We start from the raw sequence: 57671 nt of genomic DNA, 5'->3' as shown, positions 1-57671 counted from the left end.
GCCGCCGTCTTCTTCCAGCGGATTCCGTGCGGGCCTTCATGCACGTTCAACAGATATCCGACGCCATGGCCGGTGCCGCACTGATAATCCAGATTCAGCTGCCACACGGGTCCGCGGGCGAGGATGTCCAGATTGATTCCGCTGCAGCCATACAGAAACCGCGCTTCCGACAGGTTCAGCATCCCCTGCAGCACCGTTGTATAGACCTTTTTGATTTCCGGCGAACACGGCCCCAGCGCAAACGTCCGGGTGATATCCGTCGTGCCTTCCCAATACTGACCGCCCGAGTCGATCAAAAGCAAACCCTCCGCCGCAACCGGCACCTCGTGCTGCGGATCAGCGCTGTAATGCATCATCGCCGCGTTGGCCTTATAGGCGCAGATCGTGCCGAAGCTTTCCTCAATAAAGCCTTCCTGCTCAGCACGCAGCTCATGCAGCTTAGTTTGAATCGAACATTCGCTCATCGCTTCTTTGCCGACGCGGGTTTTCAGCCAGTACATCAGCTTCGTCACCGCGACGCCGTCCTTGAGATGCGAACGCCGCAGGTTTTCAATCTCCGTTTCATTCTTGATCGCCTTTCTTAAGACGATCGGATTGGTTTTCTCAATCCGCCGGCAGTGCCGGGGAATCGCGCGGAGGATCGCGTAGTTGAGCTTCTGCGGATCGGCCCAGACCGTTTGCGCCGTAAGCGCCGCGACGTCTCCAAGGAATGTATCGTAATCCTTGATTTCAATATTCAGAGCGGACAACGCCTGCCGGTCGGATTCCGACAGCTTGCGCGGATTCAGATACAGGACGGCCTTCTCCAGGGTCACGCAGCCATACGCCAAAACAACCGGATTGTACAGCACATCGTCGCCGCGCAGATTGAACAGCCACGCCAGATCATCGAGCGTCGAGATCAACAGCGCCTCAGCGCCTTCCTTTCGCATGTCCGCGCGGAGTTCATCCAGCTTCTGCGCCGTCGCCCGGCCGCTGTAACGTTCTTCTAACAAGACTGCCTTCGCTTCCGGTAAGCCCGGCCGGTCCTTCCAGATCAAATCCACGAGATCCTCCGTGCTTAAAATCTGCGCCTGCTTCCTTGCCAGCATTGCTTCCAGCTGGCTGCCCAGCGCCCCGCTGACCATCCGTCCGTCGAAGGCCAGACAGCCGCCCTGCGGCATTTCCTGCTCGATGAACTGCGGGAAGTCGATCACGCCTTCCTGCCCCATCTTATATAAAGTAATCCCCGAACCGGACAGCTGCCGCTCCGCCTGAATAAAGTAACGGCCGTCAGTCCACAGTCCCGCCTGATCACGCGTGACGACCAACGTCCCCGCCGAACCGGTAAAACCCGACATCCACGCCCGGGCCTTGAAATAATCGCCGATGTATTCGCTGCCGTGAAAATCAGACGACGGAATCAGCACGATATCTACATGCTTCTGTTCCATCACCTGCCGCAGCTGTATTAATGTTTCTCTCATAGCCACCCTCCTAGACGTCCCTTATTGTAGCTCAAATAGCGGAAAAATACAGCCTTCTTCCAACAACTTCGCCGCTTTTGCGGTAACTTTGAGCCTTTCATCCTCTCTGTTCGAGGATCCTCCTTGAAAATCCTGTTCCTTTCCTAACGCTGCATCCGCCTCGTTTTCCATGCCTGCGGTATTCCTGCTTTGACATTCGCAGACTTTCGGGAAGCGCAGCTTTTCATGATCTTCCAGCAAACCGGCATTTTCTCGTTTTGTGAATTATGGTATAGTGATGATAACAATTTCGGAGGTTTTCATGAAAAAAATCATACTTGGATTGGTTATCAGCGGCCTGATCTTAGGCGGCTGTTCGTCGAAAATGGATCAGTTTGTCGAACCGCAGGGTACGCCGCGGCCGAGCATTGAACCGCTGCCGACCGACGCTTCGTTTGCGGGCGAGGAATGGTACGATCAGATGGAGGTCTGGCAGCTTCACCGGGAACCGGCCCGGGCTGCCCTGATGCCTTATCCTTCATCCCAGCAGGCGCTTCTGGCAGAGGCCAGCGCTCTGGATGAAATCACCGCCGCCTCGTCTTCACGGATTCAGTCGCTTAATGGCCGCTGGGCGTTTTACTATGCCGCCAAACCGACGGACCGTTTGAAGAACCTGGCGGGCTATGACGCGCAGTGGTATTGGGAAGATTGGGACACGGCGGATTGGGATCAGATCGACGTGCCGTCCAATATTCAGACTCAGTGGAAGGAAGACGGCAGCTTTCGCTATGAGCCTCCGATCTACATCAATCAGATTTATCCGTGGCTGAACTATGAAGCGATTCAATACGGCGCGCAGGGGCAGCCCGTCGCCGCGACCGCCGTCAACAGCGTCGGTCACTACAAGCGTGAGTTTACGCTGGATGAAGGGCTGCAAAATAAGCATGTTTTCCTGCGCTTTGAAGGTGTGGAATCGGCGTTTTATGTTTATATCAATGGTCAGCCGATCGGCTACAGCGAAGACAGCTATACACCCGCGGAGTTCAATATCACGCCTTACTTAAAGGAAGGCGTCAATACGATCGCAGTCGAGGTCTACCGCTGGTCGGACGGCAGCTACTTTGAGAATCAGGATTTTATCCGGCTGTCCGGAATTTTCCGCGATGTAACCTTGATCGGGCGGGAAGCGGTGGAAATCCGCGATCTGTTTGTGCAGAGTGATCTCGCTGAGGACTACACCCAGGCGCAGGTTCAGGTCGACGTCGATCTGCGTAATCTTTCGCAGCAGCCGCAGACAGGCTGGACGCTGGAAATGGAGCTGGTCGATCAGGGCCGCGCCGTGTTCGATCAGCCCCTGAACCTCGAAAGTCCGGAATTACCCGTTCTGGAAACGACCGAAAATCAAACGGGAACTTCGCTGAGCGCTCATTTCACGATTGATCAGCCGAAGCTGTGGACACCCGATCAGCCGCATCTTTACTCGCTTGTCCTCACGCTGAAAAACGCAGCGGGCGAGGTTATGGAAAGCGTTTGCCAGCGGATCGGGCTGCGCAAAATCGAAGTTCAGACCGCCGACGGCGTCCAGCAGATGTTTCTCAACGGGAAACCCTTGATGATCAAAGGCGTCAACCGCCATGAAACCGATCCGGTCAAGGGCCGGGCCTTGGGCGCGCAGGAAATCATCACCGATCTGAAGCTGATGAAGGCCTACAACATCAACGCCTTCCGCACCTCGCATTATCCGAATCATCCGCTGACCTGCGACGTTGCGGATGAGCTGGGGCTGATCGTCGTGGACGAGGCCAACATTGAATCGCATATCGGGGAGAAGGAGCTGGGCGTTCCCGGCAACAATCCGCTCTACAACGGATTGATCCTGGACCGGACCGTCAGCATGGTCGAACGGGATAAAAACCACGCCAGCGTGCTGTTCTGGTCGCTGGGCAACGAAGCGACGTATCACGAATATGAAATGAATGAAAATTATCCGTTCTACAACACTTCGATGTGGATCCTTCAGCGGGATCCGAAGCGGCTGCGCGTGTACGAGCGCGACAACCGGATCGGCGATACCCGCGAAACGTCGATGGTCGATGTGACCAGCAGTCAGTATTGGACGCTGGATCAGCTCAAGGATTACGCTAAGAAAAACAAGCACGCGTTTTTCCAGTCTGAATATATCCACGCGATGGGCAACGGCGTCGCGAATTTAGCGGAGTATTTCGCGTTGTTTAAAACCTATCCGCAGCTGCAGGGGGGCTTCATCTGGGATTTCATCGACCAGACGATTCTGACCGGCGACCCAGCCACAGGCCAATTCTATTACGGCTACGGCAGCGACTGGGGGACACCGCTCAACGACGGTGATTTCTGCGGCAATGGCTTAGTCAATGCCGACCGCACCCCGAGCGCCGAGCTGGAGGAAGTGAAGAAGGTTCAGCAGGACGTCAGCTTCACCTATGATTCCCAAAAGCGCCGGTTAACGATGACCAACGAATTCCTGGCGACCGATCTGAATGCTTTTGCGGTCGAGCTGAACTTCTACCAGAACGGCACGCTGTTCCATACGGTAGCCTTAAGCGAAGCAGAAAAAGCACTGCCGCCCGGGGCGGCCAAAACGATCGACGTCGCGCTGCCGGATTCGGATTCCGACGCGGAAGTGATTCTGGAGATCGACGTGAAATACAGCCAGGATCAAAGCTGGGCCAATGCTTATGGCGGAAAACAGGGCGATATCCTGGCGTTTGAACAGTTTGTTCTGCAGGAAGGCAAGCCTGCGGCAGCCGTGTCCCCGGATCTTTCGCTGACCGTGACCGAGCAGGAGGACAAATGGACGATTCAAGGCCGGACTGAACAAAATCAGGACTTTGAAATGATTCTGAATCCCGCAAAAATGGAAATTGAAGCCTACCGGCTCGGCGATCAGACCTTCCTGACCGGCGGTCCACAGCCGTCGTTCTACCGTGCCGAAACCTCCGGCGATCCGCAGTTCTCCGAAGCTGTCCGTCAGGCTGGCAAAGCGGTTGAGTACAAATCGCCTTCGATTCAGCGCAAAGAAGAAAACGGCGAAGTAAAACAGCTGACGATCAAGGCTTCCGGGACGATCAACGAATTCAACACCGGTCTGGAAACGGAGATTACCATTCAAGGCAACGGTCAGGTCGCGGTGACGATGACGATGAAAGTACCGTCGAAAGAGAAGGTCGGTCCCGTTGCCCGGGCAGGGCTGACGCTCAATCTGGACGCTTCGTTAACCGAGATCCGCTACAATGGCCGCGGACCCGAAGAGAATTATATCGACCGCCATACCGGTTCCCGGTTGGGACAATGGAAGGCAAAGATTCATGATTTCTATAACGATCAGCTGCTGAAACCGCAGGACAGCGGCAACCGGACAGAGGTCCGCAGCCTGACGCTCAACGGTGAAAAGAATGCGCTGACCCTGACGTTTGACGAACCCGTGGGCATGAACATCATGACCTGGGATGAACTTTCACTCGCCTCCGCCGCGCATCTGAAGGACGCGCAAAAGTTGGATCAGCCGCTGCTGCATCTGGACGCCGCCCAGCGCGGATTGGGCAACGGCAGCTGGGGTGCGGAACCTTTAAAAGAATATCAGATTAAGCAGAATCAAACCTATACGGTTTCGTTTCAAATCAAACCCGGTCAATAATCCTGATCGCAGGATTTCAGTCTGAAATACTCCGGTCGCCAGCTCTGTGGAAAACAGACCGGCGCCTGATGGATCGTTCAGGCAATCCGGTCTTGCGAAAGGAATGATGGGGAATCCCGGTTTACAATCGGATTTCCCTGTGAGTTCAATGAATCTTGCGAAAAACCGCCCGATTTCGATTGTGAAATCCGACGGCTTTTCTTTTTCATATTCGTGTAAGCAAGCTAAAGTTTCTGATAAAACACCAATGTCATCCGGGGATTCACGGCCGCCGTTTTTCCCGTCTTCCGATATCCCATTTTCTCATAGAGATGGACCAGGCGTTCCTCCTGTAAAATCGTATCCAGCTCCCAGCCCCGCTCACCATGGATTTTCTCAGTCTGCCTCATCGCTTCCTGCGCATAGCCCCGGCCCTGAAACTGCGGAAGAATGAACATCGGGGAAAGGCGCTTACGACTTCCATCCTGCTTGTCGGTGACGCTGAGCACGCCAACCGGGTTCCCATCCACGTCAATGAAATAATAATAACGGTCTTTTTGCGAACAGCGAAGCCGCAGCTGGTCCAGCGATTGATTGGCGGGACTGGTGTCGTAATCCTGATACCGTTCCAACAGCCCGCGAAAAGCAATTTTCTGCATTTCCCAGATGGCCGGCGCATCCTCCGTGAATGCTAAGCGTAACTCCAGCCGCATGATCAAGCCTCGCGCTTGGCCGCGGATTTCCAGCACAGCCAGCCTGAGCCGCACGAATAGGCGATCAACAGCATCCCCGCCGGCCACTCCTTCACGATCTGCCCGGTTTCCCGCAGCCCCATGCCGATCAACAGAGCACCGACCGCAATCCCAAACAGACAGCCCGGCGCGATTTTCCTGGCCATCAGGACAGCGCCAGCCGCGAGCAGTGCGGTACACACCCAAGCCAGGGGATTGATCGCTCCAAAATCGCCGAACACTCCTCCGAAAAAAACGTAGAACAAGCCGGCCAGCCCAGCCGGAATAAAATAGAAAAGCTTCACCATCCGCCGATCCTCCCTTTCTAAATAATGTTAATCATTCCCGCATCGTTGGTCTTATTCTATCATAAATTCCAGAGCTGCCGGAGGATTCCTATACAAAAAGCGCTGAGGAGCGGAATTCTCCGTTGCTCAGCGCTTTACATTCGCTTGTTTATTGCCAGCGCCCGCGCGGATCGTAATCCTGCGGATCCTTGCTTGACGCGTTGAGACATTCTTTTTTGTTTACCTTATACTCCGGTTTCATTTCCAGCTCGCCATGAAGGATCGGATCCTGCGTCCGGATCTGGAATGTTCTGAGTTTTTCACGCAGGTCTTCCAGAATTTCCTGATAGCGCGGATCCTGTGCCAGATTTTTCCGCTCGTCCGGATCGTAGTAACAGTCGTACAACGCTTCCGTATCTTTTGTCTGCGCGGCTAAATCGTTGCGCATGTAGAAATCCTTGGATGCCGACGAGTCCATATTCGACAGATTCAGCTTCGTCCAGCTTTCGTCATAGTAGCGGATATATTTATACCGGCGTGTGCGCACGCAGCGGATCGGTTCATAACTGGTATGGAAATTCACCTCGGCAAAGATCTCGGAAACCGGCTCCGCGCTGATGTCCTCGAAGACTTCCGCAAACGAGGTGCCTTCCAGATAGTCTGGCTTTTCCAGCTGAAGCAGATCACACAGCGTCGGCATTACGTCGACATGCGAAACCAAAGCGTCGATCACCTGGCCGTTAGCCTTCGCCCCCGGCACCCGCATGATGAGCGATACGCCGATCCCGCTGTCGGTCAGATTGCATTTATTAAACGGCAGCGCTACGCCGTGATCGGTCGTGAACATCACGATCGTCTTCTCCATCAGCCCTGTTTCCTTCAGCTTGGAGATGACCTTGCCGAAATTCTGATCCATGTAATAGGCTGAAGTCAGAAACTGCGCCTGATCGTGCCGGGTTTCCCCATTGTCGTCGATCGGAAACGGCGGGCGTACATAGCGCTCGTCCACCGCCTCGCAGATCTCAACCGGATAAGGCCGGTGCGTGCTGTGCATGCCGTAGCTGAGGAAAAACGGTTCGTCCGCTTTCGCCTGATCCAGCCACTGACAGACATGATCGGCATTGACGGCGTCCCACAGATGCAGATCTTCCTTTTTATACGGATCTGCGGAAGCGGTCAGCACCTCGTTGTAGCCCAGCTTGCCGGGCGCGTCGACGTCCAGATACCAGCCGGATTCATGCTGGATGCCGCACAAGACAGTATGATAGCCATGACGCCCCAGAAACTGCGCCAGATGGCGGCGGTAGTCGGTCAGTCCAAAGCCCCGCTGAGCCAGACCGAGCATCCCGTTTTGATGCGGATAGGTCCCTGTCAGCAGCGCCGCGCGGCTGGGCGAACAGGTCGGCCCCGCGCAGTATGCCTGTGTGAACACGGCGGCATCCCGGGCAAACGCCAACAGATTGTCCGTCGGTGCGTTCACGCCGTAGGGGCTTACCATCCGCCCGCTGTCATGGGTGTGGATATATAAAATATTCATGGTTATTCCCCTTTCTTTTCAACAAAGACCGGGCTTGTCCAGGCGCATCCTCCGTTTCTTTCCCAGATTCGTAAGCGCAGATGCTTGACGTCGCTCAGATCCAGCGTTCTTTCCAGCTGGACATGATAGCCGCTTTCCACAACGGCCTGGCCGATTTTGAATTTATACGCGTTATGCCACCACGGGTCAGTCCGGTAATAGTCTGTGAAGTTAAAGCGGTCTTTCACCAGCTGACGCGCTTCCTCTTCCAGCTCTACAACCCGCGAGGTCTTCAACAGATCTTTGACCGCCAGCGGATATTCAACCCCGTCGACACTCAGCAGCACCGTGCCTTCCCGATCGGTTTCCACTTCAAAGATAAAGCCTTCCGTCGTAACGGCCGACGGTCCCATCCACTTGCCCGTAGCGGTCGTCTTGTACGTTGTCAGATCAAATTCGCAGCGGTTGTCCGTCACATCATGCAGATCCTGTCCGAAGTTACTCCAGCACTTTTCAATGCTGAGGAGTTTTCCGTTCGGAACTTCCAGCGCGCCCTTCCATGAACGCGAAGCAATGTCCGGGAAAATCCGGCGGTCTGGTCCCCAGCCGAATTCTACTTTAAATTTAAAACGGATCGTCTCGCCCAGCGGCTTGCGCTCCCAGGTGGAGGTATGCGGAATCATCTCCACAACCTGATTGTCTTCGATGACTTCGATCCGGTCGATCGCGTCGCTGCCGATCACGTCCAGCGTCAGTTTCGCTTCCGGGTTCGGTTCGATCACATCGCCCATCAGCTTGCCGTCGACCTGCATCCGGATCTCGATCCGATCCTTCGATACGCCGTAGGTATGACGCTTCTGCATCGCGTCCCAGATCGCTTCCTTCGTGTTGTCCTCAGCTAAGCAGGCCATATAGCCAAAGCCGTAAACACAAGGAGCGGAATGGTTGTCGCCCGAGGCGATGACGCCGAATTTATAGCCGTCTTCCCAACCCCGCTCAACACAGGTTTCGCCCGTCCGCGGTCCCATGTGGACATGGCGTGTCATTTCAATCGGGCCGTTGTCGTTTTCACTGCTGCCGTGGGAAGAATAGATTTCCACAAACGGTGAGAAGGTTTCGTTATGCGTCGCCCAGTTCTTGCCGCGGTTTTCCAGCTGATAAGCCAGATGATGCGGAATCCCGATCACGTCCTTGCCCGCATACGCTTTGACCAGATCCGCATAGCGCAGCGGATATTCCATCTTCTGCCGGTTGTCCTTGCAGAAAACATTGTGATCGCCGTCCTGGCCGGCGCCCTGCCACTCGTAGCCCATAAACATCGGGAATCCGGCGGCGTTGACTTTCTCCGTAAACTCACGCAGCGCTTCCCAGTCTTTTTCAATCACGTCCAGCGGATAGCGGTCTTCCACGCCCAGCCCTGTTTCATCCTTACGCATTGTATAAGGATAATAGGCAATCGGCCAGAAATCCATCATCTTCTGTACCTGGTCAAACCATTGCGGCAGTTCGTTCATCTGTTCATGGTGAATGTTGCTGTGCATATCCGTCCAAAGAATTTTATAATCCATGCGTCTTCTTCCTCCCTTTATCGTTATCGTTTACGCTCATTTCTGTTTCATCAGAGAATGAAGGCTCATTTTCTGATGAAACAGACAGGCGCTGTCCACGCCTGACTGTTGTGAATTACATAATGCCTAACAGAACCATGACAGCGGCCAGACCCAGGATGCCCAGGATCAGCTTATTGCTGTTCCAGCCCTTTTTGTCCGCCAGCAGCCAGCAGCCTACGGTGACTAACATCGGGACCAGCGTCGGCATGATCTTGTTCAGGATTTCCTGAATCGAAACGGTCATTTCTCCCGCTGTGAAGACAAACTTGATCGGCGCAGCCACGGTCGTCGAAGCGACGCCGCCGATGACGATCAGACCGACCATCGTCAGCGCAGTCGTAATCTTGTCTTTGATTTCCTTGTTCATCAACAGCTTGACGGCGTCCATGCCTAAATCATAGCCCTTCATGAACATGAAGTATTTTAACGGAATAACGGTGCCCAGCCAGGCGATCACAAAGAAGATCGCGCCGATCGGCGAGCCGCCGGCAGACAGACCAATCGCGATTGAAAGCAGGATCGGACTGTAGGTTCCCATTAAGATGGAATCGCCGATGCCGGCAAACGGTCCCATCAGGGCGTTCTTGGTGCCCATGATCAGTTCCGCGTCAACTTCGCCGCCATTGGCCCGCGCTTCTTCCAGAGCGATCGTGATGCCCGGAATAACGCTGCCCAACTGCGGTTCCGTATTGAAGAACTGCATGTGGCGGGTCAGCGCCGCTTTCAGTTCCTCCGGATCATCGCCGTATAACTTTTCCAGAGGTTTCGACATCGTATGACAGAAGGCTAAACCCTGCATACGTTCAAAGTTCTGCGCGCAGTGGTGGAAGAACATCCACGTCCAGGCGGCATTCTTAACGTCCTTGCGGTCCAGTTTCTTACTCATCGTAATCTCCTCCTTCATCCGCGGCAGCCGCGTTGCCGGCGCCGTTATATTTGGCCATAACGAACAGCAGCGCGACGCCGACAGCCATAATGGTTAACGCGGTCGTTGTCATACCGGTCGCCTGGGTGATGATCCAGCCCATTAAGAACAGCACGATCATCCACTTTTCAGCAACGATCTGCTTCAGCAGCAGCGCGAAGCCCAGCGCCGGAAGCATCTTGCCGGCAACCTGCAGGAACTGTAAGACGATCGGCGGCAGCGCGTGCAGAATCGCTTCCGCAGCCGGAGCGCCGAAGTAACAGGCGATCGTTACGACGCTGACGCGTTCAACTAAATGCAGAATTGTACCGCACAGATTGTTGCGGGCGATTCCCGAAACATTCCCCTGTTCCGCACATTTATCGCCCTGGTGAACCCAGTACGAATTGACGGTCATCGTGAAGTTGTGCATTGCGGTGCCTAACGCGCCTAATGGAATGGCTAACGCGATCGCCGCTTCCGCGCCGCCGCCCGCAACCATCGCTAACGGAATACCGATGAACGCCGCGTAGTTCACGTCAGACGGCATTGCGCCGCCTGCGACGATCTGGCCCAGATACATGGCCTGAACCGCCACGCCGCACAATACGCCGGTGGTGACGTCCCCCAGAATCAAACCGACGATAGCGCCTGCTACCAACGGTCTGCCGACACAGTAGAATCCGCCAGTCGTGCCAAACAGCCACGGTACCTGGTTTCGGCCGAGATAAGCGAATACGCCTATCAGTAGTGCCTGAATTAAAGACATAAAGTTTTTCCTCCCTATTTCTCATAAACCCCTCAAGGTTTATCTCCGAAATCATTGTATTATCATTATCATAATTTATCAATACAAATTTTGTAATTTGTTGACAATAAATGTCACTTTTTCGCAAATTGTATTGTTTTAAACCCCTTTCTTTCTTGTCATAATAATACAAATATGCTATGATTCCACCAGAAGGTGAAATTCATGGCAAGCTCAAAGCAAACGCGGATCCCGCGTTATAAACAAATTGAAAACGACCTGATCGATAAGATCAACAGCGGCGTTTACGTTACGGACGATCTGCTTCCCACTGAAGCGGAGCTGTCGAAGGAATATGGCGTCTCGCGCGTGACCGTTCGCCAGGCCCTGGGCAATCTGACGGCCAAGGGCTACATTTACCGCAATCAGGGCAGCGGTTCGTTTGTCGCCAAGCCCAACGTCATCCAGCGCACCCCGCTGATCAAAAGCTTCAGCGACGATATGCGGGATATGGGAAAAGTTCCGACTTCGATCGTCAACACCTTTTCCGTCACTACCGCCGGCAAGACCGTCGCGCGGATTCTCGGCATTCGTCCGGAGGATCGGATCTATTACATCGAGCGGACGCGGATGGCCGACGACGTACCGATCATGTTTGAACGCACCTACATGGCCGTCGATCTGCATCCCGACATGTCGATCAAAATCCTGGAATCCTCGAAATACGATTATGCCGAAAAAAACGGCTATGACATCGACTGCGATTATCAGAACATCTCGGCGATTTTCCCGCCGGAATACATTGCGGAAATTCTGCGCTGCGATCCCAAGATGCCGATCATCAAGATCGCGAACACGGTTTATATGAAAAACGGGAAGATCTTTGACTTCGACGAATTGTATATGCATCCTGAATTGTACCAGCTGAATATTGTCAAACGCCGGGAATAATCCCGGTTTTTCTTTACCCCCGAGCGAGCGGCAAGGACAGCGCCCCTTAAGCTGAATAAGTTGGTTTTGATTTGGGCGGTCTGATCCAAATGATAAAACGAATGATCGGGACTTTACCCATTTTGCCATCCTGATCGAGCGCAGTTATTCCAACATAATACCCGGAGCGGATTTCATTTTTTTAAATAAGAGGTGAGGGACGATTTGTATTTGGAGGTTTGAAGGGGGTTCCGCCGATCAGGAATCAGTTTGGAACTAGAACATCGTCCCTCTATTATTAATATTGCGCAAAATTGAAAATAACCCCCTAACTTTTCTGATTTTTTTAATATTTTTACTATTTCAGTGTTTTCGCCCCTGTTTTTCTTTCAATTCCGTGATTTTTTTCCCGCAATCCCTTACAATAAGATCAAGGTCCGGAATCTTGAATCAGCTCAGGAATAGAACCCAAAAAGGAGGTTTATCTCATGGAATTAGAAGAAGTGATCGCTCAGCGGCGAAGCATTCGCGAATTTGAAACGAAGCCTGTGGAAAAGGTCAAGCTGGAAAAACTGATCGAAGCCGCGCGGCTGTGTCAGTCGGCGAAAAACCGTCAACCCTGGCAGTTTATGATTTTAGAAGACGGCCGGAAAGATCAGGTCGCCGAGATTATGCTTCAGCTGTTTGAAAGTCACGATGAAGAACTGCCCGGATTTGTCAACAGTTCACGGCACACCGCCCAGATCATGAAAAATGCCCCGGTCTTGATGCTTGTCTTCCGAGAGCCGGACGAGCTGTGGACTCCCGGTGATTTGTTATCCATCGGCGCCGCGATCGAACATGTTTGCTTGGAAGCTGTCAACCTCGGCTTAGGGGCTCTGTGGATCCGCGATACCGAATATACCGAAAAACAGATCTGCGCTTATGCCGGCTATCCCCAGCTGCAGCTGGTCTCCGCGATCGCACTGGGCTATCCGGCCGAACACCCAGCTCCGCGCCCGCGGAAAGCCCCCGAAGCGCTTCTGCTTCCGTTTCAAGGACGGTAACCCGTCCTTTTTCATTTTTCCAGTCCGGCCGGGTATGATTTGACCCGGCCGGTTTATCCTATATAAAGGACAAGAAGCCGAAGCGGTCAAACCGAAAAAAGCATCGCGATTGACAGAAAAAGCGATGTGCGTTATTCTATTTTCAGACACCCCCTAGGGGTGGGGTATTCGAGGTGATGAAATGAAGAAAACTTATGATGTTACAGGCATGAGCTGCTCCGCCTGCAGCGCCGCGATCGAGCGGGGCGTGCGCAAGCTGGACGGCATTGAACAATGCGACGTTAATCTGTTGGCGAACAAGATGACCGTCAGCTTCGATGAAAATCAGCTGACCAGCGATAAGATCCTGCAGGCTGTCGAACAGGCCGGCTATCATGCCGAGGAGCACGGCGCGCCCGCGGCGGCTTCCAAAGCGTCAGCCGCGGAAAATCCGATGGAGAAGCAGATCAAAACGATGAAGACCCACCTCATCGTCTCCGTCTTCTTCATGCTTCCGCTGTTCTATCTGTCGATGGGCCACATGATGGGCTGGCCACTTCCGGCGTTTTTCCTCGGTCATGAAAACACGATGAACTTTGCGCTGACGCAGTTTCTGTTGTGTCTGCCGATCGTAATCGTCAACGGCCACTACTTTACCAACGGTTTCAAGAACCTGTTCCGCCGCTCGCCAAACATGGATTCGCTGATCGCCATCGGTTCCGCCGCCGCGATTGTCTACGGCGTGATCGCGCTGTATGAAATCGGCATGGGACTGGGCGCACACGATATGGTCAAGGTTCACAGCTGGGCGATGGACATGTACTTTGAGACTTCGGCGATGATTCTGACTTTGATCACGCTGGGCAAATATCTGGAAACCCGCTCCAAGGGCAAAACCTCGGAAGCGATCGCCAAGCTGATGGATCTGGCGCCGAAAACAGCCTGGGTCCGCCGCGGCGAAGAGTTCGTGGAAATTCCCGTCGAGGACGTCCGCCCGGGCGACCGCCTCCGCGTCAAGCCGGGACAGAGCGTGCCGGTTGACGGCGTGATCGTGCAGGGCAGTGCGGCCTTTGACGAATCGGCGATCACCGGCGAAAGCATTCCGGTCGAACGCACCGTGGGGGAAAAGATCATCGGCGCCACCGTCAACAAAAGCGGCGCGGTGGAAATGGAAGCGACGCTGGTCGGCGAGGACACCACGCTCTCGCAGATCATCCGGCTGGTGGAGGAAGCGTCAGCCTCCAAAGCGCCGATCGCCAAGCTGGCCGATCAAGTCAGCGGCGTCTTCGTTCCCGTTGTGATCACGATCGCCCTGGCGGCCGCCGTCATCTGGCTGCTTCTGGGTGAATCGATCAGCTTCGCGGTATCGATCGGAATCGCCGTCCTGGTCATTTCCTGTCCGTGCGCGCTGGGGCTGGCAACGCCGACCGCGATCATGGTCGGCACCGGCAAGGGTGCGGAGAACGGTATTCTGATCAAATCCGGCGAAGCGCTGGAAACGGCGCATTCCTTACAAACCGTCATTCTGGATAAAACCGGCACGGTCACGACCGGCAAGCCGGAAGTCACCGAGGTTACGGTTCTGGGCAAAAGCGAAGCCGCGCTGCTGGACGCCGCCGTTTCCTTGGAAGCGGTATCCGAGCATCCGTTAGCGGAGGCGATCGTGCGCTATGGTCAGAAACAAAACGCCAGGATTAAAGCCATCGATCAATTCGAGAACATCGCCGGCCAGGGGGTTCGGGCGTTGATCGACGGCCAGCCAACCGCCGCCGGCAATCTCAGAATGATGCAGGCGATGGGACTGGCTGACGAGCAGATTGAACAGCTGCATCACAATGCCGCCGCGCAGGGCCGCACGCCGCTGTTCATCGCCCAGAGCGGAGTGGTTCTGGGAATGATCGCCGTCGCTGATACGATCAAACCGACCAGTCGCGCCGCGGTCGCTGAGTTTAAGCGGATGGGGATCGACGTCATCCTGCTGACCGGCGACAACCCGCAGGTAGCCCAGGCGATCGCCGCCCAGGCCGGGATCGACAACGTGATCGCCGAGGTCCTGCCGTCCGATAAGCAGCGGGTCGTCAGCCAGGTTCAGGCCGAAGGCCGCAAGGTCGCCATGATCGGCGACGGCATCAACGACGCCCCGGCACTGGCCCAGGCGGACGTCGGCATCGCGATTGGCGCAGGAACGGACGTGGCGATTGAATCCGCCGATATCGTTTTGATGAAAAGCGATCTGTGGGATGCCGTCACGGCGGTCAAGCTGTCCAAAGCTGTCCTGCGCAACATCAAGCAGAATCTGTTCTGGGCTTTGATCTACAACAGCATCGGGATTCCGCTGGCCGCCGGCGTGTTCATTCCGCTGTTAGACTGGAAGCTGAATCCGATGTTCGGCGCGGCGGCGATGAGCTTAAGCTCCGTCAGCGTCGTTTCCAACGCGCTGCGGCTGAAATTGTTCTCCAGTCCGCGCCCGGCCGGACTCCCGGAATCTTCTTCGGCGCCTGCCGCGCAGGTTGCCGTCCAACATATTGAATTGAAAAATAAAGGAGAAAAGAACATGACAAAAACTATGATCGTAAATGGAATGGCCTGCGCTCATTGCAAGGCCCGCGTCGAAGCCGCGCTCAACGCCGTCGCCGGTGTTGAAAAAGCAGAGGTCACGCTGGAAGAAAAGAAAGCGGTCGTTACCTGCAGCCAGCCGGTGGAAAACAGCGCGCTGATCCAGGCCGTCACCGACGCGGGATATGAAGTCGTTTCCGTCGCGTAAATGAAAGCCGATGCCGCCCGCACCCTGCAGCTGTTAAAAACGGCGCGGGGACAGATCGACGGCGTAATCCGGATGGTCGAGGATGACCGCTACTGCATTGACATCTCCAACCAGATCCAGGCCGCCTCGGCGATTCTGGCAAAGGTCAATCAGGAGATTTTAAGCGCCCACATTCACGGCTGCGTGAAGGACGCGATGCATGGCCAACCGGAAGACGCCGAAGCGAAGATTGAAGAAGTGCTGGAGATTCTGGACCGCTGCTTATAGCGCCGATTGAATCTCTTTGTCTATGAAGCCCGGAATTTCCCGGGTTTTTTTCTGTTTCTTAAAGAGTTGTCCCTGCCCTCTTTCATTTTCACCCCTTTTCTACCACTTTCGTTTCCCCGCTTTCTGAAACAGTCCGGTAAGGGAACAGGCCCGCATGCTATAATAAAGAAAAGAACGGCCTCACGGACTGCCCGCCAGCTTGTCCGAAGCGGGAAGTCCTCCGATCAATCAGGAGGAACGCTTATGAATATCATTATTTCCGGCTGCGGCAACGTCGGCTATCATCTGGCCCGCACGTTGATGAAAGAAGGGCATAACGTCACCGTTATCGACGCCGATCCCGAAGTCTGCCAACGCGTCAGCCGCCAGCTTGATGTTCTGTGCCTGCAGGGATCCGGTATGGATCTTGACGTCTTGCAAGAAGCCGGCGCCGCGCAGGCTTACCTGTTCATCGCCGTGACGCGCGATGAAAAAGCCAACATGCTCAGTGCGTTAATGGCCCGCCATTTAGGCTGCCGGATCGCGCTGATCCGGCTTCAGGAATCAACGGCGCTGAAATCGTTGTCGCTGCTCAGCCGCGATCTGAAGCTGTCCTTATCGCTCAATCCCGACGAGCTGGCGGCCCGGGAGCTTGTCCGGATTCTTGAATTTCCCGCCTCAGTCAGCGTCGACAGCTTTTCCGCCGGACGGGTAGAGCTGATGGAATTCGAGGTTCAGCCGGATTCGCCATTGATCGGAAAGAGCTTGATCGCCATTCGCAAAACCTATCCAGGCCGGTACTTGTTCAGCTTATGCCTGCGGGATACGCAAGCTTCAATTCCGCGCGGGGATTTCATCGTCCAGGCCCGGGATCATTTAACGCTGATGGCTTCGCGCTCTGAAGCGCTGGCTTTCTTCAGCCGGCTGAAGCTGCAGACGGCCGGAATCCGGCAGCTTCTGATTCTGGGCGGCGGCGATCTTGGTTTATCCCTTTGCCAGCAGCTGGCGGGTCAGCCGATTCAGATCACGCTGGTTGAAAAAGACCCGGCCCGCTGCGCGCTGATCAGCGCCTGGTTTGAAAAAGTAGACGTTTGCCAGGGTGACGCTACCAATCATCCGTTTTTACAAACCTTAAACTTTGACGCGATGGACGCGGTGATGGCCGTAACCGGCAGCGACGAAATCAACGCCATGCTCGCGCTGTACGGAAGAAGCCGGGGCCTCGGATTAGTCTTCTGCCGGCAGAACACGCATTCCTATCTGCCGATCCTGCAGGAAGCGCGCATCCGCACGGTCATGCCCAAGGATCTGGCGACGGAACAGATTCTCGGCTATGTCCGTTCAGTGGACAGCCGGGATGAAAATCCGATCGTCACGTTGCATGCGTTAGCCGGCGGTCAGATCGAAGCGCTTGAATTTGAAATCGGGCCGGATGCCCAAAGGATAATCGCAGCGCCCCTGCAGAGCTTGCCGTTAAAGAAAAACATTTTAATCGCCGCCATTCTGCGGCATGCGCGGATGATCATCCCCGGCGGCCAGGATCAGCTGCGTCAGGGCGACTTCATCATCGTGTTAGCTCCGGCGGGCCATGTGCGGCGGCTGGCGGATCTGCTTGAGAATCCGCCGCGGCGGGCATGAACTGGAAGTTAGCCGGGCAAATCACCGGCGCATCGCTGCTCGGATCCGCGGCGGCGATGAGCCTCCCGCTGATCTTCGCTGCGATTTCAGGGGAACAAATCAACGTATTTCTGATTCCGGTGCTGGGCTGCGCTCTGCTTGGAGGCCTGTTGTTTCGGCGGGGCCGGGGCGAAGTGGTCATCACCGCCCGCGAGGGTCTGCTCAGTATCGGACTTTGTTGGCTGATCTTATCGCTCAGCGGGGCGCTGCCGCTGCTTCTGACCGGGCAGATCGCACCGATCGACGCCGTCTTTGAAATCATTTCCGGCTATACGACGACCGGGGCGACGATCTTGCCTGAGGTCGAGGCGCTGCCGCGTTCGCTTTTGTTATGGCGGGCGTTAACGCAAGGAATCGGCGGGGTGGGCTTCGTTGTGTTTATGATCATGTTGATCCCCGCTTCGCAAGGCAGCACGATGAATCTGGCGGAAGCCGAAGCCAGTCCGGCCGCGGAGAAATTATTTCCCCGCTTTCGTCAAAGCGCCGCGGTTTTGTGCGGCGTCTACGGCGCGCTGATCCTCATCGAAGCCCTTCTCTTAAGGCTCGCCGGGATGCCGCTGTGGGAGAGTCTCTGCCATGCGTTGGCGACGGCGGGGACCGGTGGTTTTTCAACCCGCACGCTTGGCGTCGCCGCCTTCCACTCCCCCGTCATCGAATCGATCATCGCCGTTTTCATGTTGATCTTCGGCGTTAATCTGAAACTGGTCTGGCTGTTTGTCACAGGCCGGACAGCACAAGCCTTAAAAAACGAAGAATTTCGCTGGTATGCCGGATTGTTCCTGCTTTTCTGGCTGATGATCGCCGGCAGTCTGATCCTGGATGGAAAAGCGTTAGTCAACGCCTTGGGCCTGGCGTTTTTCCAAACTGCCAGCGCCGTCAGCACGACCGGTTTCGCAAGTGCGGATTTCAACCGCTGGCCGCCGCTTTGCCGGCTGCTTCTGCCCTTGATCACAATGTTCGGCGCCTGCACCGGATCCAGCGGCGGCGGTCTGAAAATCGGGCGGGTCATCCTGGCAGGGAAAGCCATGAAACGAGAGCTACACCGCAGCCGCCAGCCGCAGATCGTCAAAACGATAACGTTGGATCACCGCCCTGTTTCGGAAGTCACGATTCAGCGCACTCTGACCTTTATCCTCATTTATCTGTCGTTCTTTCTCTGCGGCTGGATTTTATTAGCCGCCTGCGGTTTAGATCTGGAAACCGCAGGCAGCGCCGTGCTTACCTGCATGAACAATTCCGGAACCGGCCTGAATGCCGTAGGACCGCTGGGCAGCTATGCGGCCTTTTCCCCGTTTGCCAAGCTGACGCTGTGCCTGGTCATGTTAGCGGGAAGACTGGAATTTTATCCGCTGATTTTAATCTGCCTGCCTAAGACATGGACCGCCCCGGCGCTAAAAATGAAATCCGGGAAACGCGGATCTTAGCGTCCAAACTTTCTTTGGCAGCGGAAGCAACAGGAATCGCTGGTAAAAGACTTGAACAAACGAAGAAAGTCGCATACAATTTTTCTATGAAACAGATTATTTTAGGCGCGCTGGCGCATGTCGACGCCGGCAAGACAACCTTGTCGGAAAGTCTTCTTTATCAATCCAATCAAATCCGGAAGCGCGGCCGCGTCGATCATCAGGATACTTTCCTCGATTATGACGATCAGGAGCGCAGCCGGGGTATTACGATCTTTTTAAAGCAGGCGATGTTCCCGTGGAAGCAAACTGAATTCACACTGCTGGACACACCCGGCCACATCGACTTCAGCGCGGAAATGGAGCGCACGCTGCAGGTGCTGGACTACGCGATCGTGCTGATCAGCGGCATCGACGGCGTGCAGGCGCATACGCATACGATCTGGAAGCTGCTGGAAACCTATCATGTCCCGGCGTTTGTCTTCGTCAACAAGATGGATATTGCTTACGATGACGCGGCTGCGCTGATGACTTCGCTGCAAACCCAGCTTGATCCGCGGATTATCGACTTTACGCAGGTGGACACGCAGATGGAAAACATCGCGATGCAGCGCGACGACCTGCTGGAAAGCTATCTTGAGCAGGGGACGCTGACCCCTTCCCAGATCCAGAGCGCCGTCGCGGACCGCTCGCTGTTTCCCTGTTATTTCGGCTCCGCACTGAAAGCGGACGGCGTGGAAGCGCTGTTAGACGGACTGGACGCCTACACCGCAATGAAACGTTATCCGGAGACCTTTGGGGCCCGGGTTTATAAAGTTTCCCGCGACCGCCAGGGCACGCGCTTAACGCACGTTAAAATCACCGGCGGCCTCTTGAAGGCTAAACAGGTACTGGACAACGGCGAAAAAGTCGATCAGCTGCGGCTGTACTCCGGCGAGCAGTTCACCATGGTCAACGAAGTTCAGGCCGGTCAGGTTTGTTGCCTGAAAGGGCCGATGAAATTGGGGATTCACGATGGACTGGGGTTTGAGCAGCCCGCTCGAACGCCGGTGCTTTCCGCCTGTCTGAGTTACAGCCTGATCCCGCCGGCAGGCTGCGATCCGTTCGCGTTATACCGTCAGCTCAAGCAGTTAGAGGAAGAAGATCCCCAGCTGCATCTGCAATTTCACGCGCCGACTCAGGAAATCCGCATCCAGATCATGGGCAGCGTTCAGATTGAGATCTTGAAACAGCTGATCGCCAGCCGTTTTCACCTGGACGTGGAGTTCGACGAGGGAAAAATCAATTACAAGGAAACGATCTGCGCACCGGTGGAAGGCGTCGGTCATTACGAGCCGCTGCGTCATTACGCCGAGGTGCATCTGTTGCTTGAACCGCTGCCGCCCGGCTCCGGGGTGCAGGTGACTTCCGACTGCCCGGTCGATTGGTTAGCGCTGCCGTGGCAGAAAATGGTGCTGAACTGTCTGGATGAAATTGAAGTTCCCGGCGTATTAACCGGTTCACCGATCACCGATATCAAAATCACGCTGATCGCCGGGAAAGCGCATGTCAAGCATACGGAAGGCGGCGACTTCCGTCAGGCCACGCTCCGGGCGCTGCGTCAGGGTCTGCGCAGGACAACCTGCCAGCTGCTGGAACCGGTCTATCAGTTCCGCATGGAGCTGCCCGCCGGTCAGCTGAGCCGTGCGCTGTTCGATCTGGAACGGATGCAGGCGCAGTCGTCGATCACGCAGAATCAGACCGACACCGTGGTTCTGGAAGGCACGGCTCCGGTTTCCAAAATGCGAAATTATCAGACAGAGCTGACTGCTTACACACATGGTTTAGGCCGATTGGTCTGTACGTTTCAAGGTTATCAGCCCTGCGCCGAACAACAGGCACTGATCGAAGCGATCGGCTACGACTGCGACGGCGATCTCGACTTCCCTGCGGATTCCGTTTTCTGCAGCCATGGCGCAGGATTTCTTGTGCGCTACGACGAAGTTGAGGAACACATGCATATCGAAGCTCAATGGCATCCGCAGAAAACCGAGACGATCGATTCCGGCTATCATCATAACCGCTATACCGTCGACGACGCCGAGCTGAAACGCGTCATGGAACGCACGCACAAGCCAAAGGAAAAAGTGGCGGTACGCGCGCCGGTCAAGCGCACGGAAATACCGGAACATATTGAAATCCAGCGGCAGAAGCCCAAGACGAAATGTCTGTTAGTCGATGGCTACAATATGATTCATTCGTGGAGTGAACTTGTTCCGCTGGCTCAAGAAGATCTGTCCGCAGCCCGCGATCAGCTGATCCAGCTGCTTTCCAGCTTCCAGGGAACCCGCACCGGAATTTTGATTCTGGTCTTCGACGCGTATCAGGTCAAGGATAATCCCGGCTCAATTCAGAAGCTGCATAACCTGTACGTCGTCTACACGAAAACCTCGCAGACGGCCGATTCCTACATCGAAAAAGCCACACATCAGCTCGCCGACGAATTTGAGGTTACCGTCGCAACTTCCGACGGGATGGAACAGCTGATCATCATGGGGCAGGGTGCGATGCGCCTCAGCTCACGCGAGCTGGAAGCCCAGGTTCAGCAGCTTCGTCATCAACATCGCAAACAGGAACGGGAAAATCTTGAACCTCATCGCCCGCTGAAAGAGCTCAAAACCCTGCTTTCTGATCCAGAGGACGATCAGTAAACTCAATGTAAAAACTTCCGAACACATAAAAAAAGCGCAGGCTCTAAAAGTCTGTGTTTTCTTTGTTTTTGATCGTTATTCCACGCTGTTCATCCAGTTCCTAAATTCTTCAATCCAAGCTTGTTCTTCAGCTTCCGTCAAAACAGCAGAGTTCTCACGTTCTTCAATGTTATGCGATTTTATGAACTTCGCGCCTTTGTAAAAATGAACGGTTGGGATTTTTGTGATCGCATAACGATCCAGAAACGCCAGGAAATCCTGAATCGCCTGCTCGGCTGCCTTTGCATCCTGCGTGGAACAGGCAGCGATAGAATCTTGGAGATCAAAGAAATAGTAAGCGGCCGGCTGACTCAGTTTCAGCTTTTGGGTATCTTCAACAATCGCCTGACAGGTAACATCCTTTCCCGCACAAAACAATATGAAATAGTTTTCTTCAGTATCCGCCAGACTTTCCAATTCCGCTTCCGTAATCGACTGGATCTTCGGGCTGCGGCTGATCTGTGCGCCCAGACTGGACTTTTTGTCAGAGGCACAGCCGCAAAGCAATAGACTTATGACAATAAAAGCTATTATTTTCTTCATCGTTAATTTCCTCTTTTCACACTACTCTGCCGCTATAAAACTGTGCTGTTCACGAATGTAATAAAAGACGAAGCGTTTCCCCATTTTGGAATTCTTCGTCTTCTTTCTCTTATTTTTACACCCTCGGTTAAGAATCAAGCTTTATCAATCGAAACTTCGTCTTTCGATTGGAAGCCTCGCTTCATTCTTCATTGACTATGGAATAAAAACCAAAGACTTAAATTATTGAATAAACTCTCCGTTATCCTTGTCCATTGGTATGCCCTCTCCAGACTCACTTTCTATTATGGATTCAAAGTCATCGTTTTCTTTTCAGTTTCCTCTCCCCGTTCTGGTAACGAAGAAGGAAACGGCTTAAAATTCGAGCAGCACCTGTTTCATGAGAACCTCCTGTGAGATCGTTGGATCTTTATATTGATCCTCATCTCTTTCTTTATCTATATAATACAAGATATCCAAGAAGGAAACAGTCTGTTTTTTCAAAAAATTTTAGAGTATAATTAGATTGTTGAGGGCCGCGATGATCGCTGCCCTTTATTGTTGGTTTTTCCGCAGCATTCTTCCCGCCGCGGCCTGGGTATGACGCTTGTGATCGATCGTCACAACGCCGTTAACCAGGACATAATCAATTCCTTCCGGATACTGGGACATGTTGGCATCACGGTCATAGCTGTGCAGGGCCTCCCGGTCAAAGATAACAATATCCGCGTAATTTCCAACCTGCAGCGAACCACGTTTCTCGATGCCGAAGCGGACCGCCGGCTTCATCGTGACGTTATGAATCAATTCTTCCAATGTGATCTGGTTCTGATAGCGCGTCAGATAGCGGATGATAAAACTGTAATTCATCGGATTCGGCGTCATCTGAATATCCTCATTCAAGCCGAAGTTCATTGATTTATCGCCGGTGAATCCGTCGGAGCATGGCATGGCCATGCGGTGAGTGCAGAGGATATCATTAGATTCGACCGCGCTGGGCATCGCCATATCCGCACCCATGTCGCAATCCTCGGCAAACAGATCCATGACCAGATCAAGCGGATCTTTTTTCAGCTCCGTCGCGTAGGCATACAGATTTTTCCCAAGATGCGCCGGATTTTGATGGCGTGAAATGGTCAGGATCGGATACATGCTCATCATCAGATTCTTTTCATCGAGCAGCGGATACAGTCCCGCGTCGATCACCGCATGCACCATCTTGCGGAAATCCGGAACCTTGAAGCTCTCGGCAAGATGCTGACGGCTGCCGCACATCAAGACAAACGGCCGCAGGAAGGTCGCGAAATACGGTACAGTCATATCCATGCTGTAAGGCGAAGGAATCACGTCATAGCTCAGGTCGCAGCCCTGTTTTTCCATTTCTTCAAAATAGGCCAGCGTCTTCCGCGCCGCTTCAGCGTTGGATTGTTCATCGACGCCCATTCCCAGTGTATGAACATGCGATACATTGGCCCGCACGCCCGCAGCCATCGCCTGTTTCAGCATATCCTGATAGCCGCCCATCCGGTCCGGTTTGCCTTCCGCATCGTAATTTCGCGTATGCGAAGCGAATATCCCGTCGTATTCCTTTACGATTTTTAACATCCGCACCGTTTCATCAAAGCTGGCGAATGGTCCCGGCACATATTGCGGATCGGTGCCTGTCGATAAGCCGAACGCGCCGTCTTCCAGACACTGCCGCGTCAGGTCTTCCATCTTCACGATTTCTTCTTCCGTGGCCGCCCGGCAGCAATCCATACCCATAACCGTTCCGCGGATCGCACTGTAGCCTGCCAGCGAAGCGATATTGCCGTCTAACGGCTGTTGATCGCACTTGTCCAGATATTCCTTAAACGAATGCCAGTCCATGTCGATTCCGTACTGTTCTTTTAACGCCTTGACGGCTTTCTCTTTTGGCAAAAGCAGCGCCGTCATCGTAAAGTATGACGGATCTGCCTGAAACGCGACCTTCGGATCAATGATCGCGCTGCGGTACAGCTCATCCCCGACCGGTCCGTAAGAATGACCGCAGTTGCCGCCGACCACCGTCGTCACGCCCTGCATCAGATAATTAGTCATTGACGGCTCGAACAAAACGGACAAATCGGAATGTGAATGCGGATCAATAAATCCCGGGGTCACGACTTTCCCCCGGGCATCAATCTCCTGCTTTGCGGATTCTCCGCTTAAATCGCCGATCGCGGTAATCTGATCGCCCACAATTCCCAGATCCGCTACCTTTCCCGGTGCCGCGGTGCCATCCAGAATCAAGCCTTGACGTAGGATAATGTCAAACATAAATAAATCCTCCCTTTTGACTTCATTATAGCCCTCCCACCTGCGGAAACCAAAAGGTTTCGGCAAAAAAAGAGAACAGCCTGATTGCCATTCTCTTTGTCTTCTTCTATGTTTCTATAAACTCTAAGTTCTTTCCTAGGACATCGGACATGATCTTAAAGTGAAATCACGTTTACTTTCAGAATCTACAATTCTTTTTCATAGAAACAGCTTTGAATTCTTCCATCTCTTTACTCTTCAAAATTCAGCTCATCACTTCTTTCTGAAATTCAAGTTATGAAAAACTTACTTTTCTCTGCCCATTGGTCTGTCCTCTCCAGACTCACTTTCTATTTTTGATTCTTTGTTTTCTGAAATTTTAGATTCAGTTCCCTCTCCCTGTTCTGGTAACAAAGAAGGGAACGGCTTAATATTCGAGAAGTACCTTCTTCATGAGAACCTCCTTTAGAGATCATGGGATCTTTCTGCTTGATCCTCATCTCTTTCTACACCTATATAATACTAGATATAAAAGAAGGAAACAGTCTGTTTTTTAAAATTTTTTTGGAGTATAATTAGATTGTTGAGGGCATGAATTCAGAACTACCCTTTTTCTATGTTTTCCACATTTTTCTCGAATATGATGAACTAGTATGCGTGCCTATTAAGCACTGAATGCAAAAAACAGAAATAATAAAAAGGACGCGAAGTCCTTAAATAAAGAGAGAACAATAAGCCAATGCCAGCGGCAGTGTGATCACAACGAAGGCTTTCAGGGAAATCCACGAATTCCGGGCTTGATCGACAGCCTGATCCTGCGCCCGCTTCATCGGCAACGCTCCCATCGTATTCAGCGGAACCTTGGAGAAAAAGGTCAGCAGCAGCATCACCAACGCCGCGCCGCCGAAAACTTCGCGGATTCTTAACGTCAGGAAAACATCCGCAAGCGAGAGCCCGGCCACAATCAGAATATACAAACAGGCGGCAATGCGCAGAGCTTTGTTTTTCTTCATTTCCCATTCCTCCTTTTTCCAAATTATCCGGCGGATCAATCAGATCGCCGAACCCCGATCCTTTTCTACTTTTATTATAGAATAAACCAGACGTCTTTGACAGCTAAAATCAAATGAAAAAGAACTGCCGTGTTTCAGACAGTTCCAGTTTTAATAAGCAATAGAATTTTCGATTCCTAATTCAAGCTTACCAGCCGAATTCCTTATAATGCGGATAAACTTCGGTATTGTTGTATTCCGGGCCGCCCGGGAAATTCGCGCTCTTTAACAACAACGGCGTCTTGCCGCTTTTCATCATTTCTTCCAAAGCGACCGCCGTTACCGACCAGAGAATGTAGGAGCTGGCGATGCCGCTGGCCGCCGCGAAGTTCGCTTCGATGCCGTCGATTTTCAGCATGGCTTCCGCTGCCGGAGCGCAGTTGTCAAGCGTCAGATCAACAAATTCATACAGCTTCTTGCCGGATGAATGCACGGCGTCCACCGTCTGCGCGTAGCTCATCGAGCTCATTGCAATGACCTTGATTCCCATTTTTTTGGCTTCCCAAGCCAGGTCGACGACGCCTTTGGTCCGTCCGGAAACCGAACCGACAAACAGAATATCGCCCGGCCGGATCGTCGATGCCTTTAAGATATATTCGCCTAAGCCTTCCATATCCGTGTCCAGATCGCTGCGGTCGCGCTCGCGGGCATCCGACTGCACGTCTAACTTATAATGAAATGTTCTATAAAATGCCGGTCCGCCGCCGCGGTTGAACAGATCCATTTCGATGGAATGACAGATGCCGCTGAGATAAATATTGCCGCCCGCATCGATCGTTTCCGCGATCATTTTCCCTGCGGTGATGATGTTTTCCCGCTGTGTCGTTTTGATTTGTTCAAACAGTTGGTCTACCCGTTTTTGATAATCGTCCAGTATCATTTTTTGTTCTCCTTTGTTTGATCTTATCATAGCAAACACCCTGCCAAATTACCACAGGATTTGGTTAAAAAATTCAATTAAAATAAACTGCATTCGGGTTATAAATGCAACTTTGATTTAACTGAATTGCTTTGCGTTCTGCTTAAACGATAATCCTTGACTTCGTAAATCAAATCAAAACAAACAGAATTGAAGCTTATTTCCGAAAAGTATCTTCAGCGCTCTTTTTTACTTTGTGAACATATTTTTCATCATTTTCTTAGGGGGTTATTTTTACTTTTCCGCAATATTAATAGTGTAGGGTTTTGTTGAACCGCAGATGCCCGTCCGGACAGAATCGACTTTTGGCCTTTTCAATTCGATTCAAACCGACAGATTTTTGTCGTCTGTCATTCAAGGAGGGCAATTCTATGGAACATTTCCTGGAACTTTTTGTCAATGTAGTTTTGAAAGTTGGTTTGCCCTTGATCGAATGTTCGATCAAGGTGATTGAATGCCGCTTAAAAATTATAGAGGCCAAAAAGAAAGGCGCTGTGTCAACTCCCAAGAAAACCCAGCGCTCATCTGTCCGCCGCCACACTCATAAGAGATAGCGCATGACGGGTGCCGCGTTTCAGCAACACCTTACACCTTTAGTATAGACATTCCGGATGGAATTTCAACCTTTTTCTTTCATTCCTGAGTTAATTTTACTCAATTCGTCATCGCTCGTCCTGAAACTTGCTGCTCCGCAAAAACATTCCTTCACGATCAACCAGGATTGACTTCACTAGCTGTATCCTTTGCCCATCCCGGGCGTCACCGGCCCAGAATCGTCCGGTCGGACAGCGCCGCGTGTTCGCTTTCATACAAGGCCATGACGTCTTTGACGCTCAGCTGGCGGCGTTCTTCCCCGCTATAAATATGCAGGATCCGCCCTTCGTTCATGACGATTGTTTTATTGCCATACGCCAGCGCATTTTCGATATTATGCGTGATCATCAGTGTTGTAATCTGATCCCGTTCAATAATCCGCTGCGTCAGTTCCATGATCGCCTGCGCTGTGCGCGGATCCAGCGCTGCCGTGTGCTCGTCCAAAAGCAGCAGTTTCGGCGTGACAACCGTCGCCATCAACAACGTCAGTGCCTGCCGCTGACCACCCGACAAATGGCCGGCCGGCGTCTTCATCCGGTCTTCCAAACCCAGATTCAGCGATTTCAGTAAATCATAAAAGAACTGCTCGTCCTTCCGGCTGACGCCCAGCTGCAGTGACCTTCGCTTTCCCCGGCTGTACGCCAAACCCAGGTTTTCCTCAATCGTCATCGTGGGCGCCGTGCCCTTCAGGGGATCCTGAAACAACCGGCCGATCGCATGGCTGCGGCGGTGTTCCTTCATCCGCGTCATGTCCTGTCCATCCAGCACGATCTGACCCGCGCTTAACGGCAGACTGCCGGCAATCGCCCCCAGCAGCGTGCTCTTCCCCGCGCCGTTGGAGCCGATCACCGTGGCGAAGTCGCCCGCTTCCAGTGTCAGACTGACATGATCCAGCGCTGTTTTTTCATTCACTGTTCCGCCGTTAAAGACGACGGTAGCTTCGCGTACCTCAAGCATGACGTTTCCTCCTCCTTTTCAGCTGTCCCTGCATCTGCGGCAGCGCCAGCGCCAGAACCACCAGGGCCGCCGAGAATAATTTCAAATCGCTGGCCGCCAGCCCCAGCGACAACGCGAAGGTCAGCACAAAACGGTAGACGATCGTGCCCGCGCAGATGGAAATCAGATGATGCGCCAGTCCCCCTTTGCCAAACAAGGTTTCGCCGATGATGATCGACGCCAGTCCCAGCACCAGCATGCCCAAACCGCCGTTGTTGTCCGCAAATTGCTGCTGCTGCGCCAACAGACCGCCGGATAAAGCGACAAAGCCGTTGGCCAGCGCCAAGCCCAGAAGCTTCATCGAATCGGTGTTGATCGACGACGCCCGGACCATTTCCTCATTGTCCCCCGTCGCCCGGAGCGACAGCCCCAGCTGGGTCTTCAGAAAAACCGTCAACAGGATCACAAGCCCGGCAACCATGAGAAGCAGAAGCACTGTCGTCGCCTGCGGCACGCTCCCCTCAAACAAGGAAAACAACGTTTCTTTTTTATAGAGTGACAAATTCGGTTTGCCCGCCATGATTCTCAGGTTGACGGAATACAGCGCCGTCATTGTCAGAATGCCGGCCAGAATCGGTTGGATTTTTAACCGTGTATGAAGCAGGCCGGTGACCAGGCCTGCGCCTAAGCCGCCCGCAAACGCCGCGGCCAGTCCCAGTATCGGATGTCCTGCCAGCGTCAGCACCGCACTGATCGCCATGCCGGTCACAAAGCTGCCGTCGACCGTTAAATCCGGCGTATCCAGAATCCTGAACGAGAGAAACAACCCCAGCGCCAGCACGGAATAGATCAGGCCCAGCTGCAGCGTAGATAAAAATGTATCCAGCGACATTGTCGACGCCTCCTTTCTTTACTGCGGATCTTTTAACGTTACCAGCTGCGCGTCTGCCGCCAGGCTTTCCGGCAGCGTCAGATGCAGCTCTTCCAAAGCGTCGGTATTGACGTACACGCTCAGGTTTTCATTAAAGACCTTGACGGGAATCGCGCTGACGTCGGTTCCTTTGAGCACCTGATCGACCATCCGGGCAGTTTCCTTCCCCAGCTCGACGTAGTTGATGCCGATCGTCGCCGTGCCGCCGTCCATGACCATCGAATCCGCCCCGACATAAACCGGAATTCCGGCTGAACGGGTGATCTGCGTAACGGTGCTCATCGCGGTTGCGACGGTGTTGTCGTTCGGCGAGAACAGCGCGTCGCATTTTTCGCTCAATACCTGCGCGGCCTGAGCGACTTCCGAGGTGTTGGCCACCGGCGCTTCGATCACCGTCAAGCCCAGCTTTTCCGCCGCTTCCTTCGCCTTGGCAATGTTGGTTTGAGAATTGACTTCCCCAACGTTGTAAATCATTCCCAGTGTTTTCAGCTCCGGCTGCAGCTGCAGCGCCAGATCCAGAATCTGCGCGACCGCCACTTCATCGCTGGTGCCGGTGATGTTCTGATCCGGATGCTCCAGACTGGACGTCAGCCCGGAAGTGATCGGATCGGTGACCGCCGAGAAGATCACCGGCGTCGTTTCCGCCAGCTTGGCCGCGGACTGGGCGGTCGGCGTCGCGATCGCCACCACGACGTCCAGCTTCTCCGACTGGAACGAGGACACGATCGAGCCGATATTGCTTTGTTCCCCCTGCGCGTTCTTGAAGACGATCGTGCAGTTTTCCCCATCCTGATAACCAAGCGTTTCCAGCTCTTCTTTCAAGCTGTCGTAAATCATATTCAGCGAGGTGTGCTCCATCAGCTGGATCACGCCGATGCGCGGACCTTCCGCCGCTTTTTCAGAACAGCCGGAGAGCATCAAGCTCAGCCCCAGCGCCGCGATCATCATCCATGATTTCAATTTCTTCATTTCTCTTTTCTCCTTTGATTTTCATCCTGAACCCCGATTTCCGGTTCTTGCCCGTCCGCCGCTCCGCGGACAGAATGTTTCTTTTTAGCCTTACGGCCGACTGTGTTCTCCTTCAGTCCACATCCGGATGTTCATCGCCATCCTCATCGCCTCCTGTTCGTTCTGGCTTTTAAGCGAGAGGCATGACAGAGAAAATAAAAAGCCCGCCCTCGCGGAAAGCATAAAACTTTCCTTCAAGGGCAGGCTGAATTTCCTGCGGTACCACCTTGTTTGAAAAAAGACGCTGTTTGTCTTTTCTCCACTCACCAAAAATGCCAACACATTTTCTGCCTTTTAACGTCGGCTCACGTCCTCAGCTACTTGGAATTCCTTTCGCCTGGCCCTCTGGGGTCCATTTACACAGCGGCTTCTCTGTCTGGCTTCCACCTTGCCCAAACTCTCTTTAAGCGCCTGTCCATGCTTGATCTCCCCATCGCTGGTTTATCTTCATTCTACTCGCATGCGATGAAATGTCAATGGGAAAATCCCCCGCAAATTCCGGATTTTTTCTTGTTTTCGTCCTATTTCCTGTGGAATTCAGCGCTTTTTATCACTTTTTCTTCGCTCTTTTTTGCCAATCTAGCAGTTTGTGGTAAAATAAAGAATGATTCATCAAAATGGATTTCCATGGAAATCCCCCCCACAGAGTAAGGAGAATCAAAACGCATGTCAGAACAAAATAAATCCCTGGATCCTCAAGAATCCCAGAATAAACCCAAAAAGAAAAAGCGCAGGATGCCGCTGGGCAAAAAAATTGCGATCTTTTTCGTCTATTTTCTTCTGATCGCCGGTCTCATCGTCGGAGGCGGCGGTCTGTATGTCGCTTCCGTTATGATCAAAGACGCGCCTGAGATCAGTCTTTCCGACTTCGAAGGTCTGGAGTCTTCCCAGGTCTATGACAAAGACGGCAACCTGATCACTGAGCTGGGCGCCTACCTGCGCGAAAACATCACTTATGACGATATGCCGGCTTCGCTGGTCGACGCCTTCGTCGCGATCGAGGATTCGCGTTTCTTCGAGCATCCCGGCTTCGACGTCCCGCGGTTCGCGAAAGCGGCGCTGGAAAATCTGAAGTCCAAGAGCTTCGGTCAGGGTGGCTCGACGTTTACGATGCAGCTGGTGAAAAACACCTATTTCCAGGTCGACGATCTGGAAAACTCGACGATTGCGGAAAAATCGGTCGACCGCAAGGTTCAGGAAATCTGGACGGCGCTGAAGCTGGAAACGTTGATCGATAAAAAACAGATCTTCCAGCTGTATCTGAACAAGCTGAACTTCGGCGGCAACATCCGCGGCGTTCAGAAGGCGGCGCAGTATTATTTTGGCAAGAATGCCAACGATTTAAGTCTGAGTGAAAGCGCGCTGCTGGCGGGCATCATCAACCGGCCGAACGCCTACAATCCGTATGAAAATCTCGATTACGCCACCAACCGGCGCAACACCGTGCTGGATATGATGGTTTATCACGGCTACATCAGCGAGCTGGAAGCCGAGCTGGCCAAGTCAATCCGCGTCGAGGATCTGTTAGTCGGCGAGGATTACACGATTTCCGAAAGCGGCGGGCCGTATCAGGCTTATGTCGACGCGGTCATCGAAGAAGTCAAGCAGATCACCGGCAAGGATCCGGCGCTGACGCCGATGAAGGTCTACACCAACATGGACCGGACGGTTCAGGAACAGATCGACGCGATTCAAAATGGTGAGAATATCGAATATCCGGATGAGCTGATGCAGATCGCAATCGTCTCGATGGACAACCAGACCGGTGAGATCCGCGGCCTGGGGGGCGGCCGGAATTATTCCGGAGCGCGGCTGTTGAACCGGGCGATCAGCCAGTTTAAACAACCCGGCTCCGCGGTCAAGCCGTTCTTGTCCTACGCGCTGGCCTTTGAACACCTGGGCTGGGCGACCGATCACGTCATCACCGACCGGCCGATCGTTTACCGCGGCACCAAGAAAGTCATCAACAACTTCGACGGCCAGTACCGCGGCGACGTGACGCTGCAGCAGGCTGTTGGGCAGTCGCTGAATACGCCGGCAATCCAGACACTGCAGGAGGTCATCGATACGATCGGGCGTTCCAAGGTCATCGACTATCTGCAAAGCCTGGGCTTCTCGCGCGTTGATAACGATCATTTCGACACTGGCTACGCGATCGGCGGTTCTTCCTTTGAAGCCAGCGCCACGGAAATGGCCAGCGCGCATGCCGCTATGGTCAACGGCGGCCGGTATGTCGAACCGCACACCGTTTCCCGGATTGAGTTCAGCGACGGCAGCGAGGATTATGTCGCAGATCCCGCAGGCAAGCCGGTCATCAGTGAGGAAGCCGCCTACATGGCCAGCACGCTGATGCAGTATTGCGTTGAAGGCCCGTATTTCAACTACATGCAGGTCTTAAAGCGCAGCTATCCTGTCTATGCCAAGACAGGCACCACCGACTGGGGCAAAGATGGCCTGCGGTTTGGTATTCCGGAAGGCGCGGCCAAGGACAAGTGGATGATCGCCTCAACGAGCCAGACAACCAACGTCGTGTGGGTCGGCTACGATAAGGGCGTTAAAGATGAAAAGACTTACTTTGACAACGAGAAAAGCCGGAAGAATATTCCGGGTCAGATCTGCGAGCTTCTGCTGGACGCCAACTATGATGAAAAGAATCCGCCGAAGGCGCTGGTTCAGCCGGAGGGCGTTGAGAACATCACGCACATCCTCGGCACCTTCCCGTATGCCGCAGTGGACGGCGTAGACCCGAATCTGTCGACAACGGGCTTAATTAAAAAGGAATTCAACAATCTGGTTTCGCCGTGGGGAAATTCCGAGCAGAAGCTGGAAAGCACGGTCAGCGGTTATATCGACGAATGGGGCGGCCTGACGATCAACTGGGGCGGCTACCGCGGCGATCTGCCGGAAAACCAGAAAGAAATCAGCCTGTCTCAAGGCGATATCTATGTTTATGCCGTCGGTCAGAAGCTGTTCGACTGGAATTGGATCCTCGGCAACCCTTACTATTACGCGAAAGTCTATCTCAACGGAAACCTGTACCACGAAGTCACCTCGGATCAACCGACCTATTATGATTGGGTTGAAGGCGGCGGCAGCGTCAAGGTCTGCGGCTACTACGTTTACAGTACCGGCCTGCACAGTGAGGAACAGTGCGTCACCGTCCGATAATTCTGAACCCACATTCATAACGGATGCGGGTTTTTCTTTGCCGGATTGCTTCCGGATAACCGCAGATTCATGCGGCCTGATCTGAAAAGGACGCCGGCGTTATCCCGGTGTTCCCTATTTCGTTCTTTGGGGATTTCCCCGCTTCGCCCAGGCTTTTCCATGTCCGGTTTGTTCACTGCCGACCGGAGTCTTCGGGGAAGTCAGCTGCTCCAGCAGTGTCCCGCGCAGATCAGACGCCGTCCGTTCCGCCGGCAGTGGCAGGTCTGTCAGATATAGCCAGACCCGCTTCCACTGATTCAGCGGATAATCCTCGGCGTTCAATTCCTGAAGCGTCGCTAAAATCATCATGCGGTTCACCGCGGAAGGCCGGCGCAGATCGGACAGATAAAGACAGCCGCAGCACTGCGCCAGTTCTTCTAATAAGGTGTCGTTCTTCATTTTCAAATGAGCGAAGTCCGTTAGGCTCAGCCATTTTCAGATTCGCTGGTCGTCAGGCTGCCTGTCATCTGCGCGCCTTCCTGAACCGAGATTTTACCGGTGATGATATCGCCCTCGACATAGCTGCAAGCCATGAGAACTAATAAGTTCTTGCAATACAGATTACCTTTAATCCGGCCGTTCAGGGTGATCTTCTCCGCCTGCAGGTTCCCGGTGATCACACTTTGTTCCAGAACCTCCAATTCCCCGGCGCACAAGATGTCCCCCTGGATCTTTGCATGATTTAACGTAACATTCTGCGCCTGGATTCCCCCGTTGACCTCGCCGTCGACAAAGACCCGGCCTTCGCAGAAGAGACTGCCATAAATCTGTCCGTGCACTTCCAGATCAGCCAGACACTGGAGATCCCCTTTAATCTGGGTGTCTGCCGTTAAGACCGATGTTCCGTAATCCGGTTTCAGTTCCGGAACGGCCGGCGGATTCTCCACTGTCTCCGGTGCTGGACCCCGATGGGATTCATCAGTTTGAGCCAAGCTGAACTCAAGCCCGGTCATGCTTTCTGTTTCGGCTTCGGTTAAAGCGCTGGAAGCTGATGAAACTTCCGGCGTTTCTTCCGGTTCCCTGAGCTCTGCGGGAATCAGCGGCTCGGTCTTTTCTTCCTGATTGGTTGAGCTTTGCTGCTCATGATGACTGAGAATGGTTTTCCAGGATTTCTGGAAACTGTTTTTACCGTACTTTTTCGTCATTGTTACCCCTCCTTGACCAACAAACGAGTGGATCTTTTACGGATCTGCGAATGGATTTCATCGGTTTTAGGTATTTGTCACATAAGTATACATTAATTGACAACGGTTTTTAGGAACGATATAATGGGATTACGCATGGATTTACCATTTTTTAGGTGATTTATAACTAATCTTGATGTTGTAACGAATCGTATGCTTTTTGCCTATGGTTCAGCTCTGCTTCTCGTTGTCTGGCTGAGAATCGGATCCTCCGCCTGCCGCCGGATTGAAGATGGTGCCTGTCCTTGATCAATAAGATGTCCGATGAATCCAAAACAAAAAGGATCGGCCTCGCCATTTTGCGGACAGATCCTCTTTTTCTCTTTCTTTCCTGGTTAAGCTCTTGTCAGAATCCAGTGATTAATTCAGCACGCGCCCGACAGCGGCGTTGACGGATTTCCCGTCGGTTTTTCCTTTGTAGCGCGCCATCATCTCTTTGATCAGCGTTCCTTTGTTTTTCATTACCGGTTCCAGCTGAAGCTCCGCGATCACTGCTCTGAGGGCCTCGTCCAGCTCTGCTTCACTCATCTGTGCCGGCAGATACGCTTCAATAATTTCAATTTTACGCTGCGTTTCTGCGATCAATTCCGGACGGCTGGCCGGGGTCTGCGCTAACGTATCCTTTGTTTGTTTCAGCTCTTTTTGAACGTAAGCCAGTTCTTCTTCCGCGCTTAACGGCTGACCGGCTTCCTTCTCTGCCAGCGCAATCGCTGAGATCAGTAAGCTGCATATTCCGTTTTTCACCGTGTCCTTGTCTTTCAGCGCCTGCATTTTATCTTTTCTTAATGTTGTTAGTAATGACATTCTTCATCCTTCTTTCTGTTTTTATTATACCTTTTTTCAGCGTCGGTTTTCAATCATCCCCAAGGCGTTCAATTTGCCGCCGGCTGCGAACCGTTCTGTTCAATTTTCTGCGCATGGTAATAAACTCGGACCTGATTCGTGGGATACTTACGGTTCAGCCGCTGGCTGAGCCGGCTGACCACTTTATGCACGTCGCTTTCCGCTTTGATCATCAACATCACCGCCAGCTGGCAGTTTGCCGTGCGGGTGAAAATATCGCAGGACCGCAGCTGCGTCTTGACGATCTGAATCAGCGCGTCGGTCGCCCGGGTTCCCAGTTCCGCGGAATCACTTTGAACATCCAGCACCAATAAGTAAGAATTGATATCCAGCCGCTTGCTTTCGCGCATCCGCGCCTGATACAGCTTACGGAAAACGGGTTGTTCGCAATAAAACGCGCATTCGTCTTCGCTGGCGTTCATTTCTTCAACTAGTTCCTGAATGGAATGCGACGGTTCGCGGTCCGAGCTTAAAAAGTAAATCAGCGACTTGGAGCGGCCTTCAAATTCGACGCCGAACTCATGATAAAACTGTTCGGAAATTTGATCGTAATGTTTCAAAGCCCGGTTATATTCCTTCGCTTTGACCAGTTCGGATAAATACCGGTAGTTCAGCTCGTCGGAATACGGATCCAGCGCCAGCGCCGATTGCGTCAGCTGCAGCGCCGCTTCCGCCTGCCCGGTTTGATCGAGAATTCCGGCCGTTTCCTGAACGAGCGTTTTGACTTTCTCTTTCCAAAACTCTCGAATCGGAAGAATCCACATCGAAGAATAGCCTTCCATCAATTCTCCTCGGATTAAGGCTTCAATCTGTCCGGGCTGTTTTGCCAGAAGTTCCGGCGTCAGTGATGAAAGCTGAAATAAATCGGTTTCCACCGGCGCCTGCAGCGAAAACAAATAGCCATGCTTCCCCGTCGCGATCCATTCCTGTTCTTTGGTTTCAGCATACGGCTGGGTCAGTTTCCGCAGCCGGTGTACCGCAAATTTCAAAGCGTTTTGCGGATTGACCGATTCCGGCCAGAATAATTCGATCAGCCGTTCATGACTGACCAGTTCACCGCGATGAATCAGAAAATAGCACAATAATTCTGTCAGCTGTTTTCCCAGAATTTCATTCAGCGGCAAAGACCGGCCGTTTTCCCGCAGTGTCGGAGTGCCCCAAAGTTTTATGAAATAGTTTTCCACTTTGACCTCTCCCTTCCGTTATCGAAATTCCTGTCCGGATCATCCTTTTATATTGGTTTAATTTTAACAGATCGTGCTGCGAACCTCAAGTCTGTGCTGCCGCTCTCCTTATAAAGAGATTCGCAGCGAACTGAATAGCAAAAGAAAAACCTGTCCTATCAAAACAGGCTTTTCGCTTCCCCCTTTCTTTTTCAGCCCGGTTCAGCTCGAACCAGATTGAGGGACTGACGTTATTGAAATCAAAGCAGCCGGCGCTGCAAAAAGCGCTGGGCAAGCAAGTCTTCCATCGAAAACAGGCCGGGTTTCAAATAGGGAATCGCCTCCACGGCTTCCAGAATCCCGCGCACAAAGATCTCCCGGCTGTCGGCCGTGTGGGTAATTGTGATCTGTTCATGATCGCCGCACAGGATCACCGTATGTTCGCCGGCGATCTGACGATGCCGCAGGGAAGTCACCGAAATCGGCTTTTGATAGCCGTACCGGTCCGTCGCCGGTCCCTGCAGCGTTTTCTTCAGCATCAGCGCGCTCCCGCTCGGTTTGTCTTTTTTCTGTTCATGATGAATTTCCAGGATATCGCAATCAAAATACTGCGCGATTTCCCGCTGGCAGGTCTTCAGCATTTTGTTGACGATCGTCATCCCGATCGAAAAATTACTGGTCATGACGATCGGCACCTGCCGTGCCCAATCCTCAATTGTGTTTTTCTGACTTTCATTGTACCCCGTCGTCGCCAAAACCAGCGGAATCGGCTGACGCTGCATCGCCCGTTCGATCCGGGCGAAATTGTCCGGGTGACTGACGTCGACGATCACCTCGGGATGCTGCGGCAGCTCGGAAATCTCCTGATAATAGGAGGAAGCGATCAAACCAACGCACTGCAGATCTTCCTTTTCTTCAATCCGGCTTAATAATAAATGTCCCATTGTTCCATATCCGACAATTACGATTTTCATGATCATTCCCCCTTGACCAGTGTATGTCGCCCGGAAAATTTCATAACTCCGGGACATGAGCCCGGGTTCTTTCGCCCGGGTCGAATAGGATGTCAGTGTAAGGAGGAATTAACTTATGGGAATGCCTGAAATCAGAAGTAGCAACGTCACCCGTTCGCAAGCCATTACTGATATTCTGCAGTCAATTGCTTTGGAGGAAGCCGCGCTTGCGCATATCCTCAACGCCGAGGGAGAAAAATTGCAGTGCGCCGTCTCCATGGACTGCATCACGATCGACAAATTGATCGAGGTCAACGAAACGGTTCAGAGTACGATGGAAGCCGCCGCCAAGTTCGAGCAGGCGCTGCAGGCCAAGCTGGCCAGTTTGTTCCAGGATTGCTACAAATAACAAATCGCTCCTGATTGTGGAAAAACGGCCCCGGGCCTTGAACCGGAGTCGTTTTTCTTTTTGATTTCAAATAAGCTGCGCTTCAGAAAGGAGCCGCGATTGAATTTCAGCGATTTTTGTTCATGAAGATTGATGCAGCTCCATCAGCGCCGGCACTGACCGGCATACGCCGATACAAAAGAACTTTCCTTCTCTTTTAGCATAAAGCCTGGATTCCAGCCAGACATGCTGCGGATCACGAAAAAACAGAATCGCCGCGCTATCCGTTAACCCCAGTTCGCTGTCTTTACCAATATAAATGCCATTTTTCACTCGCCCTGCCTCTGCTTTCTTTTCTCCATCTTACCAAGCTTTCCAGGCTTCCGCAAACGGATCCCTTTTCCTTTGCCGACGAACTTGAAAAACCGGCGGAAAGGGTCTGAATCATTGAAGTTTTCGTCAATTTAGGCTACACTTATGTCTAACTAAAAGGGGGAATTGTGTTGCTTAACGCCAGAGGTAAAAAATTTCTTTCGTATTACCGGCCTTATTTAAGGCTGTTTATCGCGGATATGGTCTGCGCCTTCATCGTCGCGGCGATCTCCTTGATCTTTCCGCTGTTGACGCGCTACATCACCAACACCGTGCTTGTGTCATCACAGTCCGTGCAGCTGGATTTGATTTTCAAGATCGGTCTGGTGATGGTCGGATTGATCATCATCGAGCTGCTCTGCAACTTCTTCATCACCTATAAGGGACATTATATGGGCGTCATGATGGAACATGATATGCGCAACGAGCTGTTCAGTCATTATCAGAAATTGTCGTTCAGCTTCTATGACGAACAGAAAACCGGACAGCTGATGTCACGGCTGACTAACGATCTGTTTTCCTTAACCGAGCTGTACCACCACGGCCCGGAGGATGTCGTCATTTCGATCATCAAGTTTTTCGGCGCGTTCTTCATCTTACTTTCCATCAACGTGCCGCTGACATTGATCATCTTCTCAATCCTGCCGATCATGCTTGTCTTCGCCTTGTATTTTAATAAAAAAATGGGCAAAGCTTTCAAGCAGAATAAAGAACGGGTGGGCGATATCAACGCCCGGATCGAAGACAATCTGTCCGGCATCCGCGTCGTTAAATCGTTTACCAGCGAAGGCAGCGAGCTGGAGAAATTCGGCGTGGAAAACAACCGGTACGTCAAGTCGCGTAAGAACAGCTACCGGATCATGGCCTATTATCATTCGGGTCTTAACGCTTTCACCACGATGATCACCGTCGTTGTCATTCTTGCCGGATCGACGTTTATTTCGATGAAATGGATTTTGTTAGGCGATCTGTTAACCTATCTGCTTTATATCAACAACCTGACGGAGCCGGTCAAGAAGCTGATCAACTTCACCGAGCAGTTTCAGGAAGGCATCACCGGCTTCCAACGGTTTATGGAAATCATGGAAGTTGAGCCGGACATTCAGGATGATCCGCATGCGCAGATCCTGGCTGACGTCAAGGGTGCGGTGGATTTCGAGGATGTCGGTTTTAAATATGCCTCCTCCCCGGATTACGTCCTGAAGCACATCGATCTGCATGTCGAACCGGGGGAATATCTGGCGCTGGTCGGATCTTCCGGTGCGGGCAAAACAACACTGTGTTCCCTGATTCCGCGGTTTTATGAGGTCAGCGAGGGCCGGATCCTTGTCGATGGTCAGGATATCCGCAACGTGACGATGAAATCGCTGCGTTCCTGTATCGGCATCGTCCAGCAGGATGTGTATTTGTTCGCCGGCAATGTCATGGACAACATCCGCTACGGCCGACCGGAAGCGAGCGAGGAGGAAGTGATCGCCGCCGCCAAAGCTGCCAATGCGCATGATTTCATTATGGAGCTGCCAAACGGGTATAATACAGATATCGGGCAGCGCGGCGTTAAATTATCCGGCGGTCAGAAACAGCGCTTATCCATTGCGCGCGTCTTCTTAAAGAATCCGCCGATTCTGATTTTTGACGAAGCCACCAGCGCGCTGGACAACGAAAGTGAAAAGGTCGTTCAGGATTCTTTAGAACGGCTGGCCCGCAACCGCACGACGTTTGTGATCGCGCACCGCCTCTCAACGATCCGCAACGCCAAGCGCATCGTTGTGCTGGGCGAGGAAGGAATTCTGGAACAAGGCGGTCATGCCGAGCTGATGGCCGCGGACGGTGCTTACGCGCATCTGTACCGCATGCAATTTGAACATTGATCTGAAGGAGGTTTTACTATCTCACAATTCTTCTGCTTCTGGGATGAAGTGATTCCCGGCACGGCTTATGGTTTTCTAAGCCCGCTGCACATTCTGGAAATTCTAATGATTCCGCTCAGTTTGTTCTGGCTGGTCCGCTGGACGCGGACGCATTCCCGGCAAACCGCCCGTCAGCTGCTTTACGGCATGGCAATCGCCGTCCCGCTTTTGGAATTAATGCGGATTTTGTGGCTGGTCTGGCTGGGCGAAGGGTATTGGGTAAAGCTGCTGCCGCTGCATTTATGCGGTCTGCAGGTATTCTTCATTCCGCTGGCTGTGTTTTCACGCAATCTGCCGCTGCGCAGTTATGTCTGGGCGACGTCCATTTTAGGCGGAATTACCGCAATCGTGTATCCGGCAGGAATCGTTGGTACTTACCCCTTTTTCCACTTTCAGACATTCCAGAGTTTTGCGCTGCATCTGCTTTTGATCCTGACGCCGGTTCTCATGTTTCTGGCTGACGATTATTCGCCGCGGTTAAGCCAGCTGCCTTCCGTCATCGCAATTCTGGGCGGCAGCGCGCTGTGCGCCTTCGCTGTGGACTGGATCTGGGGACAGAATTACATGTTTCTGCGGGAAGTTCCGGAAATTGGATTTCTGCAGGCAATCATGAAGCTGGGCGGTTATCCGGCCTACTGGCTGACACTGGGGGCGGCGGTCATCGCCGGCTGCACGCTTCTGCTTGCTTTCGGTCAATATTGGAAAAAAAGAGATTGAAAGGAGTCCCGGTCTGGGTGCTTTCAATCTTTTTGTTTGGGCTCATTTTTTATTCTGACATAGCGGGATATCGGAAGGAAAACCGCCCCTTATTCGTCCTGGGAAGCCGCTAACAGCGTCTTTTGATACCGCCGGGATAATTCCATCTGCTTGATTAACAACTCCTCGTAATACGGCTTTAAAACGGGATCCTGGATCCGGGCAACGCCCTTTTCAATCACGATCTGTTCCCGTGCCGCATCCAAGATCGGCAGGTTGTGTTCCTTCTTATACGCCAGCACCTGTTGAACAGCGGTCATCCGCTTTTCAAACAATTCCGCCATCTGCGCGTCGACCTCATTGATGACTTCCCGCGCCTGTTGTAAACAATCTTTCATAACTTTCCTCCTTATAATCTTGACAATTCGAAAAATGGTGGTAAACTTAATATCGTGTCTGGGGCCGTAGCTCAGCTGGGAGAGCGTTGCGTTCGCAATGCAAAGGTCGCGAGTTCGATCCTCGTCGGCTCCACCAGATTTCAAATCCGACAGGAACAAACGTTCCTGTCTTTTATTTTGTATTATACACTGATTAACTGAAAAAGAAAAAGTATTTCTGCCTTTCTTGTCAGGGAAAGCGAATCAGGATCGTTGACTCCGATTCAAAGAAATAGGAAGGACGCTTGTTCGTTTTGCCTATTCTAGCCTCTCAGCGATGACCTTAAGCTTAAAAAAATCCAGAGACCCGGCAAGGTTTCTGGATTTTACTTTGAATTCGTTGTTGTGAGAAATTTGCCGCCGAATTACGCCGCTTCCACACCGGCTTTTTCCGCCATGAAGTTCAGCCATTTATCCCGCTTCATTAAGGATATTCTGTCGGTGATCTGATTGCCCGTTTCCGGATCCTCATGCGTGATCGTAATGCCGATCGGCATCAGGCTCTGGGAACATTTGCCCAGTTCACGGATCGTCTTGTAGGGAATAACAATATTGTCTTCCTGCATTCCGGTAATCACGATCACCCGGCTTTCCGTAAAATACGCCCAGCCTTGTTTCCATTTGCCCAGCTTGCCTACCAGCCGTTCCACATAGCTGGCCTGCAGGAAATCAACCAAGGTGTCTTCCGGTTCCATGACTCCCAGTTCAATCAGTTTCTGTTTTTGTTTCTCAAGTTTTGATGCGCCCATATTAACCTCCCTGTTAAGTTTGTTTCATTATAAATCTTTTCACAATTCTTTTCTTGTAAGATATACCACAAAGACCAGATTTTAAGCCATTCCTAATTTATACCTTAGCTTTTACTGTGCGCGAATGGGTCAAAATCAACAATTCTTTATTCTAATTTATGGGAATCAATTTGCTTATTATCATCCTATAAGGAAAGAATGTTTATTATAAAAAGCGCACTGAGTATTCGTTGAAATGGGTGCCGAGTTTTCCTGCAGTCTCAAAAAACAAATGATTCTCTTATTGATATTAGAAATCAAAAAAAGTACACCGTTAATGAATGTGGGAAGGATATTTTTATGACTCGTCATCTAGTACTTTTCTGGAATTCGAATAGTAGCCACACTACGAAATTTATATTTCTCAACCATATTTTTCTTCATACAAACCAACATATAACGATAGCAATCGGCAATGGCATCCGCAAAGAAGATCACATTTCCTTCCCTTAGCTGTTGAAACGCGCCGACCACTTGTTGATTAAGGTGTGAAAGAGTATTGTTTTTGGATGAATAATAAGCAAAATGGTGACCCCATTCGAGAAGATGATTCGTTTCAGAGACTATAATATAAAGTGGCTCCAGCGTGATATGCTTCTTTATAAATTCCAAAATATCCGCCAGATAAACAGAATCAGGTGAAGTCAATCTCTTCGCTAACTCTTCCATTTCTGCCTTAGTCCATTGCGGAGCTGCAATAAAAACCGCAGGACGAATGATGAATATCATTAATTGCAGGGCATGAAGGTACCGTAATGCCTTTTTTACATACCCTGGATTATGGGTTAGCTGATGAAGTTTCATAGCATTCGGTTCTATAACAATCGTGCCTTTACCATTTAACTTTTTAACGAAGCCTCTCTGCTCAAGCTCAGACAATGCCTTTCTGACTGTCGATAAAGAAACATCATACTGGTCAGCCAGTTGCTTTTCATAGGGAAGAAGCATGCCTACAGAATATTTCCCAAGACCGATTTTTAAATTTAGCTCATCAACAATTTTTGAGTAACAATAATCCTGACCACGCATAGGATTCCATGAAAAACGCAAATCCGTTTGTAAAGGACATTTTGGCATTGTCTCCGATAGATAATTTAGCGTATCATCTATTGAATCCGTAAGTTTTTGGTACATATTCGACAAATGATTGTACTTTTTTAGTGGATCATCACCCTTTAATACGTCGATAATATCGTCAGTTACAGATTCCTCAAAAAAAAGCTTGGAGAAATAAGGACAATCCTTGGTAAAAAATGCAAGTTTATTATAAAGACCAAATGTAGAATATAGTTCGCTGAATAGAGAATTACCACCGATCCTCAATACATCATGTCCTAATTTAGAGGAAAAGCGCCATCCGTCAGCAGTATATCCTAAACGCAAGGCTTTCACAGCCTGTTTATAATGAGGCATGATTTCAACATCACACCCCTGCAAAGCAAAAACAAGAAGTGAAGGGAGTATTAGAGCAAAGGTCTGATATATCTGCACGAGAGCTTCCCTCTGTTTTAGAATTTCAAAAACAGCATTAGAGGAATTATAGTATTCTTTTTTTGAAACAACAGTGGGTGCTAGACGAGGCTGAATATCAATTAATCCTTCGATCCGCAAGGTTTCAAAGACACGGTTAATCGTATACCTGCTTACATGAAATTGCTCGCAATACATCCTTGAAGACAGTAAATTATTTCCAGGTTGTATCTGTCCCTCTAAAATACACTGTTTAATTTCGTTATATACAAATGTAAATTTTGTTTCCTGTGGTTTCATAATTCACCTTCTTATCCATCGAATTATAGCATATTATGTCAGTTATTTTGCGCTGAAAGACGTCAACCTATTTGTATACCTTACCAATATTAGCATTGCCAGCACATAAAAATAATTTGTATAATCAAACTGTAAAAAGATTAGGAAAGAGTTTGACGATCATGGGAAAGCAAAAAATCTTAATTGTTGACGATTCAGAAATAAATCGCGCACTTCTGGCAGAGATTCTGGAAGAACAATATGAAATAACCGAAGCTGAAAATGGTTCAGAAGCTATTTCTCTCCTTTCTAAGCGAAGATCAGATTTTTCCCTTCTTCTTCTGGATATTATAATGCCGGATATGAATGGTTTTGAAGTTTTAGCTTATATCAACAACTATCATTGGAATGACAGCTTGGCCGTTATGATGATCTCTGCCGACGATTCGCCCGCTAATATAAAGCGTGCCTACGAGTTGGGAGCTTTTGACTACATAAGCCGTCCCTTCGATCCAATCATTGTTCAGCGTCGAATTTCTAATACGATGCTTTTATTTGCTCGCCAACAGCGTCTTGAAAAAATTATTACGGATCAATTTCAAGAACAAGACAAAAATAATGAGCTGATGATTTCAATCCTATCTCATATTGTGGAATTCCGTAACGGAGAAAGCGGTCTTCATGTACTGCATGTTAATACGATAACAAAACGTTTGCTTGAACAATTAGTTCGAGTTACTGATGAATATTCTTTATCTCCCGTCGACATTTCATTAATCAGCACCGCTTCTGCATTGCATGATATTGGGAAAATCTCAATTTCAGATTCAATATTGAATAAACCGGGCCGACTGACAGAAGAAGAATTTGAAGAGATAAAAACTCACACGGTGATTGGAGCCAATATGCTGTCAGACCTTCCCATTGAGCAGCAGGAAGCGCCATTAGTGAAAGTGGCTTCCGAGATCTGCCGATGGCACCATGAGAGGTACGATGGCAAGGGTTATCCGGATGGATTAAAAGGAGAGGAAATACCTATTGCTGCACAGGTCGTTTCATTGGCCGATGTATATGACGCCTTGATCAGTGAGCGATGCTATAAGAAAGCTTATTCCTATAAAAAAGCTTTAAATATGATTTTAGAGGGGCAATGCGGCGCATTTAATCCGACACTTTTACTTTGTCTGCAAGAAATTTCCGAAAATCTGGAAAAAGAGCTGATGGTGCCTGATTCTAAAAGAGAGAAAAGAAACATCCCAAATCTGCGAGATATTAAAGATTACAACAACTTGTTATCTTATGAAAAAAGTACTGTTCAGTTCCACATGCAGCAGCATTTGCGATTATTATATATTGATTCGCTAACCCGCGTTTATAACCGGCGTTATTATGACGAACATTTTCAAGATGTCAATAATATCCAGGCAATGGTCGTAATAGACGTTGATAATTTCAAACAGATCAACGACAATTATGGCCATGACGTTGGTGATATTGTACTGCAAAACATTGCACAAACTATTTTATCATGTGTACGGAAAACAGATGCGGTAATCCGATATGGCGGGGATGAATTTGTAATAATCTTTTTCAGTATACCTGCCGATATATTTAAGAAAAAACTGGAGAGAATTCGATACTCTGTCAGTATTCTGATCATTGACACTCATCCCGAACTACGTATATCTGTAAGTGTGGGTGGAGTGTATGGAAAGGATACTACAAAAAGGCTCTTCAAAGTTGCAGACAATATGATGTATCAATCTAAAAAAGATAAAAATAAGGTAACCCTCTGTTTTATAAGTGAGAGAAATAGAACACAGGCAATGCTTAAAATGGAGAAATTGCAATGATGAAACTAAAAGCCTATTATAGTAATCTTGGCAAGAATTTTGATGAGGCATTGGCTAGACTGCGGCGAGAACAAATCGTTTAGAATTCTGTTTACAAATTTTTGATACAAAAGTTTCTGTTGATTTGAAACTTCTATAAAAATGAAAAACAAGGGTTATGAAAGATTTCAAAAATGCCTGGGAGGAATAATATGAATGGGAAATAATAGTAAAAAGAATACTACAACACGTTTTCTAATTTGCAGTTTCATTGGACTTTTGGTCTTGAGTATTATTATTTTCAGTCTGCTTGGGGCCTATATGAGCCGAAAAAGTAAAAATACCGTTTATGAAATTGGGAATATTTATATGTCTGGAATGAATGAACAGATGTCCAGACACTTTGAAACTGTTATAAAGTTGCGTTTCAATCAGGTTAGCGGTATTGTTTCTGTTGTTTCAACAGATAACAGTAATAAGACGAATTTATATGAGGAACTCATTTACCGGACTCAAGTCAGAGGATTTGACTATTTAGCACTTTGTTCTGCTGAAGGAAACTTTCAAACGCTTTATGGACGAGCAATTCGCCCCCTTAATCCTGCACCTTTTGTAGAAGCGCTGTCAAAAGGGGAACAAAGGGTCGCTGTAGGTATTGATTCTGCTGGAAATGAAGTGGTATTATTTGGTGTTGACGCTGATTATCCAATGCACAATGGCGACAAAAGCACGGGTCTGATCGCAGCCGTTCCTCTGGAGTATATTACCGATTTCCTTTCCTTAGAGGATGAAGATCAATTGATGTATTATCATATTATAAGGCCAGACGGTAGTTTTGTAATACAGAACTCCAACACAGAGTTATGGTATTTTTTTGAACAACTACAAAAGCAGCTTGACCCTACGGTAAATGAGTTCTCTGCAGAAAATTCTATTAAAATGTTTGGTGATGCACTAAAAAACCATGAAGAATTTGCCACGACTTATGAAGTAAATGGCGAAGAACGACAAATATACGGTATCTCATTACCCTATTCTGAGTGGTATTTAGTATCGGTCATGCCTTATGGAATCTTGGATAATGCAATAAACAATCTAAGCAGCCAGCGTATATTCACAACATTATTGTCCTGTGCTTCGATTTTGATCATTCTGACATTGATCTTTCTTCGGTATTTCTCCATAACCCGTTCTCAAGTGCATGAATTGGAGATAGCCCGGCAGGCCGCTTTTGAAGCGAACAAAGCCAAAAGTGAATTTTTAGCAAATATGAGCCATGATATTCGTACGCCTATGAATGCGATCGTAGGCATGACTGCGATTGCCACAGCCCATATAGACGATCGTAAACAGGTTCAGAACTGCCTTAGAAAAATAACATTATCAAGCAAACATCTTTTAGGACTGATTAATGATGTCCTGGATATGTCAAAAATAGAAAGTGGTAAATTAACGTTAACAACAGAGCAAATTTCATTAAAGGAAGTCATTGAAGGAATTGTTAACATCATGCAGCCACAGATCAAGACAAAAAAGCAAACGTTTGATATCCATGTTAAAAATATCTTAACAGAAAATGTGTGGTGCGACGGTGTCCGCTTGAATCAGGTTTTACTAAATCTCTTATCAAATGCAACGAAATATACACTGGAAGGAGGGACAATACAATTATCCCTATCGGAAGAAAAATCTCCGAAAGGCGAAAATTATGTACGAACTTATATCAAAGTCAAGGATAACGGAATTGGTATGGCGCCAGAATTCCTGGAAAAAATATTTGAATCTTATAGCCGTGCAGATGGAGCCAGAATCCATAAAACTGAGGGCGCCGGTTTAGGAATGGCAATTACAAAGTACATTGTAGACGCTATGGAAGGAACTATTAATATAAAAAGTGAGCTTGATAAAGGAACCGAGTTTCTTCTTACATTTGATTTTGAAAAAGCAGTTGTTATGGAGATGAATATGGTTCTTCCCCCATGGAATATGCTGGTGGTTGATGATGACAAATTATTATGTGAAACCGCCACGGACTCACTAAAATCTATCGGAATAAAAGCCGAATGGACATTAAGCGGGGAAAAAGCACTAGAACTGGTAATCCAGCGTCATAAGAAAAGAGATGATTATCAAATCATTCTCTTGGATTGGAAACTACCAGATATGGATGGGATTCAGGTCGCAAAAGAAATCAGGCGTAATTTAGGAGAGGAAGTACCAATTTTACTAGTTTCTGCATACGACTGGAGTGAATTTGAGGCAGAGGCTCGTGAAGCAGGGATTACTGGTTTTATCTCCAAGCCGCTTTTTAAATCTACGCTGTATCATGCTTTACGTCAGTATATGGGCAATGAGGCAGATCCCGGCCAGACAATGAATCAAAATGCAGATCTCTCCGCTCGCCGTATCTTGCTTGCCGAGGATAATGAGCTAAACTGGGAGGTTGCCAAAGAATTGTTGTCCGATCTGGGCGTAGAATTGGATTGGGCAGAAGATGGACAGATTTGCCTGGATAAGTTTCGAAAATCACCAAAGGGATATTACGATATCATTCTGATGGATATACGCATGCCGCACATGACAGGGCATGAGGCTGCAAGAGCAATTCGGGAAACGGATCATCCCGACGCTTTATCGATTCCCATTATCGCAATGAGTGCTGATGCATTTTCTGATGACATACAGCGCTGCCTGAAATCGGGCATGAATGCTCATATTGCAAAACCTATTGACATTCTGGAATTGACCCAGTTATTAAAAAAATATTTATAAGAAGGCTAATCTTAAAAGCGCGTATCTTCTAACACGCGCTTTTGTATTGATGAATAATTCTATCCTTTCAGGTTTGAAAAAATGCAGATTAAAGAAGGCTTGCGAAAATCAATAAGTGATTCACATAAAGCTTCTCCAATGACATTCTGATTCCAGTAAACTGTGTTATTACACTTCCAATTTAACTAAAACAAAGACTTTTCTTTTTTCCTTTCCACGGCTTTCCGCAAAGCTTCCATGGCTTCCGGACATGGCTCTGGCGGTATCAGCTCGCCTTTTCGGAAGTAGAACCCCTGCATATAATCCGTGCCGCATTCGATCAGCGTTTCCATTTCCTCGCGGGTTTCCACACCCTCGGCCAGAATTTTGATCTTCCGGCTGCGGAAATAAACGACTAACCCCTCATAGAATTCGCGTCGGTTAACATCGCGATCCAGTCCGCGGATGATGCTCATATCCACTTTGACATAGTTCGGCATAAGATCCAGCAGCGTCGCTTCACCGTTGTAGCCGGTGCCGTAATCATCCAGCGCGATTTCCTGATGCTGATCGATGCAGCGCTGGCGTTTATGAATCGTCGCCATTTCCCCCATCTTTTCGCTCTCTGTCAATTCAATGACAACCTGCGAATTATAGCGTCCATACAGGCGATCCAGTTCTTCCAGATCCTCCGGACTCAGCCGCAGACTGGAAATCGAATTGATAAAGAGCTTCTTGCCTTGCAGCCGCTGGTGATAACGATCAACAGCCTCCATCGCCTTAAACCACGTCAGCCGCTCGATCTGATACAGACGCGACTGCGCGCGGGCGATCCGCAGAACCTCCGACGGCGTTTTCAGGTTTTCCATCTTCGGCCGCATCAGCATTTCATAACCATAGACCGTCTGCGATTCCACGTCGATAATCGGCTGGAATACAAAATCAATCAGTTCATTTTCAATCAGCCGGTTGAGGTCTTCGCTGCTGTGAAGCATAAACGAATCCTTGCGGTAGCTTTCAATTTCAAAGTCCTTGATTCCGCCCTTGACGGAGTTTTTAATCTCATACATCGCAAAATCAGCGTATTTGATCAATTCATCCAGGTTGCGGCTGTCGCGCGGATACCAGGAAACGCCGAAGGAAGCGCGGATCCGGATACTCTTGCCATCCGGCAGCTCCATTTCATAAGCGGCCATCGCTTTTCGGATTTGTTCAATCTTCTGACGGATTTGAAAATCCGTTTCATAACCGTAGAACAGAACGTAGAACTCGTCGCCCGACATCCGCGCTGCGATTTCATGCGGACCGGCGTTATTACGCAGCACATCTGCCGCGCTGCGGATATAACCGTCGCCGCAGTCGTGACCGTAAGTATCGTTGATATATTTCAGATTGTCCAGATCCATCATCATAAACGCCGTGATTTTCAGCTGTTCCGGATGTTCAAAACGCTCCTGCGCAAAACGCTGGAATGCCCGGCGGTTCAGCAGGTTCGTCAGAACGTCGTAATCGCGTTCGTATTCGATACGGTGCCGTTCAACCATTTCCGCCGTCACATCCTGCACCACGCCCAGGATCGTCTGCGCCCGCGCCGCGGTTTTTAACCGCATCCAGCGTGATCCGCCGCCCTCCTGTTCCAGCTTGATCGTCTTTTCCCGCAGCCGGCCCAAATCCTTCAGATCCAGATCCAATAAACGCAGCTGTCCAGCAAATTCATCCAGCGTCAGCATGCGGTCTTCGTGAGCCGTCAATGGATCCAGAACGTCGAAAAAGCCGGAGGTACAGAAAACAGAATTCTTATCCGCTTCAACCTCAAACGCTCCGATCTGGATCGAAAGCATGCCGATAATCTGCGAAAGCCGGGAACTGTTCTCCGCTACGCTCTTGCTTAATTCCTCAATCGCCTGACTTAACTGATCAATTTCCGTAATCCGGATCGGATCCAGATGGATCGGTTTATTCGGATCAGAGTTGCGGACCTTGCGCGCCAGCGCGCCGATCTGCCGGGATGGCCGGTAGCTCGCATACATCGTCGCGGCTAACCCCACCAGCATGGATAAAATCATAAAGGTCAAAATGCTGTTCTGCATTTTATGCGAGAAGCCATACAGCGCGTTCTGCGATTCCAGTCCGACTAAAACCCAGCGCTGATGTGAAAACGGCGCGTTGGAATTGTAAAGCTCCAGCGGCTGCAGACTGCCGTAAATTTTCTGATTCAATTTTAAGGCGGACGTATGGATTAAAGCCCCTTCCCCGGACACATCGGAGTCCTTTTGGAAAAGCAGTTCTTCCGCTTCGCCGAACATGGCGATAAACACCCCGCCGCTGTGCGTCACCTTCTGCAAGGTCAGCCCCTGCTCCTGAGACTGCGTTTCGTCGAGGATCGCAAGCATATAGGAACCCGACTGATCCGCAAGCAGTTCCTTCGACGGCAGCAGCGATTTCAGATAATCGTCGGCCAGGGAAACCCCCATCACGCCCAACACGCTTCCATCGCTGCCGATCAGCGGCTGAGTATAGGTAATCGTTTTAATCAGATCTTCATTCAACATGGAGCCGTAACCCCAATATCCCGCGTCTTCACTGGCTAAATCCGGATCTGACCGAACCGCCCGCACCGGATTGTTATAGAAATAGCTCTCCGCCGTGATCTTAAAGCGCGGACTCCAGCCGACGTCCATCGCGATGTCCAAACTTTGCGCCACATCTGTCGGCGACCGCTCCATCAACAGATCCGAATTATCATAGGGGTTGTTGATCGGATCCAGATCCCGCAGATAGATTCCGCTTTTTTCTGTTTCTTCAGAACCGTTAAGTTTACCCTGCGGCCCTTCAAAGACGAGAAAAACACCGGTCACCGTATTTCTGCGCATCAAAGCGATCAGATCCGGCCCGATCTTTTTCAAAATATCGCTGGTTATGGCCGCCCCCGGCACCAAGTCGGCGACGGTCATGCCGGTTTCGCTGAGCTGCTGCTCAATTTCTTCCTCAATCTTCGTCTGATAAATCGAGAAATTGCTCCAGCGCTGAATCATTTCATTTTCTAAATAATTCTTCCGATTGATGACCCGCTCGTTCAGGATTTCCTCAGCGTTGCGGTCAAGCTTGGTAATGACGCCGCCGCTGAAAACCAACATCCCAAACAGACTGATCTGAAAAATTTGAACGATGATCAAAGGGATCAGAATACGATTGAAAACACTTCTTTTTTTCAGCATATTCCGGTTACTCCTTTTCTTAAAAACGTTACTCCTGGACGATTTCCTGCATCTGCTGGCTCAGCGCTGCGAACCAGGTATCAAAATAAGCGTCTGTTTCGAATTCAGCGGCCGCTTCATCGAGGCTCTGCCCCTGCGCCAGACGTTCAATCACCTGTTCGCGGTCCGCTTTAGCCCGATCCTGCATCGAGGTATCCAACAAAGACCGCGCGTCATTGCCACCTTCAAAGGCTTTCGTCGTATACAGCTGAACTTCGCTCAGCTGGTTCTCCGCCACTTCGACAACGCCGATCATTTCAGCCGATCCCAGCTCTGCATTGCTTTCCATGACTTTTTTAATCGTTTCAATATCATTGGCGGCTTTCTTGACCGGCAGATAACCGGAAGACAACGAGAATTCAATGTTGCGCTCTTCCTCAGTAAACCATTTTAAGAAAAGAACTGATGCGTATTCATGCTGGGTATCCGAAGCCGTCACGACCATGCCGGCCCCCTGCTGAACCGCAATCTTCTCGCCCTGCTCAAACATCGGAGCCGGAGCGAGAACGGATTCAATCGGATAGCTTTCGACATCGCTCACCGCCACTTCTTTCGGAAAATAAGCCGCGCCGCTGCTGGAACCCACCAGCGCGATCAAATCGCCGGTCTTCGCGTCGTCGGAACGGAAACGTCCCTGCGCCGTGAAGTAGCCGCGAATATACGGTACATAATAATTATCCCACAGTTTTTTGAAGATCTCGCGATCCAGATTCAGCGTTACCTCATTTCCTGTTACCGCAAAGATCTCCTTGCCCAGCTGCCGGCTGCCGATGATCATATAGTTCGCCATCGCGTCCCGGCCGAAGAACGCCTTGCCGTCGTTTGGCTGCGGCGTCAGGCTGTCGGTCCATTCGTAATAAGCACGGGCCACCTTCGTCACGCCCTCAATGGTCTTCAGATCGTCCAGCGTCGCGCCGCTGGCTTCCGCGAAACGATCCCAGTCGGTCTTGTTCAGCATCATCAATTCCGTCGACTTGGCAATCGGAAAAATTTTCAGGCTGCCGTCCTCGCCGATCTGCCCTTCGCTTACATATTCGTCACGATAGGAGTCCAGCTCCGCTTCGCTCATATACTTGTCAATCGAAGCAACCAGTCCTAATTTATCGACTTTATACGCCGTATCGGCATACGCCGCAAAAATATCAGGAATTTCACCGGCGCCGACCTTCTTTTCCGCCGCTTCCTCAACTTTAGTGATCAGATCGTTCACGTTGCCCTGACTGTAAGCCTCGACAACGATTCCCTTCTCCGCGCCCACGGTCTCATTGAATTCGGTAACCAACTCGTCAAACGCCGCCTTCTGCGTTCCGTTGTAATACGTCCAGATTTCCAGCGTCACCGGTTTATTCGGATTCAGCAGGCTGTCATAGTTCTCTTCTTTAGCGCCGCAGCCCTGCATCAGCAGCATGCACGCCGTCACCAACACCCCAAATTTCGTTATTTTTTTCATATTCCCGCACCTTTTCTTTATTAGTCTAATTATAATAGTTTCATATTCAAATTACCATATTTTTACGGTGATACGAAATGTTCTTACCTAACCTGAAACCAATAAAGTAAAAGCGGATGGTTCATTCCTTTTCTGAGGAATCCTTATATAAATCTTGACTCCCTGCCTGCGCCCGGCCCCGCTTGCCCTGGTTCTCTTCCGCAGGCCTGCGCCAACCGGCCAACGGAATGAATTCCATTGATCTTCAGGTATTTTTCACTTTTATGATGTAAAGGGCGGGAGAATTCCCGCCTTTGCTTTTGATCAGCGGTCAAAAGCCGGATTGTAGCGATAGAAATTACGGCAGTCCAGATCCTTGCGGACAAAGTCAAGCGCTTCGCCGAAACGCTGGAAATGCACGATTTCACGCTGACGTAAGAACAGCAGCGGGCCGTAGACTTCCGGATCCTTCGCTAAGCGCATCAGGTTCTCATACGTCGTGCGGGCTTTCTGTTCCGCCGCCAAATCCTCGGACAGATCCGTGATCGGATCCCCCTTGGACTGGATATACGCGGTCGTGTACGGCATGCCGTTGGCTCCCTGCGGATAGACGCCGGCCGTGTGATCGACGTAGTAATCTGCGGCGTTGGCCGCTTTGATCTGCTGAGCTGAACAACCCTTGAGCAGCTGGTAAACCATCGTCGCGATCATTTCTTCGTGCGCCATTTCTTCCGTGCCGATATCGGTCAATAATGCCCGGATTTCCGGATACGGCATCGCATAGCGTTGATTCAGATAGCGGTCAGACGCGCCCTTTTCACCATCCGAGCCGCCCAGCTGGGTAATGATCAGCTTGGCCATCGCCGGGTCCGGCTTCTGGATATTCACAGGATACTGCAGTTTTTTCTCATAGATCCACATGGTTTATCCCTCCCTTTCCCACGGCCATGGACTATTGACCCAATCCCAGCGGCGTCCGCGGCTGTCGCGGCTGGTCAGCGGTCCGCAGACACGGTTGTATTCTTCCGCGGCTTTGCGGCGCAGGCCGGTAACGTAACGATAGTAGCTCAGCGCCACCTCGCTGCGGGGATGAGTGTCCAGAAATAAGACAGCTTCCTGAATCGCAAAATCCAACTCCTGCAGCTCCCGCAGCAGCTCGTTTTTATTCATCCTGACAGCCCCCCTTTCCTGTAAACGGCATATCCAGTTCTACGAACAGCGTTCCTCTTAATAAGGCGCGCGGACGATTATAGATTTCCCGTTTTCCATTCCACTGTTGGCGGGCGACATACGGCATCGCCAGGCTCATATCCGGACAGCGGTGATGATTACCGCAGCCATCGTCCTGGTCATGATCGTCATCACAGTCACAGCTGCAGCCGCAGCCCGGGCGATTGCCACATCCCGGACGATCATCGTCATCCTGGTCATCGGTATCATTATCGCAGCCGCAGCTCGGCGGACATACCGGCGGTTTCGGACGGCAGCCGCAGCCTGGACGATTGCCGCATCCCGGACGATCATCGTCATCCTGGTCATCGGTATCATTATCGCAGCCGCAGCTCGGCGGACATACCGGCGGTTTCGGACGGCAGCCGCAGCCTGGACGATTGCCGCATCCCGGACGATCATCATCATCCTGGTCATCGGTATCATTATCGCAGCCGCAGCTCGGCGGACATACCGGCGGTTTCGGACGGCAGCCGCAGCCTGGACGATTGCCGCATCCCGGACGATCATCATCATCCTGGTCATCGGTATCATTATCGCAGCCGCAGCTTGGCGGACATACCGGCGGTTTCGGACGGCAGCCGCAGCCTGCGGACAGGTTGACAGCCTCCTCCACAAACATTTCATCCTCCATGAAATCAGCTTCATCAAAACGCGTGCGGAAATCATCGCTCCAGCCTGGGCAGTGTGGTCTGCGCGGCGGCGTTGGACGGTGCGGACGGCCGCATTCCATTGCGAAATCCTCTTCCGTTTCCATCCAGCTGCGAGGAATCCGCAGTTCTCTTTCTACGTTTTCCATCGACATTCTCCTTTCCGGTCAAAATCTCGTTGACCCACTGTATACTATTGTTCCTGCGTTCCACGATCTGGGAGATCGCCAAGAAAGGACAAATAAAAAGCACAGAGTTTTCCTCCATGCTTGTCCGTCATAACGCTTACAGCGCAAACAGATGCGTCGCAATCGCAAAATAAATAATAATTGAACAGGTGTCAACAATCGTCGTGATTAACGGCGCCGCCATGATTGCCGGATCCAGATGCACCTTCTTGGCCAGCAACGGAAGCAGACAGCCGATCAGTTCCGCCAAAAAGACCGTACACATTAAGGAAATTCCCAGCAGAATCGCCAGCCGCGGATCCTGATACATGACGATGATCCGCAGACCATTGACCGCCGCCAAAGCCGCGCCGACAATCAAGGCGATCCGGCTTTCCTTAAACGCTACCTTAAACAAATCGGAGAAGCGGATCTCGTCGGTCGCAATCCCACGGATAACCAGCGTCGAGCTCTGCGTGCCGCAATTACCGCCGGTATCCATCAACATGGGAATAAACGAAACCAACAGCGGAATCGCGGAAATCGTTTCCTCGTAGCGGGAGATGATCGTTCCCGTGATCGTCGCCGAGAGCATTAAAAACAACAGCCACAGAATCCGGTGTTTGGCATGATTGAACACCGAAGTTCCGAAATAGGAATCGTCGCTGGGCTGCACCGCTGCCATCAATGCGATATCCTCTGCCATTTCTTCCTGATAAACTTCCATCGCATCGTCAAAGGTGACGATCCCGACCATGCAGTTTTCCGTGTCCACAACCGGAATGGAAATCAGCCGGTATTTCTGGAACAGCTTGGAGACTTCCTCCTGATCGTCGTGAGTCCGCACGGAAATGATATGCGTTTCCATCAGGTCGCCGATCAAGGCGTTTTCGTCGTTGAGCAGCAGACTTTTCGCCGTCACAATGCCTAACAGTTTTTTATTTTCAATGACATAGCATGTGTATATCGTTTCCTGGTCGATACCGACGCGTTTGATCTTCGCAATCGCCTCGCGCACGCTCATCGTCTTTTTCAGGTCGACGTATTCCGTCGTCATGAGGCTGCCGGCGCTGTCCTGCGGATACTGAAGCAGCTCGTTGATGCGCGAACGGGTTTCTTTATCGGTAACGTCGAGAATCCGCTCTACCACATTAGCCGGCATTTCTTCCAGGATATCGACGGTGTCGTCCATAAACATATCCTCAAAGATATCTTTCAGTTCTTTCTCTGTAAACGTGCTGATCAGAGCCTGCTGCATCTCTGTATTCATGTTGGTGAAAACTTCCGCCGCCGTTTCTTTGGCGATCAAACGGAAAAGGACGACCATGCTTTCCTGTGGAAATTGTTCCAGCAATTCCGCCAGGTCCACGCTGTTCATCTCGTTGAGTTCTTTTTTGATCTGAGCGTATTTTTTCGCATTCAAAAGCTCAGTGATGTTTTTTACCGTCATACTTTGCCCTCCTTCAAGTTTGTTCTTCAAGTTCGCAAAGCATGAATAAAACGTCCTGGAGCTTTATTTTCGGGCAGACTCGCCCTCCAGGAGAGGAAAGAATGGATTTCTCGTTTTATTGATGCCTTGCCTGCAACTACCGCCCGGGTTATCCATACTTTCCACCTCCCTCTTTTGCCGGAATTTCTTTCCGGCTGCCGTTTTTAGTTTATTTCCAATTTGTTAGGTTGTCAATGTTTTTAACAAAGAATTTCACTCCGAAACAGCCGCAGATTTTTCCGCTTACCCCATCGCCGTGCGCTTATGAATAAACCTCGCTTAGGTGCAGGCTAAGCGGCGGACTGCTCCGATCATTCGTATGAAATAAGTCGCGGTGAAAAAAGGCCGCCGCCCCTGTCTTTTTCCGCCTGATGCTTTATAATAAAAGAAAGAGGAGAGAGAAAGATGAAAAGACTTCATTGGAAAGCACTGCTGCAGATTGAGGAAATTCCTGTCGTATTTTTGTTGATTCAGCTGGGCCTTGGGGTCTGGGAAAAGCGAGGCTGGCCCATTCCGGTCCCCCTGTGTTCCATCAATGCGGGAGGGACTTGCCCGGACATCGGTCTGATCACACCCAATTGCACCAACATCCCGGTCTATGATTACGCTTTTCTGTTCACCGTCTTCTTTCTCATCACGGTACTTTTGCTTTGGAAAACCCGGAAGAAGTCTCTGCTTCTGGAACTCGTCTACTGGCTGGGAGTCAGCCTTTATGCTTGGAGCGCCTGGTTTACGGAGTTTCAGGATTTATCCCGGAATTCGCTGCTTTACTTGGCGTTTCTGCGCTGGCTCACGCTGACGTTCTTCCGTGATCCGATCAATTTCAGCGGTTTTCTGCTGCTGGCCGGGGTGGGTTTAAAATCGTTGTTCACATCGCTTCGCGCGGTGTCAGGAGGATAGTCCATGCGTCAAGATGTCGTTTGCCCGCATTGCCAAAAAAGTTTTCATGTCCGTCCCGGTTCGTTCCTGTCGATGCGGCTGGAATGTCCGCATTGTCATGGCCGTTCCCGCTTGATCCCTTCCTGGACAGTTTGTTTTCTGCTTGCCATTTTTGTTGTCCTTCTGCCGGATGACCATGGATTTGTTGGCCTGATCGTTTACCTGCTTTTGCTTTTTACCGTCTTTTATTTATTCCTGCCGTTCTGGGTTCGCAATTCACTGATCCGGATCAAGCCGGTGGAGAACCAAACGAATTTAACAGAAAAGCAATAACACATAAGGGGCTGTGACAAATCAGGAAAATAAGAAAAAACCATAAGCTCACAGCCAT

At 50.8% G+C, this 57671-nt stretch carries 47 protein-coding genes and 1 tRNA gene (1 of these 48 running past the window's edge); 18 read left to right on the top strand and 30 right to left on the bottom strand.

All coding sequences use genetic code 11. The features are described from left to right. Both DWY25_RS10520 and DWY25_RS10515 read right to left on the bottom strand, forming a co-directional pair. Nucleotides 1-1466, bottom strand: the 5' portion of a protein-coding gene (locus DWY25_RS10520) for an aminopeptidase P family protein (protein ID WP_117895189.1). 319 nt of this gene lie to the left of the window's left edge; 1466 of the gene's 1785 nt are visible here — the first part of the coding sequence; the start codon lies at nucleotides 1464-1466; its stop codon lies off the left edge, out of view. Nucleotides 1467-1487: 21 nt separating this feature from the next. Further along, nucleotides 1488-1706 carry a hypothetical protein gene (locus DWY25_RS10515; RefSeq protein ID WP_117895188.1) on the bottom strand — a complete coding sequence of 73 codons (219 nt, stop codon included), beginning with the start codon at nucleotides 1704-1706 and terminating at the stop codon, nucleotides 1488-1490. Nucleotides 1707-1767: 61 nt separating this feature from the next. Here DWY25_RS10515 and DWY25_RS10510 point away from each other — a divergent pair, with 61 nt between their 5' ends. Beyond that, nucleotides 1768-5118 carry a glycoside hydrolase family 2 TIM barrel-domain containing protein gene (locus DWY25_RS10510; protein ID WP_181981787.1) on the top strand — a complete coding sequence of 1117 codons (3351 nt, stop codon included), beginning with the start codon at nucleotides 1768-1770 and terminating at the stop codon, nucleotides 5116-5118. 224 nt (nucleotides 5119-5342) lie between these two features. On the opposite strand, the gene DWY25_RS10505 is transcribed toward DWY25_RS10510, so the two are convergent. From DWY25_RS10505 to DWY25_RS10480, 6 genes are all read right to left on the bottom strand, one after another. After that, on the bottom strand, nucleotides 5343-5810 hold the full coding sequence (locus tag DWY25_RS10505; protein WP_117895186.1) for a GNAT family N-acetyltransferase: 468 nt from the start codon (nucleotides 5808-5810) through the stop codon (nucleotides 5343-5345). A gap of 2 nt (nucleotides 5811-5812) precedes the next feature. After that, nucleotides 5813-6136: a hypothetical protein gene (locus DWY25_RS10500; RefSeq protein ID WP_117895185.1), complete on the bottom strand. Its 324-nt coding sequence runs from the start codon at nucleotides 6134-6136 to the stop codon at nucleotides 5813-5815. Between the two features lie 148 nt (nucleotides 6137-6284). After that, nucleotides 6285-7652 carry a sulfatase family protein gene (locus tag DWY25_RS10495; RefSeq protein ID WP_117895184.1) on the bottom strand — a complete coding sequence of 456 codons (1368 nt, stop codon included), beginning with the start codon at nucleotides 7650-7652 and terminating at the stop codon, nucleotides 6285-6287. 2 nt (nucleotides 7653-7654) lie between these two features. Continuing rightward, nucleotides 7655-9199 carry a DUF3604 domain-containing protein gene (locus tag DWY25_RS10490; RefSeq protein ID WP_220412939.1) on the bottom strand — a complete coding sequence of 515 codons (1545 nt, stop codon included), beginning with the start codon at nucleotides 9197-9199 and terminating at the stop codon, nucleotides 7655-7657. Nucleotides 9200-9314: 115 nt separating this feature from the next. After that, complete coding sequence (locus DWY25_RS10485) at nucleotides 9315-10127, bottom strand: PTS system mannose/fructose/sorbose family transporter subunit IID (protein WP_244925962.1); 813 nt, start codon at nucleotides 10125-10127, stop codon at nucleotides 9315-9317. Continuing rightward, the gene (locus DWY25_RS10480) at nucleotides 10120-10914 is read right to left on the bottom strand and encodes a PTS mannose/fructose/sorbose/N-acetylgalactosamine transporter subunit IIC (RefSeq protein ID WP_117895182.1); all 795 of its coding nucleotides are present in this window, start codon (nucleotides 10912-10914) and stop codon (nucleotides 10120-10122) included. Before DWY25_RS10480 ends, DWY25_RS10485 begins: the two co-directional genes overlap by 8 nt. Nucleotides 10915-11118: 204 nt before the next feature. On the opposite strand from DWY25_RS10480, the gene DWY25_RS10475 reads away from it, so the two are divergent. The 7 genes from DWY25_RS10475 to DWY25_RS10445 all read left to right on the top strand — a co-directional run bounded on the left by DWY25_RS10475 (nucleotide 11119) and on the right by DWY25_RS10445 (nucleotide 21628). Further along, entirely contained in the window at nucleotides 11119-11844 is a 726-nt protein-coding gene (locus DWY25_RS10475) for a GntR family transcriptional regulator (protein ID WP_117895181.1), read from the top strand. A gap of 467 nt (nucleotides 11845-12311) precedes the next feature. Beyond that, entirely contained in the window at nucleotides 12312-12869 is a 558-nt protein-coding gene (locus tag DWY25_RS10470) for a nitroreductase family protein (protein ID WP_117895180.1), read from the top strand. A gap of 181 nt (nucleotides 12870-13050) precedes the next feature. Continuing rightward, on the top strand, nucleotides 13051-15612 hold the full coding sequence (locus DWY25_RS10465; RefSeq protein ID WP_117895179.1) for a heavy metal translocating P-type ATPase: 2562 nt from the start codon (nucleotides 13051-13053) through the stop codon (nucleotides 15610-15612). Then, nucleotides 15613-15879, top strand: a complete 267-nt coding sequence (locus DWY25_RS10460) for a metal-sensing transcriptional repressor (RefSeq protein WP_006059334.1) — start codon at nucleotides 15613-15615, stop codon at nucleotides 15877-15879. It begins immediately after the preceding gene. A gap of 243 nt (nucleotides 15880-16122) precedes the next feature. Next, nucleotides 16123-17496, top strand: a complete 1374-nt coding sequence (gene trkA, locus DWY25_RS10455) for a Trk system potassium transporter TrkA (RefSeq protein ID WP_117895178.1) — start codon at nucleotides 16123-16125, stop codon at nucleotides 17494-17496. Further along, a complete protein-coding gene (locus tag DWY25_RS10450; protein WP_117895177.1) occupies nucleotides 17493-18959 on the top strand; it encodes a TrkH family potassium uptake protein in 1467 nt (488 codons plus the stop codon). The genes trkA and DWY25_RS10450 overlap by 4 nt, the downstream gene beginning before the upstream one ends. Before the next feature lie 86 nt (nucleotides 18960-19045). Next, the gene (locus tag DWY25_RS10445; protein ID WP_244925961.1) at nucleotides 19046-21628 is read left to right on the top strand and encodes a translation factor GTPase family protein; all 2583 of its coding nucleotides are present in this window, start codon (nucleotides 19046-19048) and stop codon (nucleotides 21626-21628) included. 75 nt (nucleotides 21629-21703) lie between these two features. On the opposite strand, the gene DWY25_RS10440 is transcribed toward DWY25_RS10445, so the two are convergent. From DWY25_RS10440 to DWY25_RS10425, 4 genes are all read right to left on the bottom strand, one after another. Next, nucleotides 21704-22210, bottom strand: coding sequence for a hypothetical protein (locus DWY25_RS10440; RefSeq protein WP_117895175.1), 507 nt, complete (start codon nucleotides 22208-22210; stop codon nucleotides 21704-21706). A gap of 534 nt (nucleotides 22211-22744) precedes the next feature. Beyond that, nucleotides 22745-24487 carry an N-acyl-D-amino-acid deacylase family protein gene (locus tag DWY25_RS10435; RefSeq protein WP_117895174.1) on the bottom strand — a complete coding sequence of 581 codons (1743 nt, stop codon included), beginning with the start codon at nucleotides 24485-24487 and terminating at the stop codon, nucleotides 22745-22747. Between the two features lie 692 nt (nucleotides 24488-25179). Further along, the gene (locus DWY25_RS10430; protein ID WP_006059348.1) at nucleotides 25180-25479 is read right to left on the bottom strand and encodes a hypothetical protein; all 300 of its coding nucleotides are present in this window, start codon (nucleotides 25477-25479) and stop codon (nucleotides 25180-25182) included. Between the two features lie 187 nt (nucleotides 25480-25666). After that, a complete protein-coding gene (locus tag DWY25_RS10425; RefSeq protein ID WP_039864589.1) occupies nucleotides 25667-26398 on the bottom strand; it encodes a sugar isomerase domain-containing protein in 732 nt (243 codons plus the stop codon). Between the two features lie 410 nt (nucleotides 26399-26808). On the opposite strand from DWY25_RS10425, the gene DWY25_RS10420 reads away from it, so the two are divergent. Further along, complete coding sequence (locus DWY25_RS10420) at nucleotides 26809-26991, top strand: hypothetical protein (RefSeq protein WP_006059366.1); 183 nt, start codon at nucleotides 26809-26811, stop codon at nucleotides 26989-26991. 205 nt (nucleotides 26992-27196) lie between these two features. On the opposite strand, the gene DWY25_RS10415 is transcribed toward DWY25_RS10420, so the two are convergent. The 3 genes from DWY25_RS10415 to DWY25_RS10405 are packed head-to-tail and all read right to left on the bottom strand — an operon-like array spanning nucleotide 27197 to nucleotide 29867. After that, entirely contained in the window at nucleotides 27197-27988 is a 792-nt protein-coding gene (locus DWY25_RS10415; protein ID WP_117895173.1) for an ABC transporter ATP-binding protein, read from the bottom strand. Beyond that, a complete protein-coding gene (locus tag DWY25_RS10410) occupies nucleotides 27981-28859 on the bottom strand; it encodes an ABC transporter permease (RefSeq protein WP_117895172.1) in 879 nt (292 codons plus the stop codon). The genes DWY25_RS10415 and DWY25_RS10410 overlap by 8 nt, the downstream gene beginning before the upstream one ends. Nucleotides 28860-28877: 18 nt before the next feature. Beyond that, nucleotides 28878-29867, bottom strand: coding sequence for an ABC transporter substrate-binding protein (locus DWY25_RS10405; RefSeq protein ID WP_117895171.1), 990 nt, complete (start codon nucleotides 29865-29867; stop codon nucleotides 28878-28880). A gap of 705 nt (nucleotides 29868-30572) precedes the next feature. Here DWY25_RS10405 and DWY25_RS10400 point away from each other — a divergent pair. Beyond that, nucleotides 30573-33074 (top strand): transglycosylase domain-containing protein, encoded by a 2502-nt coding sequence (locus DWY25_RS10400; protein ID WP_117895170.1) that lies wholly within the window; start codon nucleotides 30573-30575, stop codon nucleotides 33072-33074. A gap of 114 nt (nucleotides 33075-33188) precedes the next feature. Here the strand turns inward: DWY25_RS10400 and DWY25_RS10395 are convergent, their stop codons facing one another. The 5 genes from DWY25_RS10395 to dapB all read right to left on the bottom strand — a co-directional run bounded on the left by DWY25_RS10395 (nucleotide 33189) and on the right by dapB (nucleotide 37277). Then, the gene (locus tag DWY25_RS10395; protein ID WP_147336684.1) at nucleotides 33189-33518 is read right to left on the bottom strand and encodes a hypothetical protein; all 330 of its coding nucleotides are present in this window, start codon (nucleotides 33516-33518) and stop codon (nucleotides 33189-33191) included. 20 nt (nucleotides 33519-33538) lie between these two features. After that, nucleotides 33539-34258 carry a bactofilin family protein gene (locus DWY25_RS10390; protein WP_117895168.1) on the bottom strand — a complete coding sequence of 240 codons (720 nt, stop codon included), beginning with the start codon at nucleotides 34256-34258 and terminating at the stop codon, nucleotides 33539-33541. A gap of 399 nt (nucleotides 34259-34657) precedes the next feature. Then, on the bottom strand, nucleotides 34658-35101 hold the full coding sequence (locus DWY25_RS10385; RefSeq protein ID WP_117895167.1) for a GatB/YqeY domain-containing protein: 444 nt from the start codon (nucleotides 35099-35101) through the stop codon (nucleotides 34658-34660). 68 nt (nucleotides 35102-35169) lie between these two features. Beyond that, entirely contained in the window at nucleotides 35170-36324 is a 1155-nt protein-coding gene (locus DWY25_RS10380) for an AfsR/SARP family transcriptional regulator (protein WP_117895166.1), read from the bottom strand. A 239-nt stretch (nucleotides 36325-36563) separates the two neighbouring features. After that, on the bottom strand, nucleotides 36564-37277 hold the full coding sequence (gene dapB / locus DWY25_RS10375; RefSeq protein WP_181981786.1) for a 4-hydroxy-tetrahydrodipicolinate reductase: 714 nt from the start codon (nucleotides 37275-37277) through the stop codon (nucleotides 36564-36566). 115 nt (nucleotides 37278-37392) lie between these two features. Here dapB and DWY25_RS10370 point away from each other — a divergent pair, with 115 nt between their 5' ends. Then, nucleotides 37393-37665: an alpha-helical endospore appendage domain-containing protein gene (locus DWY25_RS10370; RefSeq protein ID WP_006059377.1), complete on the top strand. Its 273-nt coding sequence runs from the start codon at nucleotides 37393-37395 to the stop codon at nucleotides 37663-37665. A 120-nt stretch (nucleotides 37666-37785) separates the two neighbouring features. On the opposite strand, the gene DWY25_RS10365 is transcribed toward DWY25_RS10370, so the two are convergent. Beyond that, nucleotides 37786-37977: a hypothetical protein gene (locus DWY25_RS10365; RefSeq protein WP_117895164.1), complete on the bottom strand. Its 192-nt coding sequence runs from the start codon at nucleotides 37975-37977 to the stop codon at nucleotides 37786-37788. Between the two features lie 167 nt (nucleotides 37978-38144). On the opposite strand from DWY25_RS10365, the gene DWY25_RS10360 reads away from it, so the two are divergent. Together DWY25_RS10360 and DWY25_RS10355 are read left to right on the top strand one after the other, a co-directional pair. Beyond that, nucleotides 38145-39887 carry an ABC transporter ATP-binding protein gene (locus DWY25_RS10360; RefSeq protein ID WP_117895163.1) on the top strand — a complete coding sequence of 581 codons (1743 nt, stop codon included), beginning with the start codon at nucleotides 38145-38147 and terminating at the stop codon, nucleotides 39885-39887. A 48-nt stretch (nucleotides 39888-39935) separates the two neighbouring features. Continuing rightward, on the top strand, nucleotides 39936-40643 hold the full coding sequence (locus DWY25_RS10355) for a YwaF family protein (protein WP_181981785.1): 708 nt from the start codon (nucleotides 39936-39938) through the stop codon (nucleotides 40641-40643). Between the two features lie 89 nt (nucleotides 40644-40732). On the opposite strand, the gene DWY25_RS10350 is transcribed toward DWY25_RS10355, so the two are convergent. Continuing rightward, on the bottom strand, nucleotides 40733-41020 hold the full coding sequence (locus tag DWY25_RS10350; protein WP_039864599.1) for a chorismate mutase: 288 nt from the start codon (nucleotides 41018-41020) through the stop codon (nucleotides 40733-40735). 60 nt (nucleotides 41021-41080) lie between these two features. Between DWY25_RS10350 and DWY25_RS10345 the strand changes: the two genes are divergently transcribed. Next, nucleotides 41081-41156 (top strand) — tRNA-Ala (locus DWY25_RS10345). Nucleotides 41157-41424: 268 nt separating this feature from the next. Here the strand turns inward: DWY25_RS10345 and DWY25_RS10340 are convergent. Together DWY25_RS10340 and DWY25_RS10335 are read right to left on the bottom strand one after the other, a co-directional pair. After that, nucleotides 41425-41808 (bottom strand): hypothetical protein, encoded by a 384-nt coding sequence (locus DWY25_RS10340; protein WP_117895161.1) that lies wholly within the window; start codon nucleotides 41806-41808, stop codon nucleotides 41425-41427. A 351-nt stretch (nucleotides 41809-42159) separates the two neighbouring features. Then, nucleotides 42160-43617: a GntR family transcriptional regulator gene (locus DWY25_RS10335; protein ID WP_117895160.1), complete on the bottom strand. Its 1458-nt coding sequence runs from the start codon at nucleotides 43615-43617 to the stop codon at nucleotides 42160-42162. Between the two features lie 161 nt (nucleotides 43618-43778). Between DWY25_RS10335 and DWY25_RS10330 the strand changes: the two genes are divergently transcribed. Together DWY25_RS10330 and DWY25_RS10325 are read left to right on the top strand one after the other, a co-directional pair. After that, complete coding sequence (locus DWY25_RS10330) at nucleotides 43779-45449, top strand: diguanylate cyclase (protein WP_117895159.1); 1671 nt, start codon at nucleotides 43779-43781, stop codon at nucleotides 45447-45449. Nucleotides 45450-45644: 195 nt separating this feature from the next. Further along, on the top strand, nucleotides 45645-48200 hold the full coding sequence (locus DWY25_RS10325) for a hybrid sensor histidine kinase/response regulator (protein WP_117895158.1): 2556 nt from the start codon (nucleotides 45645-45647) through the stop codon (nucleotides 48198-48200). Nucleotides 48201-48385: 185 nt separating this feature from the next. Here the strand turns inward: DWY25_RS10325 and DWY25_RS10320 are convergent, their stop codons facing one another. From DWY25_RS10320 to mgtE, 6 genes are all read right to left on the bottom strand, one after another. Continuing rightward, a complete protein-coding gene (locus DWY25_RS10320) occupies nucleotides 48386-51397 on the bottom strand; it encodes a GGDEF and EAL domain-containing protein (protein ID WP_117895157.1) in 3012 nt (1003 codons plus the stop codon). Nucleotides 51398-51425: 28 nt separating this feature from the next. Next, nucleotides 51426-52886 (bottom strand): extracellular solute-binding protein, encoded by a 1461-nt coding sequence (locus DWY25_RS10315; protein WP_117895156.1) that lies wholly within the window; start codon nucleotides 52884-52886, stop codon nucleotides 51426-51428. 303 nt (nucleotides 52887-53189) lie between these two features. After that, nucleotides 53190-53786, bottom strand: a complete 597-nt coding sequence (locus DWY25_RS10310; protein WP_006059386.1) for a manganese catalase family protein — start codon at nucleotides 53784-53786, stop codon at nucleotides 53190-53192. 3 nt (nucleotides 53787-53789) lie between these two features. After that, a complete protein-coding gene (locus DWY25_RS10305) occupies nucleotides 53790-54035 on the bottom strand; it encodes a spore coat protein CotJB (RefSeq protein WP_006059387.1) in 246 nt (81 codons plus the stop codon). After that, complete coding sequence (locus DWY25_RS17875; protein ID WP_220412938.1) at nucleotides 54028-54894, bottom strand: spore coat associated protein CotJA; 867 nt, start codon at nucleotides 54892-54894, stop codon at nucleotides 54028-54030. Before DWY25_RS17875 ends, DWY25_RS10305 begins: the two co-directional genes overlap by 8 nt. A 136-nt stretch (nucleotides 54895-55030) precedes the next feature. Continuing rightward, complete coding sequence (gene mgtE, locus DWY25_RS10295) at nucleotides 55031-56362, bottom strand: magnesium transporter (protein ID WP_006059390.1); 1332 nt, start codon at nucleotides 56360-56362, stop codon at nucleotides 55031-55033. Nucleotides 56363-56806: 444 nt separating this feature from the next. On the opposite strand from mgtE, the gene DWY25_RS10290 reads away from it, so the two are divergent. Together DWY25_RS10290 and DWY25_RS10285 are read left to right on the top strand one after the other, a co-directional pair. Then, on the top strand, nucleotides 56807-57301 hold the full coding sequence (locus DWY25_RS10290) for a hypothetical protein (RefSeq protein ID WP_117895155.1): 495 nt from the start codon (nucleotides 56807-56809) through the stop codon (nucleotides 57299-57301). 3 nt (nucleotides 57302-57304) lie between these two features. After that, nucleotides 57305-57613, top strand: a complete 309-nt coding sequence (locus tag DWY25_RS10285) for a hypothetical protein (protein ID WP_117895154.1) — start codon at nucleotides 57305-57307, stop codon at nucleotides 57611-57613. The last annotated feature ends 58 nt before the right edge of the window (nucleotides 57614-57671 follow it).

It is taken from the genome of Holdemania filiformis (assembly GCF_003459085.1).
Classification (GTDB): domain Bacteria; phylum Bacillota_I; class Bacilli_A; order Erysipelotrichales; family Erysipelotrichaceae; genus Holdemania; species Holdemania filiformis.
This window is presented reverse-complemented; position numbering and strand designations above follow the sequence as displayed.

What these genes read in the sequence shown, in the direction of transcription:
- DWY25_RS10510 (WP_181981787.1), top strand. Translation starts at nt 1,768, where the DNA reads ATGAAAAAAATCATACTTGGATTGGTTATCAGCGGCCTGATCTTAGGC.
- DWY25_RS10505 (WP_117895186.1), bottom strand. Translation starts at nt 5,810, where the DNA reads ATGCGGCTGGAGTTACGCTTAGCATTCACGGAGGATGCGCCGGCCATC.
- DWY25_RS10500 (WP_117895185.1), bottom strand. Translation starts at nt 6,136, where the DNA reads ATGGTGAAGCTTTTCTATTTTATTCCGGCTGGGCTGGCCGGCTTGTTC.
- DWY25_RS10495 (WP_117895184.1), bottom strand. Translation starts at nt 7,652, where the DNA reads ATGAATATTTTATATATCCACACCCATGACAGCGGGCGGATGGTAAGC.
- DWY25_RS10490 (WP_220412939.1), bottom strand. Translation starts at nt 9,199, where the DNA reads ATGGATTATAAAATTCTTTGGACGGATATGCACAGCAACATTCACCAT.
- DWY25_RS10485 (WP_244925962.1), bottom strand. Translation starts at nt 10,127, where the DNA reads ATGAGTAAGAAACTGGACCGCAAGGACGTTAAGAATGCCGCCTGGACG.
- DWY25_RS10480 (WP_117895182.1), bottom strand. Translation starts at nt 10,914, where the DNA reads ATGTCTTTAATTCAGGCACTACTGATAGGCGTATTCGCTTATCTCGGC.
- DWY25_RS10475 (WP_117895181.1), top strand. Translation starts at nt 11,119, where the DNA reads ATGGCAAGCTCAAAGCAAACGCGGATCCCGCGTTATAAACAAATTGAA.
- DWY25_RS10470 (WP_117895180.1), top strand. Translation starts at nt 12,312, where the DNA reads ATGGAATTAGAAGAAGTGATCGCTCAGCGGCGAAGCATTCGCGAATTT.
- DWY25_RS10465 (WP_117895179.1), top strand. Translation starts at nt 13,051, where the DNA reads ATGAAGAAAACTTATGATGTTACAGGCATGAGCTGCTCCGCCTGCAGC.
- DWY25_RS10460 (WP_006059334.1), top strand. Translation starts at nt 15,613, where the DNA reads ATGAAAGCCGATGCCGCCCGCACCCTGCAGCTGTTAAAAACGGCGCGG.
- trkA (WP_117895178.1), top strand. Translation starts at nt 16,123, where the DNA reads ATGAATATCATTATTTCCGGCTGCGGCAACGTCGGCTATCATCTGGCC.
- DWY25_RS10450 (WP_117895177.1), top strand. Translation starts at nt 17,493, where the DNA reads ATGAACTGGAAGTTAGCCGGGCAAATCACCGGCGCATCGCTGCTCGGA.
- DWY25_RS10445 (WP_244925961.1), top strand. Translation starts at nt 19,046, where the DNA reads ATGAAACAGATTATTTTAGGCGCGCTGGCGCATGTCGACGCCGGCAAG.
- DWY25_RS10440 (WP_117895175.1), bottom strand. Translation starts at nt 22,210, where the DNA reads ATGAAGAAAATAATAGCTTTTATTGTCATAAGTCTATTGCTTTGCGGC.
- DWY25_RS10435 (WP_117895174.1), bottom strand. Translation starts at nt 24,487, where the DNA reads ATGTTTGACATTATCCTACGTCAAGGCTTGATTCTGGATGGCACCGCG.
- DWY25_RS10430 (WP_006059348.1), bottom strand. Translation starts at nt 25,479, where the DNA reads ATGAAGAAAAACAAAGCTCTGCGCATTGCCGCCTGTTTGTATATTCTG.
- DWY25_RS10425 (WP_039864589.1), bottom strand. Translation starts at nt 26,398, where the DNA reads ATGATACTGGACGATTATCAAAAACGGGTAGACCAACTGTTTGAACAA.
- DWY25_RS10420 (WP_006059366.1), top strand. Translation starts at nt 26,809, where the DNA reads ATGGAACATTTCCTGGAACTTTTTGTCAATGTAGTTTTGAAAGTTGGT.
- DWY25_RS10415 (WP_117895173.1), bottom strand. Translation starts at nt 27,988, where the DNA reads ATGCTTGAGGTACGCGAAGCTACCGTCGTCTTTAACGGCGGAACAGTG.
- DWY25_RS10410 (WP_117895172.1), bottom strand. Translation starts at nt 28,859, where the DNA reads ATGTCGCTGGATACATTTTTATCTACGCTGCAGCTGGGCCTGATCTAT.
- DWY25_RS10405 (WP_117895171.1), bottom strand. Translation starts at nt 29,867, where the DNA reads ATGAAGAAATTGAAATCATGGATGATGATCGCGGCGCTGGGGCTGAGC.
- DWY25_RS10400 (WP_117895170.1), top strand. Translation starts at nt 30,573, where the DNA reads ATGTCAGAACAAAATAAATCCCTGGATCCTCAAGAATCCCAGAATAAA.
- DWY25_RS10390 (WP_117895168.1), bottom strand. Translation starts at nt 34,258, where the DNA reads ATGACGAAAAAGTACGGTAAAAACAGTTTCCAGAAATCCTGGAAAACC.
- DWY25_RS10385 (WP_117895167.1), bottom strand. Translation starts at nt 35,101, where the DNA reads ATGTCATTACTAACAACATTAAGAAAAGATAAAATGCAGGCGCTGAAA.
- dapB (WP_181981786.1), bottom strand. Translation starts at nt 37,277, where the DNA reads ATGAAAATCGTAATTGTCGGATATGGAACAATGGGACATTTATTATTA.
- DWY25_RS10370 (WP_006059377.1), top strand. Translation starts at nt 37,393, where the DNA reads ATGGGAATGCCTGAAATCAGAAGTAGCAACGTCACCCGTTCGCAAGCC.
- DWY25_RS10350 (WP_039864599.1), bottom strand. Translation starts at nt 41,020, where the DNA reads ATGAAAGATTGTTTACAACAGGCGCGGGAAGTCATCAATGAGGTCGAC.
- DWY25_RS10340 (WP_117895161.1), bottom strand. Translation starts at nt 41,808, where the DNA reads ATGGGCGCATCAAAACTTGAGAAACAAAAACAGAAACTGATTGAACTG.
- DWY25_RS10335 (WP_117895160.1), bottom strand. Translation starts at nt 43,617, where the DNA reads ATGAAACCACAGGAAACAAAATTTACATTTGTATATAACGAAATTAAA.
- DWY25_RS10330 (WP_117895159.1), top strand. Translation starts at nt 43,779, where the DNA reads ATGGGAAAGCAAAAAATCTTAATTGTTGACGATTCAGAAATAAATCGC.
- DWY25_RS10325 (WP_117895158.1), top strand. Translation starts at nt 45,645, where the DNA reads ATGGGAAATAATAGTAAAAAGAATACTACAACACGTTTTCTAATTTGC.
- DWY25_RS10320 (WP_117895157.1), bottom strand. Translation starts at nt 51,397, where the DNA reads ATGCTGAAAAAAAGAAGTGTTTTCAATCGTATTCTGATCCCTTTGATC.
- DWY25_RS10315 (WP_117895156.1), bottom strand. Translation starts at nt 52,886, where the DNA reads ATGAAAAAAATAACGAAATTTGGGGTGTTGGTGACGGCGTGCATGCTG.
- DWY25_RS10310 (WP_006059386.1), bottom strand. Translation starts at nt 53,786, where the DNA reads ATGTGGATCTATGAGAAAAAACTGCAGTATCCTGTGAATATCCAGAAG.
- DWY25_RS10305 (WP_006059387.1), bottom strand. Translation starts at nt 54,035, where the DNA reads ATGAATAAAAACGAGCTGCTGCGGGAGCTGCAGGAGTTGGATTTTGCG.
- DWY25_RS17875 (WP_220412938.1), bottom strand. Translation starts at nt 54,894, where the DNA reads ATGGAAAACGTAGAAAGAGAACTGCGGATTCCTCGCAGCTGGATGGAA.
- mgtE (WP_006059390.1), bottom strand. Translation starts at nt 56,362, where the DNA reads ATGACGGTAAAAAACATCACTGAGCTTTTGAATGCGAAAAAATACGCT.
- DWY25_RS10290 (WP_117895155.1), top strand. Translation starts at nt 56,807, where the DNA reads ATGAAAAGACTTCATTGGAAAGCACTGCTGCAGATTGAGGAAATTCCT.
- DWY25_RS10285 (WP_117895154.1), top strand. Translation starts at nt 57,305, where the DNA reads ATGCGTCAAGATGTCGTTTGCCCGCATTGCCAAAAAAGTTTTCATGTC.